The organism is uncultured Jannaschia sp. (assembly GCF_947503795.1).
In the GTDB taxonomy this organism is placed as follows: domain Bacteria; phylum Pseudomonadota; class Alphaproteobacteria; order Rhodobacterales; family Rhodobacteraceae; genus Jannaschia.
Map to the genome: position 1 here is coordinate 446,731 of NZ_CANNEZ010000001.1, position 54,361 is coordinate 501,091.

Consider the following 54,361-nt stretch of genomic DNA (forward strand, 5'->3'; position numbering starts at 1 on the left):
CTCGTCTATGACCGGGGCACCAAGTTCGGGCTCGAGACGGGGCATGATGCAAATGCCGTCCTGATGAGCTTGCCGCCGCTGGCCAAGTGGATCTGACCTAGGCCCAGACCGCCCTGAAGTCGCAGGCGTAGCCCTCGCCGTTGAGCCGACCCCCGGTGGCGGCGATCGCGCCCAGCCGGCCCCATTCGTCGCCGCATTTGGCCGAGGCCCCGTTGCCGCCGCAAAGCACGGTCACCCGGTCCGAGAGCCGTTCGATATAGGGATAGCCCGTCGCGCTCCAGACCACGGCGCAGGGGCCGGGCATCGTCCGGACGGTGGTGAGGCCCGGCAGGACGGCGCGCATCTCGGCCAGCAGGCGGTCGGCGACCGCGGCGTCCCCACCCGAACGGAACCACGCGGTCATGTCAGCGGCGCTCTCGATCCGGGGGCTGTCGACCTGGCCGCCGATCTTGAGATAGAGCTTTCCGTCCGGGTAGCGCACGGGCGGCAGCATGTAGAGGTCGTGGTCCCAGCCCTCGGGCGCCCAGATGACCGACGGCATGGCGGCGAGCCGCGCGCCCTCGGCCTCCGAGAGTTCCGCGAAGGCGATGGTGCGGGCCCAGACCTTGAGGGCGGGCCGCGCTGGCAGCAGCCCGTCCGAAGCGGCATGGGGGCCTGTGGCGACGATCACATGATCCGCCCCGATCCGCGTCCCGTCGGCCAGCGTCACCGTGCTGTCATCCCGCGCGCGGGCGTGCTGCGTGTAGAGGGTCGCACCGGCCTGCACCGCGAGCGCCTGGCTTGCCTGCCGCATGGCGCGGGGATCCATCCAGCCGCCGCTGGTCGCCTCGTAGCTCGCGATCGAACCTGGTGGCAGTGCCAGGCCGAGGCGGGCCCGGACCTCCGCGGTGTCGAGCATCGTCGCGCCGGGCACACCCGCCGCGACCTGCCGAAAGCCGCGTGTCCAATCGGCGAGCGGGCCGTCGGTCGGCCCGGCCATCAATGCGCCGGTCTCGTGGAATATACGTTGGCCCGACCGCGCCTCGAGGTCGGCGTAGCGCGCGATGGCACGGGCCGAGGCCAGCGCCCAGTCGGGATCGGCAGCGACATGGCGGGTGATGCGCGCGGCGTCGAAATGGCTGCCGAACGGGCCGGTCCAGCTCTGGACGTCTTCGGGTTCCGGGGCGGCAACAAGGGCGACGGATCGCCCCGTCTCGGCCAGATAGCGGGCGCAGGGGGCACCCATCATGCCGCCGCCGATCACGATGAAATCGTAGCTGTCCATGGCGCCTCAACCGATCGCTTGCCCGCGCGCCAGCCTGCCACGGCTTGGCCGGCCGGTCATCCCGTCCTCTGGCCGCAAAATACCTTCGGGGGTCGGCAGGGGGCAGACGGCCCCCTGACCGGGGAGCGCGAGGGGCTGGCCCCTCGCCCCCGCCCGTTCAGCTTGCGGGAACGGAGGCCGTCTCGCGCAGGGTCTCGATCATCAGCGCGACGTTGTCGGGATCCGCGTCGGGCGTGATGCCATGCCCGAGGTTGAAGATATGCGGCCCGCCCGAGAGCGCGTCGCGGATGCGCCGGACCTCGGAGACGAGAGCCTCGCCCCCGGTGACCATGTGCGACGACTTGAGATTGCCCTGCACGCAGCCGTCGGGCTGGACGTGTTCGGCGACCCAGGCGGCGTCGACGCTGTCATCGACCGCCACGCAATCGGCCCCGGTCGCGGCATGAAAGCCGATATAGCCGTCGCCCGCCTCGCGCGGGAAGGCGATGACCGGCAGGCCGGGGTGGCGGGCCTTCAGCTCGGATATGATGCGCTTGGCGGGGGCGACCGCGTATTTCGCGAAATCGTCGCCCTTCAGCGACCCGGCCCAGCTATCGAAGATCTTCACGACCTCGGCGCCGGCCTGCACCTGCTGGTCGAGATATTCGATCGTGGCCTCGGTAATGCGGTCGAGCAGCGCCTCGAAGGTCGCGCGATCACCGTCCTTCAGGGCATGGGCCGGAGCCTGGTCGGGCGTGCCGCGCCCGGCGATCATGTAGGTCGCGACCGTCCAGGGCGCGCCCGCGAAGCCGATCAGCGCCACCTCGGACGGCAGGGCCGAGGCGAGGTTGCGCACGGTCTGGTAGACCGGGGCGAGCGTGTCGTGGATGTCGTCGCCGCCCTTCAGCGCGGCCACGCCCTCGGGTCCGGTGATGGTCGAGAGGCGCGGGCCCTCGCCGGTGACGAACCAGAGATCGGCCCCCAGCGCCTGCGGCACCAGGAGGATGTCCGCGAAGAGGATCGCCGCGTCGAACCCGAAGCGGCGGATCGGCTGCAACGTCACCTCGGTCGCAAGGTCCGGGTTGTAGCAGAGCGACAGGAAATCCCCGGCCTCCGCCCGCGTCGCCTTGTATTCCGGAAGGTAGCGGCCCGCCTGTCGCATCATCCAGATCGGCGGCACGGGCAGGGTCTCTCCGGCGAGGGAGCGCAGCAGGGTTTTCATGGGGGCAGGGCCTTCGGTCGGTGCGTCTTGTCAACTGTCCCATGCGGCGCGTAGGTGTCAACCGCACTAGACAGACCGGACGCCGCCGATGACGACCTTCTCCCCCGATCGCCCCCTGAAGATCGGCACGCGCGGCTCACCCCTCGCGCTGGCCCAGGCGCATGAGACGCGGACCCGACTGATGGCCGCGATGGACCTGCCCGAGGCGGCCTTCGAGATCGCGATCATCAAGGTGACCGGAGACGCGGTACAGGACCGGCCCCTGAAGGAGATCGGGGGCAAGGGGCTGTTCACCCGCGAGATCGAGGAGGCGCTGCTCGACGGCGGGATCGATATCGCGGTCCATTCGATGAAGGACATGCCGACACTGCAGCCCGAGGGTTTGCTGCTCGACGTCTACCTGCCGCGCGAGGATGTGCGGGATGCCTTCGTGACGCTGGACGGCGGCTCGATCGCGGACTTGGCCGATGGCGCGCGGGTCGGCACCTCGAGCCTCCGCCGACGGGCGCAGCTGACGCTTCGGCGCCCGACGCTGGAGGTGGTCGAGTTCCGCGGCAACGTGCAGACCCGAATGGGCAAGCTGCGCGACGGCGTGGCGGACGCGACCTTCCTCGCCATGGCGGGGCTGAACCGGCTGGGGATGGGCGAGGTCCCCCGCCGCGCGATGGATCCCGGCGACATGCTGCCCGCCATCGCGCAGGGCGCCATCGGGATCGAACGGCGCGCGGATGACCACGCGATGGGCGACGTGCTGGCGGCGATCCACGATCACGACACGGGCCTCCGGGTCGAGGCCGAACGCGCTTTTCTCCGGCAGCTCGACGGCTCCTGCGAAACACCCATCGCGGGGCTGGCGGTGCTCGACGGCGGAACGTTGCGCTTGCGCGGCGAGGTTCTGCGGCCCGACGGCTCCGAAGCGCTGGAGGAGGCGGGCGATTGCGTCGCCGGGGACGGACCGGCGCTGGGGATCGAGCTGGCGCGCCGCCTGCTGGACCGCGCGCCGGACGGGTTCTTCGACTGGCGGATGTGAGCGCAGGCGCCTGCGCACACCTTGCCCGCATGCTAGGCTGGCCCGATGACGCCGGCCCCCGACTACGCGTTCCGCCCTGCGACGCTGGATGATCTCGCTCTTCTGGCGGGCTGGCTGGCGGCGCCGCATGTCCGCGAATGGTGGGACGCGGACGAGCCCTATGACGCGGCGGAGCTGACCGACCCGCGCGTGGCGCGCTGGATCGTATCGGTGGGCGGGCGCCCCTTCGCCTACATGCAGGATTACACGGTGCACGGCTGGGACGACCACCATTTCGCGCATCTGCCCGAGGGTGCGCGGGGCATCGACCAGTATATCGGAGACCCTGCAATGCTGGGGGCCGGGCACGGCACGGCCTTCATCGGGGCGCGCGTGCGGGCGCTGTTCGACGCCGGCGCGCCGGTCGTCGCGACCGATCCGCACCCGGACAACGCGCGGGCGATCGCCGCTTATCGAAAGGTCGGGTTCGCCGTGTCGGGCCCACGCGAAGAGACCGCGTGGGGGCCGATCCTGCCGATGCTGGCGCGGCCCTAGCCCGCCCAGGGCCCGTGCTGATCGGTCTCGCCGTTAATATGGACGAAGCCGTGCAGGCCGAAGAAGTCGCGCTGCGCCTGGATCATGTTGGCGGTGCCGCGCGCGGTCCGCATGTTGTCGAAATAGGCCAGGCCGGAGGAAAGCGCGGGCGTCGGGTGCCCGTTCAGCGCCGCTTCGGCCACGACCTGCCGCAGGGCGTCGTGATTGTCCTTCAGGATCGCCGAGAAGGTTTCGGTGCGCATCAGGTTGGTGCCCGGCTGCGCGTCGAGGGCGGCGGCCATGTCGTCGAGCATCGTCGAGCGGATGATGCAGCCCTGCCGCCAGATCTGGGCGATCCGGCTCATGGGAAGATCCCAGCCGAAGTCGCGGGTCGCGGCCGACAGCATCTCGAAGCCCTGCGCATAGCAGAGCACCTTGCCCGCGATCAGCGCGCGCTCCAGCGTGGCATGGTCGAGCGTGTCGAAGGCTTGCGGCGCGGGGCCGAACACGTCCTCGGTCGCGGCCCGCTCGTCCAGCCGGGCCGAGAGGTTGCGGGCGACGACGGCGGCCTCGATGGCGGGGACGGGGGCGAGGCGGTGCTGGCTCTCGATCGCGGTCCAGCGGCCGGTGCCCTTCTGGCCCGCTGCATCGACGATGACCGAGAGGAGCGGCTCGCCCGTGGTCACGTCGCGGGCGTGTGCCACCTTGCCCGAGATCTCGATCAGGTAGCTTTCCAGCGGACCGTTGTTCCATGCGTCGAACACGTCGCCGATGGCGTCGGGGTCCATGCCATGCCCGTCGCGCAGGATGCCGTAGACCTCGGCGATCATCTGCATGTCCGCATATTCGATGCCGTTATGGACCATCTTCACGAAATGGCCCGCCCCGCCGGGACCCATCAGGGCGGCGCAGGGGTCACCCTGATGCTTGGCGGCGATGGCGAGCATGATGTCCTCGACCCGCGCCCAATGCGCCGGGTCGCCGCCGCCCATGATCGACGGGCCGTGGCGCGCGCCCTCTTCGCCGCCGGACACGCCGACGCCGAGGAAGGGGCCGCGATCGTCGGCGACGCGGCGGTCGGTGTCGTGGAAATTGGCGTTGCCGCAATCGATGATCAGATCGTCATCGTCCAGAAGCGGGCGCAGGGCGTCGATCTGATCGTCGACCGCCGCGCCCGCGGGCACCATGAGGATGATGGCGCGCGGCGTGGAGAGGGCTGCGACCAGCTCCTCGAGCGTCTCGGTCGGGGTGATGCGGGGGGCCAGTTCGCCGGCACCTGCAGCGAAGTCATGCGTGACCTGCGTCGTGCGGTTGAACACCGCGATGTCAAAGCCTTTCTCGGCGATGTTCGAGGCCAGCGCGGCCCCCATGGTGCCAAGGCCGATCAGCCCGATCCGTGATGTGTCTGACATGCCGTGCCTCCCGCGCCATACCGGGCCGACCTAGCCTGCCGCCGGTCCGGTGGAAAGAGAGAGCGCGCCGAACCGCGCCATGCGGGTACGGGCCGGAAACGGTTCTTTGGGGAGCCGGGCGGTTGAAGAGGCGCCGCCGCCATAGAGAGGTCGGGCGCGTCCGCGTCTCGTCACGCGTCGGATCGAACCTTCCGGTGGTTCTCGTGGGCCGTGGTCTCGAAGATGGCGAACCAGTCATTCGCGGCGCGCAGGATCCGGTCGGGGTCCGGGCCGCGCGCGGGCATGTCCTCGGCCTCGGTCGAGAAGAGCCGCCATTCGCCGCGATCGGGATCTTGCCCGAGATAGGCATCCGCCGCGCGCACCTTCGGGTCGGTCGCGTCGCGCCAGTGCCGGGTCAGCATCCGCGTCCCGAGTCGCGAGGCGAGCCAGACATAGCGGCGCGCGACGGGATCGTCGGTCGCGGGACCGGCAGGCGGCGCGGCGGGCGCGTCATGGCCCAGCGCGCCGAGATCGGCCTCGAGTGCCGCGAGGGCGGCGTCGAGCGCGGGTGCCAGCTGGCCCGATCCTTCGGCCTTGCGCAGGCTGGTGATGGCATCGCGATGCGCCGCGAGGAACCCCCGGACGCCATCGGGATCGGTGAGGTCGAACCGGGCGAAGGCCCGGTCTGACGCGTCATGGGCCCGCCGCGTCTCGGCCCGAAACCGTTCCCGGAGATTGATAATGACCATCAGTGCGATCCGCCTTGTCAGTTACTGAAACGCGGAAAGCCCCGACGTCTCAAGGTGTTCGCCTGCGCCTGGGCCTTCGTCAGGGAACCGTCCGACCCGCGCCGGGGTTTTCGCACGACCCATTTGAAAGGAACTCACCATGAACGCGCCAGCCATTCCGCCGCAATCCCAGGATTCCATGCCCGCCGAAGAGTGGAAGATGGATCCTGCCCCCGACTATACGCCACGACATCCCGGCGCGGGCAAGCTCGACGGCAAGGTTGCGCTCATTTGCGGTGGCGACAGCGGGATCGGGCGCGCGGTGGCGGTGCTTTATTCGCGCGAGGGCGCGAAGCTCGCCATCGCCTATCTCGAGGAGGATCGCGATGCCGAGGAGACCAAGCGTCTGGTCGAAGCCGAAGGCGGTGAATGCCTGCTGATTCCCGGCGATCTCGGCCAGAAGGCCCATGCCACCGAAGCCGTGGAGAAGACCGTCGCCGAATACGGCCAGCTCGACGTGCTGGTGAACAACGGCGCGCAGCAATGGCTGGACGAGGACTTCGCCGATCTCGACGAGGAGAAGATTCGGCGCATGATCGATTCGAACATCATGGCCTACATGTTCACCACGCAGGCCGCGCTGGCGCATCTCAAGGAAGGCGCCGCGATCATCAATACGTCGTCGGTCAACGCCTTCGCCGGGATGGGATCGCTGATCACCTATTCGATGACGCGGGGCGCGTCGCTGGCCTTTACCCGTTCGATGGCCGGGAACCTCGCCGACAAGGGGATCCGGGTGAACTCGGTGGCGCCCGGCCCGATCTGGACGCCGTTCATCCCCGGCACCATGCCCGCCGACCAGGTCGAGGGCTTCGGGTCCGAGACGCCGATGGGTCGCGCGGGCCAGCCGTGGGAGGTGGCGACGGCGTTCCTGTTCCTCGCGTCCGACGACAGCAATTACTACACCGGCCAATGCCTGCATCCCAATGGCGGCATGGTGGTCGGCGCCTGATCCGGCATTAGATCGACGTATCGAAGCGGGGCGCCTTGCGGGGCGCCCCTTTGCCATGCGGGAGCCGCACCATGACCCAATCCGACCTCCCCTGGCCCGAAGCGCCCGTCATCTATCAGGTCTATCCACGATCGTTCCGCGACACGCGGGGCCACGGGATCGGCACGATCGACGGGATCGTTCAGAAGCTCGACCACATCGCCTCGCTGAATGTCGACGCGCTCTGGCTGTCGCCCTTCTATCCCTCGCCGCTCTCGGACGGGGGGTACGACGTCGCCGATCACTGCGACGTCCATCCCGCGATGGGGACGCTCGACGATTTCGACAAGCTGGTCGAACGGGCGCATGGGCTGGGCCTTCGGGTCGTGATCGACCAGGTGTTCAACCACACCTCTATCGAGTGCCCGTGGTTCCAGCGCGCCGTGATGGGCGACCCCGACTATGAGGATTACTACGTCTGGTCGGACCCCAAGCCCGATGGCACCCAGCCCAACAACTGGCTGTCGCAGTTCGGGCCGCCCGCATGGACGTGGAGCCACAAGCGGCGGCAATACTACTTCCACAACTTCACCGCCGAGCAGCCCAGCCTCAACCTCCGCTGCGAAGGCGTGCAGGACCAGATGAAGCGTATCATGCAGTTCTGGCGCGACCGGGGCGTCGACGGGTTCCGCATCGACGCGATCACGTCCTTCCTGTTCGACCCCTCGCTGGCCGACAATCCGCCCGCCAGCCCGGAGGTGCAGGAGAAGGTCTCGGGCGAGAATTTCGTGCCCTACACCTACCAGGACCACGCAAACGACATCCTGCCGGGCGACGGTCTGGACTTCGTCAACATCGTGCGCGGCTGGGCGGGCGACGACGCCTATCTCCTGGGCGAGGTGACGTCAGGCAATCAGTCGGTCGAACTCGCCGCGCAGTTGGCCGAGGACGGGCGGCTCGACGCGGCCTACACGACCGATTTCCCCGAGAACAAGGGCACCGCCGAAGCCTATGCGGACGTGCTGACGCGGGCGGGCGATCCGGGGCGGATCGGCTGGTGGCTGTCCTCGCATGACCAGCCGCGCCATGCGGGCAAGTCCGGCGACGGGTCCGACCGGGACGTGCGGTTCCTTGCGACGGTCCTTGCGACCGCGCCGGGCCCGACGATCCTCTACCAAGGCGAGGAACTGGGCCTCGTCCAGCCGGACCTGCCCAAGGCGGCGGTGACCGACCCGCTCGATCTCCTCTACTGGCCCGACGGGCCGGGCCGCGAGGGCGCTCGGGTGCCGATCCCCTGGGCCGAGGGCGACGACCGGGGGTTCTCGACCGGCCGCCCGTGGCTGCCGATGGACTGGCCCTCCGGCATTTCGGTCGCGGTGCAGGATATCGGGTCGGACACGATCCTCGCGTATTACCGCCGGGTCTTCGCATTTCGGCGCGACAAGATGGGTGAGCGGCGGCTGGAGGACTGGTCGCGCGACGGCGAGGTGATCCGGCTGACCTATCCCGGCGCGCGAGTGGTGTTGAACTTCGGGAGCAGTCCCATCGCTGTCGAGGCCGACCCCGATCTGACATCCGCCCCGCTGGACGACGGTAGCCTGCCGGGCCGGACGGCGGCGATCTGGTTGACCTGACCGGTCATCCGGCCATGAAAAAGGGGGGCTACATGGCCCCCCTCGTACCTTCGATAACCCATCTCCGTCAGTGACGGTATTCCATCGGCCGCGCGTAGTAGGGCGCGTCCACACCCCAAGGCGTGTCATCGCGGTCGTCGCGGATCCTTTCGCGCGCCGCGGATGCGGGCTTGGTCGCGCGGCCGAGCATCGTGCCGATCGCCAGAAGTGCGGCCGCGCCGCCGAAGACCAGTGCCTTCCGGGTGCGGTCGCCATCGACGATGATCCCCGTCGTCTCGGCGCGGTGATCGTAGGACCCGTGGGACTTGGACGGATACTCTGCCAGCGGCCCGTCGAGATTGTCGTCGCGGCCGAAGTCGATCTGATCGGATTGCTGCGCCTCGACGCCCGCATCCTCGAGCTGGTTCTCCACGAGGTTCGGGAAGAGCATGTTGCCGAACATCAGTTGCAGCACCGAGCGCCCGACGATGACCTCGCGCGAATCCTCGTCGATGGCCTTGAGGATCGCGCGGGCGGCGACCTCGGGCTGGAAGATCGGCGGCGCGGGCTGGGGCTTTCGGGCAAGCCGGTTGCGGGCCCAGTCGAATTGCGGCGTGTTGATCGCGGGCAGCTGCACCATGCCGAGCGTCAGGTCGGGCCGCGTGCGCGCCAACTCGATCCGGAGCGCCTGCGTGAAGCCTTCCATCGCGTGCTTGGCCCCGCAATAGGCGGTCTGCATCGGGACCGACGTGTAGGCGAGGCCAGAGCCGACATTGACGATGTTGCCTCCGTCCATGACCCGCATCGCCGCCCGGCAGCCGTTGACGGTGCCCAGATAGGTCGTGTCGGTGATCTTGCGGAACTCGGCCTCGTCCACCTCGGTGAAGGGCGAGAAGCTGGTCAGCATGGCGCTGTTGATCCAGACATCCGGCGCGCCCCAATGGGCGACGATGGCGTCGGCGGCGGCCTCGACCTGCGCGGCCTCGCTGACATCCGTGGCGTGGGTGAAGACCCGGTCGCCATGGGTGGCTTCGATCTCGTCCAGGCGCTCCTGCCCGCGCGCGAGGACCGCGATGCGGTAGCCCCGGTCCAGCAGGGCATCCACGGTGGCGCGGCCTACGCCAGCGCTTCCTCCGGCGACGACGGCAATGCGGCTCATGTTCATCTCCTTCACGAATTGTCTTGTCGGATCCCCAACGAATGCGGGGCGCCCCCGGTTGCGGAGACGCCCCGATAATCTGGCTCGTCGGGCGCGGCGTTACGCCGCGAGGTCGCGGCGGGTCTCGAGCTGGGCGATGGCCTGTCCGAGGGAGGCATGCTGCTCCTTGAGGAACATGTATTCCGGGTCGGCGCCGCCCGACGCGGTCAGCGCCTCGTCATAGGCGTCGAGCAGGACATTCTCGCCGCGCACCACCTCGGCCAGCGTGGCCGCGTCGTCGGCGGCGGTGACGGCATCCTTGAGTCCGACGAAGACGCGATGGGCGGCACCCAGCAGCGAGCCGTCGGCATCGACGCTGTGGCCTTCGCCGGTCAGGTAGGCACGGATCTCGGAGGCGTTGCGGTCGCGGCGGGTGAGGAACCCTTCGAAGATCTCGCGGATATGTGGGCTTTCGACGTGGTCGAGGCTCTCGCGGTAGCCTTCGCGGGAATCGATCAGGCGGGTCATCAGCGTCTTCAGCGCGTCGATACGGTCGGTCATTCTGGGCAAGTCCTTATGTTTGCAGGTATTCCCCGCCTCAACGCGCGGCGGCGGGGAAAATGTTCCACGCCGATCCCGCGTTCCCGGACGGAACGGGCGAGGGGCGGCGGACGTTTGCCAAGGGTATGATATCTGCACCAAGGAGAGACCCCATGGACACCCTCAAGGACCTCTACGTCGATCAGCTTCAGGACATCTATTCGGCCTGCAAGCAGTCGCGCGACGCCACCATGAAGATGGAAGAGGCCGCGACCGATCCCGACCTCAAGGCGGCGCTTCACGCGGGCCACAAGGGCATCGAAAAGGGCATGAGCATGATGGCGGACGTCCTGCGCGGCCACGGCGCCGACCCGGACGGCGAATTCTGCAAGGGCATGGAGGGCCTCGTGAAGGAGGTCGACGCTCATGTGTTCAACGAGGAGTTCGGCGACGACGCCGTGCGCGACGCGATGATCATCACGCAGTACCAGCGGATGGCCCATTATGCGATCGCGGGCTACGGATGCTGCAAGGCCTTCGCGCATCGCCTCGACCTCGAGGACGAGGCGTCGAAGCTCGATAAGCACCTCTCGAACACCTATGACGGCGACGAGACGATGACCGCGCTTGCGATGGGCGGCATCAACCGCGACGCCGCGGCTTGATCACGGACGGGCGGCGCCGGAGATCGGCGTCGCTCGCAACGACACGGAAGAAGGGGCGCGATCCGACTGGATCGCGCCCCTTTTTCGTATCGGCGATGGTCGCCGCGTCAGTTCAGGTTGCTGCCCAGCTTCTGGCGCTGTGCCTCGGCTTCGGCGGCGGCCTTCACTCGGTCGGCGGCAGAGGTCGCTGCATCTTCGGCGCGATTCACGGCGTCCTGACCGGTGGGCGTGTTGCCTTTGGCCGTTTCGATCGCGTCGGAGGCTATGTTCTTTGCCTCATCGACAGCGGCACCGGCGACGGCCTTCAGCTTGGCGCTTTCCTCCTGGAAGACGCGGTCGGCTTCGTCGAATGCTCGGTCGCGATAGCCGCCCAGCATCTCGTTTTCACGCTGGGTGCGGGGCAGGGCGGCACCGATGGCGGCCCCGATACCGGCGGCGATGAGGCCACCGATCAGCGGCTGCGAGTCGAAGACGCGGCGGCCTTCGTCGGCATAGTCCCCCATGCGCTCCTCGATACGGCGCTGGGCTTCGTAGGCGGTCTGGCGGGCGCGCAGGACGCGCTCTCGGGCTTTGTCGGACATGGATTGGGTCCCTTCGCTGAAGGTGGATCGAAGTTCGGCCGAGGACTTGTAGCCCCGACCGCGTGCGGACGGCGCCGAAACGGCGGCATTGCGATACCGGGCGGCGGCATATCCCTCGCGGGCGCCGGTTAGCCAGGCATCACGAGCGCGTTCGGCGCGGTCGTCATCATCATCGTCGTCGCCCTCGAAAAGATCCTCGATCTTTTCCCAGGCATCGGACGCTCTGTGAGTGAGATCGGACCAGCCGCGTGCTGCGGCATCGCCAAGATCTTCGGCCTTGGCCGAGATCTTGTCCCAGGTCGACGGATCGTTGCGATCGCCGGCGGCATAGGCCACCCGCTCATCGAACCCGGCCATACGGGGCGCGTCGTCCCTGAGGCCCGGCGCCGTGCTGTAGCTGCGGTCGTCCCAGGCGGGACGGGGGGCTGCCACTGCAGGCGTATCCCGCTCGGAAGAGAAGGACGGCGCACGCTCGTCATGGGTCGAGGCCCAACGATCATAGGTCGGAGCCTTCCGGCCGGACCCGGCCATCAGCCACGTCACACCGATGCCGGCCAGCGCGGCCGCGATCGGGTTGTCCTTGACCTGGCGGGCGATATTCTGGGCCAACTCGCCGCCGTGTTCGCGGGCATAACCGGTCGCGGTGTCGATCAAATGATCGGGCGAGAATTGTCGCTGAAGATCTTCGAGCGAGCGGGCGAGCGCGCCGCGCTCGGCCTCGATCTCGCGCTCGATCTCCGCGGGGGAGCGATCGTCTGACATCAGAATGTCTCCTTCACCGCCTCGGCGTCGCGACGGACATTCTTGACCGTGCGGGTCGGTGCGAGGCTGCTGAGTTTGAGGTCGTTGATCCCCTTGGCGACCATGGCGAAGGCCACGACCGCGAGCAGACCACCGACGATGAGGGCGGACCATCCAGCGTCGAGCCCCAGCTCGGTGATCGCAGCCACGAGGGCGGCCGCCAGCACGTTGAGCGCGACAAGGGCGATTACCAGCGCCCCGACGAGCAGGCCGATGGCGATGCCCGCGCGGGACAGGTTGTCGTTTATCTCCGCGCGGGCGAGGTCGACTTCCTTGCGGATCAGGCTCGAGACGTGACCGAGCACGTCCCCGATGATCCCCGTCGCGCTCTTGGCGCGCGGCTCATCGGTATGTGCGTCGTCCTTCATCAGCGGAACTCCCGGCTCTCACGCTCGTACGGCGTGTGGCGCACGCCGGCGGGCGGGGCGTCGAAACGGGCGTCGCGACGGGTCGTGTAGCGCGGACGCTCCGCCCGTTCGGAGGCCTTCATCAGGCGCGCGGCGGCGAAGCCCAGAAGTGCTGCCCCACCGAGGAACACGGCCGGGTTGCGGCGCGCGAACTGCGTCAGGTCGTCGGCGACCGAGGAGAGGTCCTTGTCGCGGATGGCGTCGGCGGCATAGCTCAGGTTCGAGGCCAGGTAGTCGGCGGCCTGCGCCTGATAGCTGCTCTCGCCGAACTGTCGGCCCGCATCGCGGATCTGCTGAGCGGTGCGGTCGATCTCGCCGGAGGCATAGCTCTTGGCTTCGTCGACCTTGGCGTCGGCAATGCCCTTGGCGCGATCGGCGGCGGCGGCGGCCTCGGCCTTGGCGCGCTCGGTCAGCTCGGCGGCCCGGGACTTGGCAGCGGCGCCGGTCTCTTCGGCGAGCTTGGCGGCGTCCTTATCCTTGTCGGCCTTGGGGGCGGACGTGGCGGCCGCCGTCGAAGCCATGTGGACTTCGGGGGCGGGCGTTTTGGCGGCGGGCGTCTTGGCGGCGGTCGTCTTGTTGCTGCTGTCGGACATCGGGTCCTCCTTCAGGAATGGTTCTGGCGGTGGCGGTCGGTTCGAGGGCGATCCGTTCAGGCGATGAACGAGATGACCGCCAGAGCGACGACGACGACACCGATGACGTAGAAGATGCTGTTCACGATATTTCTCCGGCTTTTGAATCACATGGGCGGGAACCGGTGATCGGTCCCTGATGCTGCCTAAACGCCAAGTCCCCCCCTCGTTGTTCCACACGCCCCACGTGTATTTTCCGGCCCGACCCTTGCCGAGCTCGAGCGCAGAACGTAAGAGGAACAAATGGGAAAGATGTCGATTCAGCAGAAGCTTGCGCTTCTTTCAGATGCCGCCAAATACGACGCCAGCTGCGCGTCGTCGGGCACGACCAAGCGCGGATCGCGCGATGGCACCGGGCTGGGTTCGACCACCGGGTCAGGCATTTGCCATGCCTATGCCCCCGACGGGCGGTGCATCAGCCTTCTGAAGATCCTGATGACGAATTACTGCGTCTACGACTGCGCCTATTGCGTGAACCGGCGGTCATCCAACGTCCCGCGCGCGCGGTTCACCGTGGACGAGGTTGTGTGGCTGACGACCGAGTTCTACCGCCGCAACTATATCGAGGGGCTGTTTCTGTCCTCGGGCATCATAGCGTCCTCGGATTACACGATGGAGGAGATGGTCCGCATCGCCGAGACGCTGCGCGCGCAGGGCTTTCGCGGCTACATTCACCTCAAGACCATCCCCGAGGCCAGCCCCGAGCTGATCGAGCGGGCGGGCCTCGCCGCGGATCGCCTGTCGATCAATATCGAGCTTCCGACCGATGCCAGCGTCAAGGCCTACGCGCCCGAGAAGGACGCGGGCAACATCCGGCAGGCGATGGGCAAGGTCCGCCTGACCAAGGAGGATTACGCCGACCGGAGCCACACCGGCCGCCAGCGCGGCAAGTTCGCGCCAGCCGGGCAGTCGACTCAGATGATCGTCGGTGCCGACGCATCCGACGACGCGACCATCCTCGGCAATGCGGATCGCCTCTACGGTGCCTACGGGCTGAAGCGGGTCTATTATTCCGCCTTCTCGCCCATCCCCGATAGCAGCGCGGTCCTGCCGCTGGTCGATCCGCCTCTGATGCGCGAGCATCGTCTCTATCAGGCCGACTGGCTGATGCGGTTCTACGATTTCGACCTCTCCGAGATCGTGACCCGCGACAATGCGGGGATGCTCGACCTCGACGTCGATCCCAAGCTGGCCTGGGCTCTGGCCAATCGCGACCGCTTTCCTGTCGACGTGAACCTCGCGCCGAAGGAGATGCTGCTGCGGGTGCCGGGCTTTGGCACCAAGATCGTGCAGCGTATCCTGAAGGCGCGCCGCAGCGGGGCGCTGGGCCTCGAGGATATTCGCCGGATGGGCGGGCGCGTGAAGGCGGCGCGGCCCTTCGTCGTGACGCGCGACCACAATCCGGGGGCGACGCTCGACGCGGCGGACCTGCGGCAGCGCTTCGTCAAGCCAAAGCAGATGGAGCTGTTCTGACATGGGCCGCGCGGGCCGCCGCACATCGTGACCTACGCGCCGCGCCTTCCCCGGCTGGGCACCCATGCCGCATGGCGCGCCGCCGCGCGCCGCCTTGTCCACGTCCCCCCGGAGGAGGTCGCGTGGGGCTGGGAAGACGCGGCCCCATCGATGTTCGATGCGCCCCTGCCGGACCCGGCCCCCGATCTGACGGTGCCCAAGGCCTTTGCGACCCTGTCGTCGACGCTCATGGCCGAGCGGTCGGGTCGCGGCTTCGCGCTGACCCACGCCCTTCTACACCGGGTCCAGTCCGAGCGGGGTCTTCTGGCGAACCGCGCCGATCCCATCGTGGCCGAGGCCGAACACATCGCCAAGGACATCCGCCGCGACATCCACAAGATGCATGCCTTCGTCCGCTTCCGCGAGGTGGGTGACCAGAGCCTGCGCCGCCGCTTCGCCGCCTGGTTCGAGCCAACCCACCGGATCGAGGAGACGACCGCCGATTTCTTCGTGAACCGCTTCGGCGACATGGACTGGGCCATCGTCACGCCCGAGGTGACGCTGACCTATGCCGAGGGTTCGCTGTCGATGCGGGCCGTCGCATCTGTCCGGCCGGATGCCGAGGATCCGCTCGAACAGCTCTGGACCACCTACTACAGCAACATTTTCAACCCGGCCCGGCTCAAGGTCGACGCCATGCGGGCCGAGATGCCCAAGAAGTATTGGCGGAACCTTCCCGAGGCCCGCGCGATTCCCGGTCTGATCGCAAATGCCCGCGCCCGCGTCACCGAGATGCACGAGGCCGGGCCCACCGTGCCGCCGCCCCAGGCGCGCCTCCGGACGGAGCCCGAGATGAAGATGCCCAGCCAGACCGACCTCTTCGGCGGCCAGACCGTCGCCGATCTGCGCCAAGGCGCCTCCGCCTGCACTCGCTGTCCGCTCTACGGCCCCGCCACACAGGTCGTGTTCGGCGAAGGCCCGCCCGATGCGCCGGTAATGATCGTGGGCGAGCAGCCGGGCGACCGCGAGGATCTGGCCGGGCGTCCCTTCGTGGGCCCCGCGGGCCAGCTCTTCGACGAGGTGGCCGAGGCGGCCGGGCTGGACCGCGAGGCCTGCTACGTCACCAATGCGGTCAAGCATTTCAAGTTCGTGCAGAAGGGGCGCCGGCGCATCCATCAGAAGCCCGCGACCTCCGAGGTAAACGCCTGCAACTGGTGGCTGGCGCAGGAGTTGGACGCCGTCGACCCCGCGATCGTCGTGGCGATGGGGGCCACAGCGCTGCACGCGCTGACCGGCAAGGGCGCGGGCATCCTCAAGCGGCGCGGCTCCGTCGAAGAGACGAAGGACGGGCGTCCCGTGCTGATCACCGTGCATCCGTCCTACCTGTTGCGCCTGCCCGATGCCGCGAGCCGCGCGCGAGAGACCGAGCTGTTCCGCGCCGACCTCGCCCGCGTCCCCGACCTGCTTGCCAAACGCGCATCCTAGACGCGTTTCGGCGCGTCTTTCGGCGCCCGCCTGTTCGCGAAGGACGCCAGCGGGATGTTTCCCGGCATGGGCGGGAACCCCCGGTCGGGGACCCCCGTTGTGAGGGCCGACATCCCTCCCGACCTGCAACCCCGGAGCCTCCCATGACCCGTATCGACACCGTCATCTTCCCCGTCGCCGGCATGGGGACCCGCATGCTCCCTGCCACCAAGGTCACGCCGAAGGAATTGCTGCCGGTCTACGACACGCCGCTTCTGCAATTCGCCATCGACGAGGCCTTGGCGGCGGGCGCGCGTCGGATCGTGCTGGTCTCGCACCCGAAAAAGGCGGCGATCGAGGCCTATCTCGCCGCAGAGCCCGAGCTTGAGGACACCCTGGCCGAGAAGGGCAAGTCGGACCTCCTGCGGGCGGTGCGGACGACCCGGCTCCCCGAGGGGGTCGATCTGAAGGTCGTGATGCAGGAAGAGCCGCTTGGTCTCGGGCACGCCGTACTCTGCGGCGGGGCAGCGGCGCTGGACGGACCCGTCGGGGTCATCTTACCTGACGATTTGATCCTAGGGCGCCCCTGCCTGGCCGAGATGGTGGCGGCCTACGACCCCAACACGATGAAAAGCCTTGTCGCAGCGCAGGACGTCTCGCGCGGGAAGGTGTCGAGCTACGGCATCTTCGACTGCGACGACGCCTCGGGCTCCGGCGCGATTCCGGCGCGCGGCATCGTCGAGAAGCCGGATCCCGAGGACGCGCCCTCGACGCTCGCCGCCGTCGGTCGCTACATCCTGTCGCCCGAGATCTTCGACGTGCTGGAAGGTATCGGGCAGGGGGCCGGGGGCGAAATTCAACTGACAGACGCGATCGCCGCCCTAGGTTCAATCTCGGCCTTCCGGTTTTCCGGCGACCGCTACGACTGCGGCAGCAAGGACGGGCTGGTCGAGGCCACGCTCGCGGTACAGGCGTCCCGCGCGCGACACCACCTGCGCGTCGCTGCCGAATAGCGGGGCGCCATTCTCACGGGGGGACCGATGCAGTATTACCAGATGACCGGCTTCCTCGGGGGCCCCGACCCCTGCACACAGAAAGCCGACGACATCGACCTTCCCCATCCCGACACCGCCGCGCTGCTCCTCGATTTCGACGGCACGCTCGTCGACATCGCCGACCGTCCCGACGGCATCACCGTTCCAGACGATCTGGCCGACCTTCTGGCCCGCGCGATGGACCGCACGAATGGCGCCGTGGCGCTTGTCTCCGGGCGGACCATCGACGACCTCGTAGATTTCCTGCCGGGCTTCGACGGCACGCTGATCGGCGCCCACGGATCCGAGTTCCGCGTCGCGGGTGAACGGTTCCCCGCCGCCGATTACGACCACGACACGATCGAACGGCTGCAACGGCTGGTCGAGGATTTCGGCGCGCTCCGGCCCGAGTTCCTGGTCGAGCCGAAGCCGACAGGGGTCGTTTTGCACTACCGCCAGGCCGAGGCCCTGGGCGCGCTGGCACTGCACTTCATGGAAAGTCTTGCCGACGCGGCCGAGGGCTTCCGGCTCCAGCCCGCGCTGATGGCCTACGAGATCAAGCCCGACAGCGTCGGCAAGGACATCGCGCTCGACCGGCTTCTGGGCGACGGGCCGTTTGCGGGACGCACGCCGATCTATGCGGGCGATGATTTGACGGACGAGCCCGCGCTCGAGTTGGTGCGCGCGCGGGGCGGTGCGGCGATCAAGATCGGCGATGCCGAGACGGTCGCAGCCCACCGGCTCGCCGATCCCACGGCGCTCCGCGCGCTGCTGGACGGCTGGCTTGGCTGACAGACAGGATGATGGACGGCTGATCGTCGTCTCGAACCGGATCCCAAAGGGCGACGTTCCCTCGGGCGGTCTGGTCTTTGCGCTGCACGAGGCCCTGACGGGCGCGGGCGGTCTCTGGATCGGGGCGGCGGACGTCACGGAAACGGCCGAGGACGGGCTGACACCGATCGGCTCCGACGCCTATGACCGCGCGACCTTCGCGCTGACCGAGGCCGAACATGACGGCTACTATCTTGGCTATGCCAATTCGGTGCTCTGGCCGCTCTTCCATCACCGGCCCGACCTGCTGACCTTCTCGGAGGGCGATTTCGACGCATATGTCGCGGTCAACAAGCGGGTGGCGCGGGCCATCGCCAAGATTGCCGGGCCGGACGACCTGATCTGGATCCACGACTATCATTTCCTGATGGTCGCCCACGAGCTGCGCGCGCTCGGCGTCGCGAACCGCATCGGCCTCTTTCTGCATATCCCCTTCCCCAATCCCAACGACATCATGGCGTTGCCGCAGGTCGCGATGATGCCGTCGTGGCTGGCGGCGCATGACATCGTCGGGGTTCAGACGCGCCGGGACGTCGTCTCGGTCCGCGAGACGATGCGCCACGATCCCAAGGCGCAGATTCTCAACGACGGGACCTGGATCCGCGACGGCCGGACCTTCGCCGTGCTGAGCTTCCCGATCGGGATCGATGCCGAGGGGTTCGAGATCGCCGCACGCGAGGCGCCGACCGTCGACCTGCAGATGGCGCCCGACGCGCCGCTGCTCCTCGGGGTGGACCGGCTCGACTATTCCAAAGGTCTCGTCCACCGGTTCGAGGCCTTCGACGCCTATCTCTCGGCCCGCAAGCCCGGCATGCCGCGCCCGACCTTCATCCAGATCGCGCCCGGCTCCCGCGAGGACGTCGCCGCCTACAAGGAGATCCGCGAGGACCTGGAACGCGCGGCCGGTTCCATCAACGGCGCACATGCCGATCTCGACTGGACGCCGATCCGCTACATCCGGAGGCATGTCGACCGCGACCGGATCGCGGGGCTCTATCGCCGAGCGGATGCCGCATTGGTGACGCCGCTGGCGGACGGCATGAACCTCGTCGCCAAGGAGTTCGTCGCCGCTCAGGATCCGGACGACCCCGGTGTGCTGATCCTGTCGCATTTCGCGGGCGCGGCCGAACAGATGGAAGCAGGTGCGCTTCTGGTGAACCCGTTCGACCGCGCCAGCTTTGCGCGGGCGATCCGGCAGGCCGTCGAGATGCCACTGGAGGAACGCAAGTCGCGTCACGCGGATCTCAGGGCGGGCGTCTTCGCGCAGGATATCGATTGGTGGACGACCAACTTCATCGATCGGTTGCGTGCGGCCCCCGGACAGGGTCCCAACCGCGGCGCGGCCTGACGGCCACGTCGTCGGGCCGGATCAATCGAAGCGAGATCGGTGGCGGTGCAGGTACCTCAATCCCGGAATCAGCAGCGCCCGCGGCGCGCGTCGATCCGGTGCGGGTCCCAGAGCGACCATTCTTCTTGTGGTGATGGCGGAGATGGTGGCGGTGCAGGGACTTGAACCCCGGACACGCGGATTATGATTCCGCTGCTCTAACCAACTGAGCTACACCGCCACTGGCGCGCGAGATAAGACGGTGGGCGAGGGGCGTCAATAGTCGGTGGCACGACTTCCGCGCCGCCTTCGCGCATGCCACAAGCGCCCCATGACCGATGCGCTCTCCGACCTCTCTCACCTTCTGGGCGATGCCCATGTCCTGACCGGCGCCGACACGGACCGTTTCGCGCGGGACTGGACGGGCAAGTGGCGCGCCGACCCGCTGGCGGTGCTGCGCCCGGCTACGACCGATGAGGTCTCGGGCATCGTCCGCATCGCGGCGGCGCATGACCTCACGATCGTGCCGGTCGGCGGCAACACCGGCCTCGTCGGCGGGACGGCCAACGAGGGCGCGCTGATGATCTCGTTCGAGCGGATGACCGCCATCCGCGAGGTGCGGCCCGAAGCGGGCATCGCGATCGTCGAGGCGGGCGCGATCCTGTCGGACGTCCATGACGCTGTGGCCAGGCACGACCTGATCTTCCCCCTGACGCTGGGCGCGCGCGGATCGGCGCGGATCGGCGGGCTGCTCTCGACGAATGCGGGCGGATCCAATGTCGTGCGCTACGGCCCGACGCGGGGCCTCGTGTTGGGACTGGAGGTGGTCTTGGCGGACGGGCGCGTGCTGGACCTGATGACCGAGCTGCGGAAGGACAATTCCGGCTATGACCTGCGCGATCTCTTCATCGGGGCCGAGGGCACGCTGGGGATCATCACTGCCGCCGTCCTGCGCCTGACGCCCGCGCCCAAGCACCACGCCGCCGCCTTCGCCGCCGTGGCCGACCTGCCCGCCGCTCTGCGCCTGCTGCAAGCGCTCCAGACCGCGTCCGACGGTGCGGTCGAGGCGTTCGAATACATGCCCCGCTCCTACATGGCGGAACTGGAACGCCACCGCCCGGACCTGCGCCCGCCCTTCGAGACGCGCGATCACGCGGTGATGATCGACATGGGCGGGCTGTCGCGTCCGCTCGACGATGTGATGGAGGATGTGCTGGCCCGCGCGATGGAAGCGGGTGACGTGCTCGACGCGACGATCGCCCAGAACGAGGGACAGCGCGCCCATATCTGGGAGATGCGCGAGGCGGCTGCCGAGATCACCTTCACCCGCCTGCCGATCGTCGACAACGATGTGGCGCTGCCGCTCGACGGCGTCGAGCCGTTCATCGAGACGATGCTCGCCCGGTTGCGCGACATGGATGACGGCGCCGATCACCTGATCTGCGCACATCTGGGCGACGGCAATATCCATCTGACGGTCTATCCCACCGATGACAGCCAGCTCGACGCCATCCGCGAGATGATCGAGGGCGTGACCGTGTCCTTGGGCGGGTCGATCAGCGCCGAGCACGGCATCGGCCTGTCGAAGCTGTCGACGATGACGCGTCGCAAGGACCCCGTGGCACTCGACGTGATGCGGGCGGTCAAACAGGCGCTCGACCCCGAGAACCGTCTGAACCCCGGCAAGGTCGTGCCACCGGTCTGAGACGGCGCTTGCAACCTGCGGGCGATCCGCGTCCCATGGCGCCGTCACTCAGGAGGGATCGACATGGGTATCTGGAATTTCGTCAAATCCGCTGGCCGCAAGCTGTTGCCCGGCGCCGCCGAGGCCGCCGAGGCCCCCGATGCCGACACGCTGCGCAAGGAGATCGACGATCTCGGGCTCGACGCCAAGGACGTGCAGATCGAGGTCGCGGGCGACACGGTCAAGGTCTCCGGCAAGGGTCTCGATCAGGAAACGAAGGAGAAGGTCATCCTCGCCGTCGGCAATGTCGAGGGCGTGGCCGCGGTCGAGGAGGACATCGACGGCGACGATCCCGTCTTCCACACCGTCGAGAAGGGCGACACGCTCTGGGCGATCTCGGAGAAGACCCTCGGGAGCGGCGCGCGCTACAAGGAGATCTTCGAGGCCAACCGCCCGATGCTGTCGGATCCCGACAAGATCTATCCCGGCCAGAACCTGCGCATTCCGCAGGGATGAACGCCGCGCGCGGCCTTCGGGCCGCGCGCCACCCGCTCAGCCGCGCCCGGCCAGTTGCGTCATCGCAAGCCCGCCGGCCATCGCGACGAGGCCCAGCACCCGCAGCGGCGAAAGCGGCACGATCTTCGCGCCGAAGAGGCCGAACTGGTCGATCGCCGCCGCCGAGATCAGCTGGCCCAGCAGCACGAAGAAGACCGCGTTGCCCACCCCGAAGACCGGCGCGATCCACGTCACCGACAGCACGTAGAACGCGACGAGCCCGCCCGCGAGGAACAGGTGCGGCGGCTGGCCCGCCATCCGCGCAAGTGCGCCCGGCCCCGTCACGATCGTCGCCACCCCCGCGACTGCGAAGGCCACGGCAAAGAGCACGAGCGCCGCCGCAGCCGGTCCCCCGACATTCGCCCCGAGCCGGGCGTTGAGTGCGGCCAGAACCGGAATGCCGATCCCCGCCGCCAGCATGATGAGTGCGTGATGGGTCAACGGCCCGCCTCCTCGGTGTCGACGCGCGAGAGCCATGCGGCCAGCGCGGTATTGACGGCTTCGGGCCGTTCCAGCGTGGGCAGGTGGCCCGCGCCCGGCACGATCTCCAGCACCGCGTCGGGCAGAAGCCCGGCCATCCGCTCATGGCGATGTACGGGGCAAAGCGTATCCTCGGCCCCGCAGAGAACCAGCGACGGCACCGCCATGGCCCGCAACGCATCCTGTCGGTCCGCGCGCGTCATGAGCGCCCAGGATTGCCGCAGGAACGCCTCGGGGCCCAGCGCTTCGGCCATCGCCATGCAGAGGTCCAGCATCGCGGCGCGGCGCGGCCCCTCCGCGAGGTAGTTGGGCTTCATTTCGTCGCGCATCACGGCGCGCAGCTCCCCCGCCGCCACGCGCGCCATCTGCGGCACCCGCCGATTGGCGATCGCGGCTGCCTCGGCCTCGGAATTGGTGTCCATGAGGCAAAGGCCCGCGATCCGCTCCGGCGCCTGCGCGGCCATCTCCATCGCAACGATCCCGCCCATGCTGAGACCGCCGAGCGCGAAGCGTGGCGGGGCCTCGGCCAGCACCGCGCGCGCCAGGTCGGCCACGCGATCCGCGCCGTCGATCGCGGCGACCGTCACCGTCCGATCCGTGATCGCATCGCGCTGCGGCGCAAAGAGCCGTTCGTCGCACATCATGCCGGGCAGAAGGATCAGTGGCGTGTTCATGCCGGCACCACACCCTGCGGTTGACCGCTGCGCAAGCCCCGGCCTACCGTCGGTCCCAGCCATTCGTTTTCGTGGGAGGAACGCATGACTGACTTCTTCATCCTCGCCGTCGCGGTGTTCGCCGCCGTCGTGCTGGTCCGCATGCTGACCTCGCATTGGGTCGCCGTCGAGGAGGACGTGGACGAGCCGCAGATCCGCTGACGCGGAGCGCCGCCCGTCGCCGGATGGCCAGTGTCAGGTGCCGTCCGCCCCCAGATGTCGTGCGCCCCGCTCCTCGGCCAGGCGCATCTGCCGCATCCGTTCGCGAAAGCGGGCGCGATCCGCGTCGGAATAGGTTCCGATGCAGAGATGGCAGGACACCCCCGCCTCGTAATCAGGGTGCTCGCGGTCGCCCGGCGTGATCGGTCTGCGGCAGGCATGGCAAAGAACGTGATCTCCGATCGCCAGACCGTGCGTGACGCCGACCCGCCCGTCGAAGACGAAGCAGTCGCCGCGCCAAAGGCTCTCGGCTTCCGGCACCGTCTCAAGATAGTTCAGGATGCCGCCCTCGAGATGCACGACATCGGGCACGCCCTCGGATCGCAGATAGGCCGTCGCCTTCTCGCAGCGGATGCCGCCCGTGCAGAACATCGCGATGCGCTTGCCCGCAAAGCGCGCGGCGTTCTCGTCCCACCAGCCGGGAAAATCGCCGAACGCCTCGGTTCCCGGATCGACCGCGCCCGCGAAGCTGCCGATCGCGACCTCGTAGCCGTTGCGCGTGTCGATCGTCACCGTATCCGGGTCCGCGATCACGGCGTTCCAGTCCTCGGGCGCGACGTAGCGGCCGACGCCCGCGCGCGGATCGACGCCGTCGACGCCCATCGTCACGATCTCGCGCTTGAGCCTGACCTTCATCTTGCCGAACGGCGCGGCCGGGGCCTCGGACCAGTTCGGCTCCAGATCGGCGCAACCCGGCAAGGCCCGGATCGCCGCCAGCGCGTGCGCCATGCCCTCGGGCGGCCCGGCGATCGTGCCGTTGATCCCCTCGGGCGCGAGAAGAAGGCTGCCCGTGACGCCGTGCGCGCGGCAAACCTCCAGCAGCGGGCCGCACAGGGCGGCCGGGTCCGCGAAAGGCGTGAACCGGTAGAGGGCGGCGACTTGAATCATCGATGCGTCCTATCGCGGCATCCGCGCCGCCTCAATCGGGGTCCGCGCGCCCTACACCTCGGCCCCCGATCGCTCTAGACCAGTGGCGAAGCACCCGCAGGAGGCCCCATGTCCGACGCCCTCATCGTGATCGACGTCCAGAACGGTTTCTGCCCCGGCGGCCAGCTCGCCGTGCCCGGCGGGGCCGATATCGTGCCGGGCATCAATGCCCTGATGCCCGAGTTCGCCCATGTCATCCTGACGCAGGACTGGCACCCGTCGGGCCATTCGAGCTTCGCGTCCAGCCACCCCGACCGCGCGCCTTACGACGTGGTCGAAATGCCCTACGGCCCCCAGGTCCTCTGGCCCGACCATTGCATTCAGGGCTCGGACGATGCGGCCTTTCATCCCGACCTCGCCACCGACCGCGCCCGCGCCGTGATCCGCAAGGGAATGAACCCGGCCGTCGACAGCTATTCGGCCTTCTTCGAGAACGATCACGCCACGCCCACCGGCCTCGATGGCCTGCTGCGGACGCTCGGGGTCGAGCGGCTGGTGCTGGTGGGGCTGGCCACGGATTTCTGCGTCAACTTCTCCGCCGTCGACGCCGCACGGCTGGGCTATGCCGTCACCGTGCGCGAGGACCTGACCCGCGCCATCGACCTCGACGGCTCGCTCGCCGCCGCCCGCGATGGCATGCGTGCGGCGGGGGTCGTTCTCGAGTGAACCGGCCCGATATGCTCGATCGCGTCAGCGAGGGAGGGCGGGCCTCGTGCCGCTGACCGAGGATCCGCTTCGGCTACGTATCGAGATCTCGTGCCCCGCATATGTCGCCGGCGCGCTCGACACCCATGGCGCGTCGTTCGGGGCCACCGGCGCCAACTCCGCCCGCGTACGCCTCACGCCCGTGGTGGACGGACCTGTCATCGCGACCTTCGCCGCGCGCCTCTACGGCGATGCCGGCGCGGTACGGGTCGGCCCGGCGCTCGCCTGGTCGGATCATCCCGTCCTCCGCTACACGGACTGATCCCGCCATGGCCCTCACCACCCCCGCCGCCCTCCGCGCCGCCCTCGGCCGCGCCCGCGCGCCCGGCACGCCGAAGGATATCACCGAGCGGGCCCGCGCGGGCCTTCTGGCGTGGCTCGACGCCTCGGCCGCGCGGCCCGTGGCCGACCTCCTGCGCGACCTCGCCTCGGGTGCCGTCGCCACGCAGATCGGTCATGCCATGCTGGGTCAGGTACCCGCACCGCCGGGTCTTGCCTGTGCGGCCGGCTGCGCGTTCTGCTGCATCCTGCCGGGCGCGGACGGGGCGACGATCACCGGCACCGAGGCCAAGGCCCTCCACGGCGCGCTCGCCCCGCTCGACGGGCCAGACGGCACCGCCTGGCATCCCGAGGCCTGCCCATCGCTCGATCCCGTGACCCGGATGTGCCGGGCCTACGACGCGCGCCCGATGATCTGCCGCACCTATGTCAGCACCAGCGCCGAGGCCTGCGCCGCCATCGCAGAGGGCACGCCCGCGCCCGGCCCCATGACCCATCCCGCGCAGATCACCTACCTGACAGCCCATGCGCTGGCCCGCGATGCCCTTCGGGGGGCCGCCGCGGTCCCGACCTATTCGCTCAAGCGCGTCGCCGCCGCCGCGACCCGGGCCACGCCCGATCCGCTCAGGCAGGCGCGCCATGCCCCGAAGGCGCTCGAGGCCGAACGGCGGCGCCTCGCCCGCGGCCTGTCCCGCGCGCGCTAGACACCCCCGGTCGGCCATGCCTTAAACCCGAAGGGCAGGGAGGCCGGAATGATCGACATCGCCACGCGCGTCTGGAACCACAAGTGGAAGATCGACCCGATCGTCCGGTCCCTGATCGACACCGATTTCTACAAGCTGCTGATGTGCCAGTCGGTCTTCCGCAACCGGCCCGACACGCAGGTCACCTTCAGCCTCATCAACCGGTCGACCCACCTGCACCTCGCCCAGCTCATCGACGAGGGCGAGCTGCGCGAACAGCTCGACCATATCCGCACCCTGTCGCTCACCCGCGGCGAGTCGACCTGGATGCGCGGCAACACCTTCTACGGCAAGCGCCAGATGTTCACGCCCGCCTTCATGGACTGGTTCGAACAGCTCCGCCTGCCGCCCTACCATCTCGAGCGTGTCGGCGACCAATACGAGCTGACCTTCGAGGGCAGCTGGCCCGAGGTCATGCTCTGGGAGATCCCGGCCCTCGCCGTCATCATGGAACTTCGCTCCCGTGCCGTCCTCTCGGGCATGGGCCGGTTCGAGCTGCAGGTCCTCTACGCCCGTGCCATGACCCGCGTCTGGGAGAAGGTCGAACGGCTGCAACCTCTCGACGGCCTCCGCCTCGCGGATTTCGGCACCCGCCGCCGCCATTCCTTCCTGTGGCAGGACTGGTGCGTGCAGGCGCTGCGTGAGGGTCTTGGCCAGAACTTCACCGGCACCTCAAACTGCCTCATCGCCAAGAACCGCGACCTCGAGGCCATCGGCACGAATGCCCACGAACTCCCCATGGTCTATGCCGCGCTGGCCGAGGGCGACGCCGCGCTGGCCGCCGCCCCCTACGAGGTGCTGGCCGACTGGCACGAGGAGCACGAGGGGAACCTCCGCATCATCCTGCCCGACACCTACGGGACCGAGGGCTTCCTCGCGAACGCGCCCGACTGGCTGGCGGGCTGGACCGGTATCCGCATCGACTCGGGCGACCCCGCGACGGGCGCCGAAGCCGCGATCCGCTGGTGGCAAAGCCGCGGCGAGGACCCGCGCGAGAAGCTGGTGATCTTCTCCGACGGCCTCGACGTGGACAAGATCGCCGCCCTCCACCAGCAGTTCCGCGGCCGCGTGCGCACGTCCTTCGGCTGGGGGACGCTCCTGACCAACGACTTCCGCGGGCTGGTGGAGGGCGACGCGCTGGCCCCGTTCTCGCTGGTGTGCAAGGCCGTGGCGGCGGACGGGCGGCCCACGGTCAAACTCTCGGACAATCCCCGCAAGGCGATGGGACCGGAGGCCGAGATCGAGCGCTACAAGCGGGTGTTCGGGGTGGGGGAGCAGGTGCCGGTTGAGGTTGTGGTTTAGGCCATTGTAACTCCAAACGGTTCGCTTAGTATCTGAGAATGAATAGATTCTCTGAAGCGCTCCGAGACTTTGAGGCTACAAATTCTGGTCCTGTTCGAGAACGTGAAATTTTGCGTGTGGCCGGAGTTCTGCCAAACTGCAAATTCGTTGATGTTCGAAAACAGGTTCTACTTTGGGCAAGAAAGAGAACACCATCTCAATTGCCGCAGGATGCTTGGAACGGTGGTCCTGTTGAAGTCCTGTCGGGTGGTCGGAGTGTTCATATTGAAACTCTTGAGACATCAAGCGGCAATCTTTGGGCATTTCGTAACGATGATCCAGACAAAAACGTACCCGGGCGCGTTTGGACCACCGAGGTAACTGTAGGCGGCGAAGATAATCAAGACTTGATGCTGAGTCTAAGGCAGATGGTCTCAAGCAGTGAAGGTGAACTTCACATCGAACCCCATGTTCCGGGGCCCATCCTGCAGATCGCTGAAAAGCTGAACTTTATTTCTGGTGGAGAGGCGGTCTCGAAATCGCCAAAATACGTAAGAAATGAAAATGATTTGGCGAAGCTCCTTGACCTTATGGAGCGACCTCAGAGAGCGTTGCCTGTGATCATTGCTTCAGGCGACGAACGCTCGGACGACCCAGAAAAGCCATATATTGACATATATTCAATTGCACGGGCGTGCTGCGGATTAGCCCACTGTTTTGTTTTGCCTGCCGATTTCACCTACGGCTTGAGCAACGCGTTTGGAAAAGTCCGATCAGTCTTCCACGGCGGTGTCCGTATTTATCTGCCGGGGTTCTCCGGCCAATCTCGGCCGTTAGATCATCGGCTTTTTGTCGGAGATTCGTTGAAAGATATTGCGGGACGAGAGCTATGTGAGAGCTCGCTGAGGCAATTATCTGCCCGAATTAGTTTGAGCAAAACCAGACTTGGTCGTGAGATTGTCACTTTTTCCTCCGTGCGGAGCGCCGCTAGTCGGAAGGCGGTTCCTGAACCCGTTTCCCCGATGGGAGTTGACGGAGAGGAAGTTGCGGCTATCCGTACTCAACTTGACGCCATGGAAGATGAACTTACCGAGGCGAAAGCATGGGAAGAACAACTCACAAATCTTCATGATGAAATGGAGGAGCGAGCACTTGCTGCTGAGGGCCAAGCTTCAAGCGCCGCTTTCAGAATTCAGCAACTGCAAAGTTTGCTTGAAGCCAAAGGTACTGATCCCGATGAAGATGTCGAACTCCCGACATCTTGGAGTGAAATCGGCGATTGGATCGATATCAGGCTGGCGGGAAGACTAGTTCTCGTCCCATCAGCTAGGAGGAGCCTCAAAAAGGCAAAATTTGAAGATGTGAGTGCTGTTGCTAAAAGTCTACTTTGGCTTGCCGCCGATTGCCGAAGAAGAAGAATTTCCGGGGGGGGCTCTGTTGGAGAAGAGCCAATAATGGAAGGTGTCAGAAACGCTTCATGCGGCGGGGACACATTTGATTTTGAGCATCAGGGACAGAAAATGAAAGCCGATTGGCACGTCAAGAACGGCGGCAACACGCATGATCCCAAAAGGTGCCTCCGGATCTATTATGGCTGGGACCCCAATTCGACCCAAATAGTGGTCGCGTCGTTGCCCGCGCACGTAAAGACTGGTGCAAGTTGAGAATTGTAGGGCTGTCAGCACCCTATATACCCTACAAATCCACCCCACCCCTCAACGCCTTCACCTCCCCCCGCCGCTTCTTCGCCTCCACCCGCTTGCGCTTCTGGTTGGCCGAGACCCGCGTCTTCACCCGGCGCTTCGGCTTCACCGCGGCCGCGCGGACCAGCTCCACCAGCCGCTCGCGGGCCACCGCGCGGTTGCGGGCCTGGGAGCGTTCCTCGGAGGCCTGGATCACCACCGCGCCCTCCTTCGTCCAGCGCCGTCCCGCCAGCCGCCGGAGCCGGGTCTTCACCGGCCCCGGCAGGGACGGCGAGCGCTCCGCCTCGAAGCGCAGCTCCACGGCCGAGGATACCTTGTTGACGTTCTGCCCGCCGGGCCCCGAGGCGCGGACGAACTGCTCGGTCAGCTCCCAGTCCTGGATCTCGATCGCGTCGGTGACGTGCAGGGGCATCCCGGCCTCCTCGGTGGTGGTGGCATCCGGCAAGAAGAAGGCCGCCCCTCGACAACGGGACGGCCTTCCGAAAGTTCAGGAGGTGTGTCGGTTAGAGTGACCTCACCTACGGAGTTCTCATGCCTCAGGGCTGCCTCAGGCACGGACCTCCGGAGTTGTCCCGACGCTCTTCTCCACCATCTTTCTTGACACTGGATCACCTCCTTTCGAATGTTGCCGATAGGTTGGAGGTTGGCACGGATTTTGTGTCGGTCAAGCCCCTTCACGCAACCCGTTGTGCCAAATTCCGCGTGATGACGCGAAACGGCACCAGCGCGGCCAAGGCGACCGTCAGCTTCACCGCCCAATCTGCCAGCGCCAGCCCGACCCAGAGCGGGCCCACGGCGGTCGGATCCTGGGCCCAGGACACGTCGCCCCAGGCCGCCGGAAACGCGATGAACCCGGCGAAGGCGATGGTGAAGAAGAGCGCCGTGTCGACGGTCGATCCCACCAGTGTCGAGAGGAGCGGCGCGCGCCACCAGCGGACCTCCGAGATGCGTGCGAAGATCGACACGTCGAGGAGTTGCGCCACGAGGAACGCGGTCCCCGAGGCGAGCGCGATGCGGAGCGTGACGAGCGGTCCGAACTCGCCGACGATCTGCGTCCCGATCAGCGAGCAGAGAAGCCCCACCGCGAAGCCCCAGAGCACGACGCGGCGCGCGCGGTCGGGGCCGTAGAGCCGGTTGGTGACGTCGGTGACGAGGAAGGCGAGCGGATAGGAGAAGGCCCCCCAGGTCAGCCAGCCGTCGGCGATGAGGAACTGGACGCCGATATTCGAGGCGACGACGATCGCCCCCATGGCGAGGATCGCGATGATCATGATGTGGTAACCCGTTTTGACATGGTGGTCGGAGACATGGCCCCGGTGGGGCAGGCGGGCCGTCTAGTCCTCCGCGCGCCACGGCGCAAGGGTGTCGGTGCGGAACGCCTCGGGGATGCGGTCGGTGCCGTCGAGGATGAGGTCGGCGATCGTCTCGGCCACCTTCGGGGCCATGCCGAAGCCGATCTTGAACCCGCCATTGGCGATGAAGTGACCGGGTCGGCCGGGCCAGGCGCCCATCAGCGGCGCGCGGCTGCGGGCGCGGGGCCGGAGCCCGGCCCAGTGGCGCAGGACCGGTGCATCGGCCAGCACCGGAAGGGCGGCACGGGCGCGATCCAGCAGGTGGTCGGCCAGCGCGTCCGGGCGATCGTGATCGAACTCCCGCTCGGAGGTCGAGCCGATCGCCGTGGTGCCGTCGCCATGGGGCACGACATGCAGCCCGTCGAGATAGAGCTGCGGCGCGTCCCGTCGGTCGAGATCGAGAAGCACGGCCTGCCCCTTGATCGGCGCGCCTGCGGCACGTCCTCTGTCGTCCCGCATCTCGGCCAGCCCCTGCCAGCCCGTCGCGTGGAGGACGGGGCCGCGCTCGGTCGCATTTGTATCGATCGTGCCGCCGAGGGCGTGGATGGCCCGCGCCAGCGCATCGCAAGCCCGCGCGGGATGGATGCGCGCGCTGAGCGTGTCGCGGATCACCCGGTCGCCACCGGGGGACCAGTCCTTGGGCGCATCCACAACCTCCCACGTCGCGGCCCCGCGCCAGAGCGTTCGCGCCTCGACGCCCCGCGCCTCGGCCCGTTCAAGGGCGACCGCGTCCGGGATCGGTTGCAATCGGCCGATCCGCGCGTACCCGGGATCGCCGCCGCCGATCTCCGCCACGGCCGCCCACCAGTCCGCCGCCATCAGAAGGCTGTCGAGCTGGAACGCCTTCTTGTCGTTCCACTGTTCGGGAACATGGGGCGCCAGCGCGCCGACGATCCCGCCCGACGCGCCCGCGCCGACGCCGGCCGGATCGACGACCCGGACCCGCGCGCCGCGCCGCGCCATCGCCCAGGCACAGGAGAGGCCGAACACGCCCGCCCCGCGGATGGTAACGTCCATTGCCAAGCCTCGATCCCTCCGACATCTGTCGGCCATGGGCATAGGGCAGGGCAGGTCGGACGGGAACACCCCGGCGCTGGAATGGCAGGGCGACACGCCGGTGGCGGTCGCGTTCGGCGACCCGTATTTCGCACGCGCCGACGGCCCGGCCGAGACGCGCCACGTGTTCTTGGGCGGCAACGACCTGCCGGCGCGGCTGCGGGCCGGGTTCCACGTGGCCGAACTGGGCTTCGGCACCGGGCTGAACGCGGTGGTGCTGGACGCCGCGTGGCATGGGCCTGGGCGCATTCGGATGACCAGCTTCGAAGCCTTTCCGATGGCGCGGGACGACATGGCGCGCGCGCTCGGCCCCGATCCTAGCCCTGCGGCGGAGGCGTTGCTGGCCGCGTGGCCCGCGCCGCGCATCGCGCTGCCGCATCTGGACCTCGAGATCGTGTTCGGTGACGCGCGGGAGACGGTGCCCGCCTGGAAGGGCACCGCCGATGCGTGGTTCCTTGACGGGTTTGCACCCGCACGGAATCCCGAGATGTGGGGTCCTGACCTGATGCGCGCGGTGGCTAACCGCACCGCGCCCGCCGGTACCTTCGCGACCTACACCGCGGCGGGGCATGTGCGGCGCGCGCTGGCAGATGCGGGCTTCGCCGTCGAGCGCGTGGCGGGCTATGGTCGCAAGCGGCACATGACGCGCGGTCGACTGGCATGAGCGCCACCGGGCGCGGCATCGCGCTGATGTGCATCACGATGTTCGTGCTGGCCGTGCAGGACGGGTTCTCGCGCCATCTTGCCGGCCGCTACGACGTCACGATGGTGGTGATGCTGCGCTACTGGTTCTTCGCGGCGCTGGCGGTGACGATCGCGTGGCGGCGGGGCGTGCTGCGCCGGGCCTGGGCCACGCCGCGGCCGGGGCTGCAATTCGCCCGCGCCGCGATCCTCGCCTTCGAGATCGTCGTCCTCGTCTGGGCGTTCGTGGCGCTGGGCCTAACCGAGAGTCACGCCATCTTCGCGCTCGGCCCCCTTCTGGTCGCCGCCCTGTCGGTCCCGCTCCTGGGCGAGCGCGTCGGTCCGGCGCGCTGGGGGGCCATCGGCGTGGGGTTCGCGGGCGTACTCGTCATCCTGATGCCCGATGGCGGGGTGTTCAGCCCGCTCGCGCTGGTGCCGCTGGGCGCGGCGTTCATGTTCGCGCTCTATGTCGTGCTGACGCGCCTGGCTTCGCGCACCGACAGCGCGCTCACCTCGTTCGTGTGGACCGGCGTGGTGGGGGCCGTCCTGCTCGCGCCGTTCGGCCTCTGGGCGTGGGAGCCGATGACCCCCGCCGACTGGGGCTGGATGGCCGGTCTCTGCGTCATCGCGGCGGGGGCGCAATGGCTCTTCATCCTCACCTACGAGGCGGCGGAGGCGAGCGCCGTGCAGCCCTTCGCCTATCTCCAGCTCGTCTTCGCCTCGGCCATCGGCGTGATGATCTTCGACGAGGTGCTGCGCCCGAACGTGGCCGTCGGCGCGGTCATCGTGATCGGGGCCGGGCTGTTCACGCTTTGGCGGGCGCGGCGGGCGACGTCAGCGCGCTGAGCGCCTATTCGCCCCGCGTGGCCTTCAGGCCTTCGGGCACCAACTCGCCGTAGCCGTCCTTCAGCCAGTCGAGAAGCCGCACCTCCTCGGGGGCGCCACCGAGACGCGCGTGGTAAGGCAACAGGCTCTCGGACACGCGCATGATGTAGTTCCGTGTCTCCGAGAAGGGCACGTCCTCGATCCAGTCGATCACATCGACCGACGGGTCGGACGGGTCGCCGAATTCCGACGACCAGCGCCGCGCACGGCTGGGACCCGCGTTGTAGGCCGCGGGCACGAGCACGGGCGACAGGCCGAACTCAGCCTCCAGCTCGCCCAGATAGGCCGTACCAAGCCGCGCGTTCAGCAGCGGGTCGCGGGTCAGGTCGCTCTGCCGGTAATCCTCGACGCCGATCAGGTTCGCCATCTCCCGCGCCGTGCCGGGCATCAGCTGCATCAGGCCGCGCGCGCCCGCCGGGCTCGTGACGATGGGGTCGAACTCGGATTCGCGTCGCGCGATCGCCAGTGCCAGCTCGGGGGCCACGGGGGAGGGCAGCCCGGCGAGGTCGGTGACGGGGAAGTAGCCGGCATGTAGCTCGTGGCCGGCCTGCGCGGCGCGCTTGGCGATGATCAGCGCGATATGCGGCTCGTCCCGTTCGAGGACGAGGTCGATCAGCGTGCCGATCTCGGCGCGGGGCAGGGTCTCGGCCATATGCGCCATGAACCGCTCGGCCAAGTCCCGCTCGCCCAGATCGTCCAGCGCCAGCGCCGCACGCAGCACAGTGCTTTGGGGCAGCGAGGTCGCGGCGAGCGGCGGGAAGGTCTCGGTTCCGGCGAGGTCCGGATCAACGGGAAGGCCCGCGCGCTGGGCGGCGAGCTGTCCGTAGAAGCTGGTCTGGTACTCGGCCCCTGCCGCATAGGCCGCCGCCGCGCCCTCGGCATCGCCCGCGCCTTCCAGCGCGCGGCCCAGCCAATATCCCGCGCGCCCCTTCGAGATCGGCGACGCGACATGCGCGTCGAAGGTGCGGAAATGTGCGGCGGCCTGCGCCGGATCGTCCGCGAAGCGCAAAGCCATGTAGCCCGCGAGCCACTCGAGCTGGGCCACGTCCGGGTGGCCATCGGGCAGGTGGTGGTTCGCGGCCACGCGGTAGCCATCCTCGGTGCGTCCGTCCTGCATTAGGCCACGCGCCAGTCGCTGGCGATGCCCGCTCCAGGCCTCCGGCGCGCCCAGCGTATCGGCGCTCTCGTCATAGGCGAACAGAAGCTCCAGCGCCTCGTCCCGGCGCCCCCGATCGAGGCGCCAGCGGAACCGCTCGTAGGCGAGGCCCTGGTGGTCGCGAAGATTCTCGGGGACGGCCTCGATCAGGGCGTCCACCCCGTCGCGGTCGTCGCGAAGCGCGATCCGGGCGCGGGCGAGCGCGTTCTCGGGCCCGTCCACGAGCGGCAGCATGCGGTCCGCGCTGGAGACGTCGCCAGACCAGGCCAGCGCATCAAGCCGCGCGGCGTGATAGGGTTCGAGCGCGTCCGAGAAGAGCTCGAGAAAGCCGGCATGGCTGGCCGGGGTCATCGGCTCGCTCAGCCAGTATTCGATGGCTGCGATATCGGCCTCCTCGGCCCGCCCCTTGGCCCGGAGCGCGATCGCCTGCATCAGCGCGCCCTTCGAGCTGCGCGGCGGGCGCGCGTCGAAGAATTCGAGGATGCGGTCGGGTGCGGTCGTGGCCGGGATCGCCGCCTCGACCCGCGCCTGCAACAGGTCCAGCCCCGGCCAGTCGGGGTTGCGCGCAACGAACGCCTCGGCCTCGGCGAAGGTGCCGTTCCGGTCGCGGATGAGATACCAGAGCACCACGTCCGCGAGCGCCGGGTCGTCGATCCGGTCGATGGCCGCCAGCGCCGCGTCCCGGTCACCCGCGCGCGCATGGGCCAAACCGACGGCGAGATTGGGGTCGGCCGTGGCGGGAACGGCCATCAGAAGGGCGGCGCAGAGGCCCAGAACGCGTCTCAACATGGTGTCGTAACCTCGGTGGCGGCGGACCCGTTCCCCGCGCTCCTGGCAGGACGGTCCGATCCGATATAAGCATCGCCTTGCCGCGCGGCAGGGGCTTGGCTAGTTTCCGCTCGATTTGGCCCCACAGGAGGATGCGTCAATGTTGAAGGGTTCGATGGTTGCCCTGGTGACGCCCCTGAAAGGCGGATCGGTGGATTTCGAGGCGCTCGACGCGCTGGTCGACTGGCAGATCGAGGAGGGCACCAAGGCGCTCGTCCCGGTCGGCACCACGGGCGAGAGCCCGACGCTCAGCCATGACGAACATGATGCCGTCGTCGTCGCCGTCGTCAAGCGCGCCGCGGGCCGCGTGCCCGTCATCGCGGGGGCCGGATCCAACAACACCGCCGAGAGCCGCCGGCTCGTCGAGCACGCCAAGGAGGCGGGTGCCGATGCGGCGCTCGTGGTCACGCCCTATTACAACAAGCCGACGCAAGCCGGTCTCATCGCCCATTTCGAGGCGGTGGCCGAGGTCGGGCTGCCGATCCTGATCTACAACATTCCCGGTCGCTCGGTCGTGGACATGACGCCCGAGACGATGGGAAAGCTGGCCAAGAACCCGAACATCATCGGTGTGAAGGATGCGACCGGCGACCTTGCGCGCGTCAGCCAGCAGCGGATCAGCTGCGGGCGCGATTTCGTCCAGCTTTCGGGCGAGGACGCGACCGCGCACGGGTTCAACGCCCAAGGCGGCGTCGGCGCCATCTCGGTCACCTGCAACGTCGCGCCGCGGCTTCTGTCGGACATGCACGAGGCGACCGAGGCGGGCGACTACGCCACCGCGCTCGACATTCAGGACCGCCTGATGCCGCTGCACCTCGCGATCTTCGCCGAGCCGGGTCTGGTGGGTGCCAAGACCGCGCTGTCGCTTCTCGGGCGCTGCGACCCGGAGGTCCGCCTGCCGCACGTCCCCTCGACCGAAGGCGCGCGCGGCCGGATCGCGGACGGTCTCCGCCACGCCGGATTGCTGAACTGACCGCGGCCATGCCACGGGGCCTCGTCCCCATCCTGTCGATGGCCAATTTCGTGATCGGGATGGGGGCGTTCCTCGTGATCGGGGCGCTCACGCCCATCGGGCAGGGCCTGTCGCTGACCCCCGAACTGGCGGGTTGGATCCTGACGGTCTACGCGCTGGCCTATGTCGTGCTCTCGCCGCTTCTCGTGGCGCTGACGGGCGCGTTCGGGCGACGGCGCGTGATGGCCGCGGGTCTTGCAGTCTTTGCGCTGGGGGCCGCGGCGTCCGCGCTGGCGCCGTCGATGGGCTGGCTTCTGGCGGCGCGCGTCCTCGCCGCCGCGGGAGCCGGGATGACCACGCCGGTCGCCGCTGCCACCGCCGCCGCACTCGCCCCGCCCGAGGCGCGGGGCCGCGTCCTCGCCATGGTGTTCCTCGGCTTGACGCTGGCACAGGTCGCGGGCGTCCCCTTCGGAAGCTGGATCGCCTACAGCTTCGGCTGGCGCGTGGCGTTTTGGATCGTGGCGGCGCTCTCGATCCTCGCCGCAGCGGCGATCTGGGTCCGCGTCCCCGCCGGCCTCAGGTTCCAGCCCGTGCGGCTTGCCGATCTCGGCGCGGTCCTGGCCGACCCCAAGCTGATGCTGGCGATCCTCTTCACCGCGACCTTCCTCGGCGCGATCTACATCCCCTTCACCTACGTCGCCCCGCTGCTGGAGGAGACGATGGGCATGGGCCGGAATGGGGTGACCATCGCGCTGGTGATCGCGGGGCTGGGGGCCGTGGCGGGCAACCTGGCCGGCGGGGCGCTGGCCGACCGGCTGGGCCCGGTCCGCACGCTTTTGATTCTCGCATGCGCGCAGGTCGTGTTGATGCCGCTTCTATCGGCGCTGCCCGTCCCGATCCTGCTTCTCTACCTGCTGATCTTCACCTGGAACGCCTGCGGCTACGGCTTCAACGCGGCCCAGCAACTTCGCCTCGTGGCCAAGGCGGGCGCCCGCGCGCCGGTCGCGCTCTCGCTCCATGCGGCATCGATCTATCTCGGGGCGGCGGTCGGGGCCGCGATCGGCGGCTGGGTCATCGCCGGCTACGGCGTCCGCGCGCTGGGCGTCGCGGGCGGGCTCACGGCGCTCCTGGCGATCGTCCACCTTGTCGCGTCGCACCGGCTGGACAGGGGCGCGGGCCGCACATAGGTCCGGTCCATGGCCAAGAACGACGACGACAAGAACTACAAGGTGATCGCCGAGAACCGGCGGGCCCGGTACGATTACGCGATCGAGGACGATATCGAATGCGGCATCGTGCTCGAGGGCTCGGAGGTCAAATCCCTGCGCGAGGGCGGTGCCAACGTGGCCGAGAGCTATGCCGCCGTCGAGGGCAGCGAGCTCTGGCTCGTGAACGCCTATATCGCGCCCTACGCGCAAGCCAAGACCTTCGGCCACGAGGAGCGCCGCCGCCGCAAGCTCCTGGTCTCCAAGCGCGAGATGTCGAAGCTCTGGAACGCGACCGCGCGCGAGGGATACACGCTCGTCCCGCTGGTGATGTATTTCAACCATCGCGGCATGGTGAAGCTGAAGATCGGCGTCGGCAAAGGCAAGAAGACCGAGGACAAGCGCGCCGCGACCGCCAAGCGCGACTGGCAGCGGCAGAAGGCCCGGCTCATGAAGGACCACGGGTGAGCGCGGCCCCGGTCTCCGCGACCGCCGCCCATTCGGCCCGCTAAATGTCGATCCTCTCCGCCCTGCGCCTCAGCCGCGCGCCGGTCGCGGCCTTCATGGCGGTCGGCCTGACGTGGGGCTGCGTCGCGGCGATGGCGCCGGTGCTGAAGGCGCGCATCGGGGCGGATGACGCGACCTTCGGGCTCCTGCTGCTGGGCACTGCGATCGGGCTTTCGACGACGCTCTACGTAGCCCCCCGCTGGGACCGGCGGCTGGGCGGGCTGGCCCTGCCGATCGGGTCGGTGATGCTGGCCGCTGCGGCCCTTCTGCCCGTCGGCGCCGTGACCGTGCCGCTTTTCTTCGCCGCACTTCTTGTGATGGGCGCGACCAGCGGCCTGACCGACGTGGTGATGAACGCCCGCGTCTCCGAGATCGAGGCGCGGACGGGCCGCAGCCTGATGAACGTCAACCACGCGATGTTCTCGGTCGCCTATGCCGCCTCGGCGCTGCTGACCGGCGCGATGCGCGAGGCGGGGTGGGGCCCCGAGGTGGTCTTCCCCGTCATCGCCGCGCTCATCCTCGCGACGGTCCCGTTCCAGCGGATGGAAGTGGCGCCGGTCGCAGAGGGCGATGCCGGCGCGGGCCGCCTGCCCACCGGCCTCATCGCCGCCTGCGCGGTCATCGTCCTCATCGCCTTCATGGCCGAGGCCACGGTCGAAAGCTGGTCGGCGCTGCATATCGAACGCACGCTGGGCGGCGGCGCGGCCGAGGGCGCGTTCGGCCCGGCCATGCTGGGCCTGACGATGGCCGTCGGACGGTTCTCGGGACAGGCGGTCTCGGCACGAATGTCCGAGATCACCGTAATCCGCATGGCGACCGGCCTCGCCGTGATCGGCGTCCTTGTCGCGGCGGCGGCCCCGTCACCGGCCATCGCCTATCTCGGTTTTGGCCTTCTGGGTCTGGGAATTTCGGTGATCGGACCGATGGGCCTCGCGCTCGCGGGCCGTCTTGCCGACCCGCGCCAGCGCACCGCCGTGATCGCGCGGGTCGCGGTGATCGGCTTCACCGGCTTTTTCATCGCGCCCGCGCTGATGGGCCTCGCCTCCGACGCGTTCGGGCTCCGCTGGGCCTTTGCGCTCGTGGCCGTCGTGACCGCAGCCGCCTGGCCGCTCAGCTATTCCGGCCGGTTGGCTCCCACTCGCCCCTGAAATCCTTCGGGATCAGCAGGTTGTGCGGGCCGACATCGTGAATGTCCTTCTCGCCGCAGAGCGCCATCGTGGTATCCAGCTCCTTGCGGATAACCTCCAGCGCATGGCCGACGCCCTTCTGCCCCATCGCGCCAAGCCCGTAGATATAGGCGCGCCCGATCATCACGCCGCGCGCACCCAGCGCCACGGCCTTGAGCACGTCCTGACCCGACCGCACGCCGCCATCCATCCAGACCTCGATCTTGTCGCCCACCGCGTCCACGATCTCGGGCAGCATCCGGATCGACGAGAGTGCGCCGTCGAGCTGCCGTCCGCCATGGTTCGATACGATGATCGCGTCCGCGCCCACATCCAGCGCCAGCCGCGCGTCTTCGGGGTCGAGGATGCCTTTCAGGACGACCTTCCCCTTCCACTTGTCGCGCAGCATCTTGATCTTGTCCCAGTCGAGCCGGGGATCGAACTGCTCGGCGGTCCAGGAGGACAGCGACGAGGTATCGCCGACCCCCTTCGCGTGCCCAACGATATTGCCGAAGGTCCGCCGCGTGGCCTGCATCATCTCGAGGCCCCAGCCGACCTTTGTGGCCATGTTCGCGATGCTGGCGGGCGTCAGCTTGGGCGGGGCCGAGAGGCCGTTCTTGAGGTCCTTGTGGCGCTGCCCGAGGATCTGGAGGTCGAGCGTGATCACCAGCACGTCGCAGCCCGCGGCCTCGGCGCGGCCGATCAGGTTGTCGACGAAGTCCTCGTCGCGCATCACGTAGAGCTGGAACCAGAACGGGCTCGCGGTCTTGCGGGCGACGTCCTCGATCGAGCAGATCGACATGGTCGACAGGCAGAACGGCACGCCGAAATCCTCGGCCGCGCGCGCCGCGAGGATTTCGCCATCCGCATGCTGCATCCCCGTCAGCCCGACGGGGGCGAGCGCCACGGGCATCGACACGTCGCGGCCCACCATTGTCGTCGCGACCGACCGGCCCTCCATGTCCACGGCCACGCGCTGACGCAGCCGGATCAGGTCGAAGTCAGTCTCGTTCTCGCGGAAGGTCTGCTCTGTCCAGCTGCCGGACTGACAGTAGTCATAGAACATCTTGGGGACCCGGCGGCGGTAAAGGGTGTGGAGGTCGTCGATGGTGGTGATGACGGGCGACATGGGCGCGAACCTCCGGCTGGCCACGAAATTGGTGAGGACTTCTAACCAATTCGCGGGTTGGCCGCAATCCAGTGCCGATGCATCGGCGGGGTTGAAAGTAATGCAATATTGCACTAGATAGTGCGACATTGCATTAAAGGAGCCTGACATGCCCGACCTGTCCCGCCGCAAGACCCTCGCCCTGATCGGGGGCGGCACGATCCTCGCCGCGACCGGCGGCCTCGCCACCTTCGCCGCCACCCGAACGCCGCATGCCGCACTCGCGCCTTGGGACGCGGCCGGGACCTACGCCGATCCGCGGATGCGGGCGCTGAGCTATGCGCTGCTGGCGCCCAACCCGCATAATCGCCAACCGTGGGAAGCCGAACTGACGGGGACGGATGGCATCGCGATCTGGCGCGACCCGGCGCGCGACCTGCCGGTCACCGACCCCCATGCCCGCCAGCTGACCATCGGCATGGGCTGCTTTCTCGAACTCTGCCGCATGGCCGCCGCCGAGGAGGGCTACGCGACCGACACCGTGCTCTTCCCCGAGGGCGAGGACGGGCCGGTCGCCCGGCTCACCCTGACCGAAGGCGGCACGCCTGACCCCCTCTTTGCCCACGTCATGGCGCGCCGCTCGCACAAGGAGGCGTTCGACCCCCGGCCCGTCGGCCCCGAAGCCTCGGTCCTCGCCGAACATGCGGACCTCCATCTCGTCGGCGAAACGCGCGACGCGATTCGCACCATCGCCCATGATGCCTGGATGGCCGAGGTCTCGACCCCCGCCGCCCTGAAGGAGAGCATCGACCTGCTGCGCATCGGGCGGGCCGAGATCGAGGCCAATCCCGACGGCATCGACCTCGGTGGCCCCATGATGGAAGGGCTCGCCCGCGTGGGCCTCCTGACGCGCGAGGCGGCGATGGATCTCGACAACCCCGGCACCCGTGCCAATGTCGAGGCCACGGCCGCGGCGATCCTCGGTGCGCCGGGCATGGTCGTGCAGACCACCGCAACCAACACGCGCGCCGACCAGATCGAGGTCGGGCGCCGCTGGCTGCGCCTCAACCTCGCGGCAACCGGGGCCGGTCTGGCCCTCCGGCCCGTGAGCCAGGCGCTGCAGGAATATCCCGAGATGGCCGCGCATTTCGACGCCATTCACGCGATCGCCGCCCCCGACGGCGGCACGGTTCAAATGCTGGGTCTGCTGGGCTATGCCGAGCCTACGCCGCGCACGCCGCGCTGGCCGCTGGACACCCGCATGAGGGCCTGATGGACGAGCCGCCGACCGAGACTGACGACCCGCGACGCGTGTTCGCGATCTTCAACGAGATCGGCATCATCGCGCAACTCAGCCGGGCCCTGTTCGAGGCCCGGCTGCCTGACGGCGTCCTGCTGCCGCATTTCACGCTGGTCAATCACCTCGTCCGGGTGCGGGACGGACAGACGCCGCTGGCCATGGCGCGGGCGTTCCAGCTTCCGAAGACGACGGTGTCGCACATGGTCTCGGTCGCCGTCCGACACGGCTGGGTCGAGCTGCGTCCGAACCCCGATGACGGCCGCTCCAAGCGCGTCTGGCTGACCGATGCGGGCCGCGCCTTTCGCGACAAGGCCATCGCCGACCTGATGCCCGAGTTGACCGAGGTCGGTGCCGCGCTGAAGCCGCAGGCGCAGGAGAACCTGCTGCGCCACCTGACAGGCCTGCGCATCTTCCTCGACGCTCAGCGCGATCCACCGAACGGGTCCGACGGGTAGCGCACGCCCGTCAGGACCAGCCCGTCCGGCGGCGCCACCGGCCCGCAGGTCGCGCGGTCCCGCGCCGCCAGCGCCTCGGCCACCCGCGCGGGCGTCCAGGCCCCGGCGCCGACCCGCTCCAGCGTGCCCGCGATCGACCGGACCTGGTTGTGCAGGAACGACCGCGCCCTCAGATGCAGCCGAATGTCCTGCCCGCCCGGATAGGGGCGCGCCTCGACCGTGATCTCGTCCAGCGTCTTGACCGGCGACTTAGCCTGGCAGATCGATGCCCGGAACGTCGTGAAGTCGTGCTGGCCCAGCAAATGCGCCGCCCCGGCCTGCATCGCCTCGGGGTCGAGCGGCCCGATCACCCGCCAGGCTTGGCCCGCGTCGAGGGTCAGCGGTGCGCGGCGGGCGATGATGCGGAAGGTATAGCGCCGCTCGACCGCATCGAAGCGCGCGTGCCAGTCGTCCGCGACCCGCGCACAGGCGGTCACCGCGACCGGCGCGGGCTTCAGGTGCCAGTTGACGGCTTCCGACAGACGAAACGGCTCCCAGTCGCGCGCCAGGTCCGTATGGGCGATCTGTCCCGTCGCGTGGACACCTGCATCGGTCCGGCCCGCAGCCGCGATCGATTCCATGTCCGGCTCAAGCGCCCTTAGCGCCTCCTCCAGCGTCTGCTGGACCGAAGCCGGGCCGTCCTGGCGCTGCCACCCGGCAAACGGGCGGCCATCATATTCGACGCGGAGGGCATAGCGGGGCATGGGCGGCGCTTACCGCGCGGCGGCGGAGGGGGCCAGCCCCGACCCGGCGGGCCCCGCTCGCCGGACCCCGCCACCCATCGCCGCGCTTTCCCTTGGGCGCCGCGCCGCCTATCTGGTGCGGGAACGGGGGGCGCGCGATGGTGATCGGACGGCTGGCGGATGCGGTGACGCGCGGCGTGGGGGACATGGCGGCCTCGGTCACGGACGTGTTCGATCCGACGATCCGGCTGGGCGTCACGGGGCTCAGCCGCGCGGGCAAGACCGTCTTCATCACTTCGCTGGTGGCCAACCTGATCGACCGGGGCCGGATGCCCGGTTTCGCCGCCGGTGCGCGGATCGAGACGGCGTTCCTCCAGCCGCAGCCCGACGACACCGTGCCGCGCTTCGATTACGAGGCGCATCTCGCCGACCTGACCGCGCGCGACCCCCGCTGGCCCGACGGCACGCGCGCCGTCTCCGAACTGCGCCTCTCGCTCAAGGTACGGCCCGCGGGGCTCCTGTCGGGGATGCGCGGCGTGCGGACCGTGCATCTCGATATCGTGGATTATCCCGGCGAATGGCTCCTCGATCTCGGCCTGATGGAGAAATCCTACGACGACTGGTCCGCCCGTGCGCTGGCCCGGCTGTCGGAATGGGGCGCTACGGATTACGCAACCACAATGGAGGCGGCCGATGGCACCGCCAAGCTCGACGAGCCAGTCGCCCAGTCGCTCGCCCGCGCCTACACCGCCGCGCTGCAGGCGGCGCGCGCCGCCGGGGCCTATGACCTTACGCCGGGGCGGTTCCTTCTGCCGGGCGAACTCGAAGGTTCGCCCGTGCTGACCTTCGCGCCGCTGCCGCCGGGCGAGGCGCCCCGTGGCTCGCTCCGCCGCGAGATGGAGCGCCGCTTCGAGGCCTACAAGCGGCAGGTCGTCGAGCCCTTCTTCCGCGATCATTTCGCCCGGCTCGACCGGCAGATCGTGCTGCTCGACGTCCTCGGCGCGATCCGTCGCGGCCCCCGCGCGGTCGAGGAGATGCGCGCCGCGATGGCGGACCTGCTTGCGGCGTTCAAGCCCGGCGCGCTGGGCTGGCTGATGCAGCTGCTGGGCGCGCGGCGCGTCGACCGCGTGCTCTTCGCTGCGACCAAGGCCGACCACCTGCACCACGCGCAGCACGCCAAGCTGACCGCCATCCTCGAGGCGATGGTACGCGAAGCCCGGTCGCGCGCCGATTTCGCCGGGGCGCAGACCCGCGCGATGTCGATGGCCGCGCTGCGCGCCACCGTCGAGGAGGTGCGCGAGCATAACGGCACGACGCTTCAGGTCGTGCGCGGACGTCTTCTTCAGCCCGACGGGACCGCCGGCCGGTCCGCCGCGCTCTATCCCGGTGCGTTGCCCGACGATCCCGCGCATCTGCTGACGCCCGCGCGCGCCGGGGCGGAGGCCTGGCTCGACGGCGAGTACGATCTGATGGATTTCGCACCCGCGCCCCTGACGCTGCGGCCGGGCGAAGGGCCGCCCCATATCCGGCTGGACCGCGCAGCGGAATTCCTGTTGGGCGACCGGCTCTGACGCCCGCCCGGACGGCGTGGGATTGCATCGGGGCCGGGGGGGCATAGGTTCGGGGGCGACCCTGATGCGAGACGCCGATGCCCGCCGACCCGAGCCCCCGCCGCGGGGCGATCCTTTACGACGATGTTCCGGGTGCCGCGGCACCCGATCCCGCCGCCGCGCCCCCGGTCCCCGAACCGGAGGTGGCACCGCCCCCCTCGGGCCGCGCGATGCAGACGGTCGCGGTGCTCGCCGCGCGCCGCGGACGCTCGCTGGCGGGCTGGTTCTGGGCGACGCTCGGCGCGCTCCTGACCTTCGCGATCTCGGTGGCGGCGTGGAACTTCGTGACCGGCCTGATCGAGACGCGGCCCCTGCTGGGCCTCGTCGCGCTGGCGCTGACCGGTGCCTTCGTCCTCGTCTGCCTCGTCATAGCACTCCGCGAGATCGTGGCGCTCTCGCGGCTCGGCCGGATCGACAGCTTCCGGCACGACGCCGTGGCCGCCGCCGCCGATCTGGGTGCGGCGCGCGCCCTCTCGACCCGGCTGTCGGGCTTCTATGCCGGGCGCCCCGACACGCGCTGGGGGCGCGAGGAACTGGCGGCGCGCGCCGACGACCTCTTCGACGCGGACGCGGTGATGGCCCTGACCGAGGAAAAGCTTCTCGCGCCGCTCGACGCCGCGGCCACCCGCGAGGTCGAGGCCGCCGCCCGGCAGGTCGCGCTGGTGACAGCGATCGTGCCACTCGCCCTGGCCGACGTGGTCGCGGCGCTGACCTCGAACCTGCGGATGATCCGCCGCATCGCGCTGATCTATGGCGGGCGAGGCGGCACGCTGGGGTCGTGGCGCCTCGCGCGGACGGTGCTGACGCATCTGGCGGCGACAGGCGCGGTCGCCGTGGGCGACGACCTGATCCATTCGGTCGCGGGGGGCGGCGTACTGGCCAAGCTCAGCCGCCGCTTCGGCGAGGGGCTCGTCAACGGCGCCCTCACGGCGCGGGTCGGTGTCGCCGCGATGGAAGTCTGCCGCCCGCTGCCCTTCACCCATGCCCGCCCGCCCCGGATCACCGCCGTGGTGCAGCGCGCGCTGACCGGCCTGTTCGGCCAATCGGAGACCTGACGATGGAAAGCCTCGCACAAGACCTCGAGACGATGATCCGGACCCCGCTGCATGACGACCACGTCGCGCGGATGCGGGAGATCGGGCACGAGACTGTCTTCCACGCCGGCGACGCCGTGCAGGAGATCGGCGAGGTCGTGGATCGCTTCGTCTATGTGCTCGACGGCGAGATCGAGGCGATCGATCCCATAACGGGCGAGCGCTACGGCAACGCGTCGCTCGGGCCGTCGCAGTTCTTCGGCGACATCACCTTCCTGCACGGCGGGCGCGCGACGCTGGGCGCGCGTGCGGCGCAGGACACCAAGGCACTGGTCGTGGACCGGGTCGAGATGCTGCAGCTGATGTCCGAGATCCCCGAGATGAGCGACATCGTCATCACCGTCTTCGCCGCACGCCGCCGCCGCCAGATCGAGAAGGAGGGCGGCAGCCTGACGCTGATCGGCATGGATCGCGACCGCCACATCCGCGCCATCAGGGCCTTCGCGGCGCGCAACCGCATCCCCTATCGCACGCTGGACCTCGACGATGGCGAGGCGGGCGAGATCGCGAAGTCCTGTTCGCTAGCGCCCAAGGAACCAGCGGTCGTGTTCGGCCGCGATCAGGTGATCGACGATCCGACACCCCGCAAGATCGCGCAGCTCTTCGGTCTCGACCTCGATCTCGATGCCGACGAGGTCCATGACGTCCTGATCGTCGGCGGCGGGCCGGGCGGGATTGCGGCGGCGGTCTACGCGGGCGCCGAGGGTCTGTCGGCGCTCGTGGTCGAGGACGCGACGATCGGCGGGCAGGCGGGCACGTCCAGCCGGATCGAGAACTACATGGGCTTTCCGACCGGCATTTCGGGCGCGGACCTCTGCTGGCGGGGCGAGGTGCAGGCGATGAAGTTCGGCGCGCGCTTCGCGGTGCCCCGGCGCGCGTCGAGCCTCGCGCCGCAGCCCGGCGGCGGGTTCTGCGTGACACTGGATGACGGAACCGAGACCTGCGCGCGCGCCGTGGTCATTGCGACCGGTGTGCAATACCGCCGCCTGCCACTCGACCGGCTGGAGGAGCTCGAGGGCGCGGGCATCTATTACGCGGCCACCGATGTCGAGGCGCGGTTCTGCCGGGGCACGAACGCGGTGATCGTCGGCGGCGGCAATTCGGCGGGGCAGGCGGCCATGTTCCTGTCGCGCTATGCGTGCTGCGTGCATCTTCTGGTGCGCGGCGACAGCCTGGCCGACAGCATGTCGAGCTATCTTTCGGGCCGTCTCGAGGCCGATCCGGGCATCCGGATCCGCTACAACAGCGAGATCGCCGAGCTCGAGGGCGACAGCAAGCTGACCGGTCTGCGCTTGAAAGGCAGCGGGGTCGAGGATGGCGATGACCGCATCGACAGCGCCGCCTGTTTCATCATGGTCGGGGCCGCGCCCAACACTGATTGGCTGGCGGGCCAGGTCGAGGTCGACGGCAAGGGCTTCGTGCTGACCGGCGACGCGGTCGGCCGCGACAGCCCCTATGCCACCTCGGCCGAGGGGATCTTCGCGGTGGGCGACGTGCGGGCCGGGTCGGTCAAGCGCGTCGCCAGCTCCGTCGGCGAAGGGTCGGTCGTGATCTCGCGCGTGTGGGACCACGTCAACCGCGTGCGCGAGGACGAGGCCGCCTCCGACGCCGCCTGACGGCCGCGCGTCACTGCGATGGGTAGGACGCGCGCGCGGCGCGGCGGCGCAGGCGGCGGATCGGATCGTCGGGCTGCGGCAGGCAGAGCGGCGTCAGCACGATCACGGCCGTTCCGAGAAACGCGAGGGCGAGGGACAGTGTCATGGCAGGGCTCCTTCGCCCGCCATGCTGCGCCTGAGGCATGAAGATTGCGTTAAGCCGCGCCCGCTTGCCCCCCGGACCGGCGCCCGCCTATAAGGCCCGCGACATGACGGACCGCGCGCGGATCATACGAATTAGTCCCCCGGCGCCCTGAACTTCGGGGCGGCCGGGCCAAGGGTGCCGCGCGCGCGCACCGATCTTCATGCAATTCCGATCCGAAGGACGCCTCCGATGAGCGCCGAGACCCCCGCCACGCCCGACTACAAGTCGACGCTGAACCTGCCCCAGACCGAGTTTCCGATGCGCGCGGGCCTGCCCAAGCGCGAGCCGGGCTGGCTGGAGCGCTGGGCCCGGATCGGCATCTACGACCGCTTGCGCGAGCGTGCCGAGGGCCGGGAGCCGTTTACGCTGCATGACGGCCCGCCCTATGCCAACGGCAACCTCCATATCGGCCACGCGCTCAACAAGACGCTCAAGGACATGGTCGTCCGCTCGCGGCAGATGATGGGCCACGATGCCCGCTACGTGCCCGGCTGGGACTGTCACGGCCTGCCGATCGAGTGGAAGATCGAGGAGAAGTACCGCCAGAAGGGCCGCGACAAAGATGCCGTCGACCTGGTCGAGTTCCGGCAGGAATGCCGCGAGTTCGCCGCCGGTTGGGTCGACGTGCAGCGCGACGAGTTCAAGCGCCTCGGCATCACCGGCAACTGGGCCGATCCGTACCTGACGATGGACTACCACGCCGAAGCCGTGATCGCCGCCGAGTTCCAGACCTTCCTCGCCAATGGCCTCGTCTACCAGGGCTCGAAGCCCGTGATGTGGTCGCCGGTGGAGAAGACCGCGCTGGCCGAGGCCGAGGTGGAGTACCATGACCGTCAGACCGATGCGATCTGGGTGAAGTTTCCTGTGGTTGGCGGTTACGCCACGGATTGCAAATCCGCTCACGTCGTCATCTGGACCACCACCCCGTGGACCATCCCCCAGAACCGCGCGATCTGCTTCGGGCCGGGCATCGCCTACGGCCTCTACGAGGTCACCGGCACGCCGGAGGAAAGCTGGGCCAAGACCGGCGACCGCTACCTGATCGCGGACGCGCTGGCCGAGGCGACGCTGACCGCCGCGCGGCTCGACACGGACATGTGGACGAAGCTGCGCGACGTCACGCCGGACGAGCTGTCCGCCCTGACCTGCGCCCACCCCCTCCGCGGTGCCGAGGGTGCGGAGGCCGAATGGGACTACGACGTCCCGCTCTTTCCCGGCGATCACGTGACCGACGATGCGGGCACGGGCTTCGTGCATACCGCGCCCAGCCACGGCGACGACGACTACCAGATCGGGGTGAAGCACGGCCTCGCCATGACCCACAATATCGAGGCCGATGGCAGCTTCCGCGCGGACCTGCCGATCTTCGGCGGCGAGGCGATCCTGAGCGCCAACGGCAAGAAGCCCGGCGGCGCCAACAAGGCCGTCATCGCGGCGCTTCAGGCCGCCGAGGCGCTGCTGGCCCGCGCGCGCATCACCATCTCGGACGCGCATAGCTGGCGCTCCAAGGCGCCCGTCATCCGCCTCAACCGCCCGCAATGGTTCGCCGCCATCGACCGGGCCGTGGGCGATGGACAGGATACCTATGGCGAGACGGTGCGCGCCCGCGCCCTGACCTCCATCGACCAGCTCGTCGAATGGACGCCGAAGACTGGGCGCAACCGCCTCTATTCCATGATCGAGAACCGCCCCGACTGGGTGCTGTCGCGCCAGCGTGCCTGGGGTGTGCCGCTGACCTGCTTCACCAAGGTGGGTGCCAAGGCGGACGACCCGGATTTCCTGTTGCAGGACCCGGCGGTCAACGCGCGCATCATCGCGGCCTTCGAGGCCGAGGGCGCGGACGCGTGGTATCGGGCGGACGCCAAGGCGCGCTTCCTCGGCGACGACTACGATCCCGAGGCGTGGAACAAGGTCGACGACATCCTCGACGTCTGGTTCGATTCCGGCTCGACCCACGCCTTCGTGCTGCGCGACCGCCCCGACGGCACCGAGGACGGCATCGCCGACGTCTATCTCGAAGGGACCGACCAGCATCGCGGCTGGTTCCATTCCTCGATGCTGCAGGCCTGCGGAACGAAGGGGCGTGCGCCCTACCGCGCCGTCGTCACGCACGGCTTCACCATGGACGAGAAGGGCATGAAGATGTCCAAGTCCATCGGCAACACCATCGCGCCGCAAGATATCGTGGACCAGTACGGCGCCGATATCCTGCGGCTCTGGGTGGCGACGGTGGACTACACCGCCGATCACCGGATCGGGCCTGAGATCCTCAAGGGCGTGGCCGACAGCTACCGCCGGCTGCGCAACACGCTGCGCTTCATGCTGGGATCGATCACCGAGGATGCGCCCGCCGATCCGCTGGAGATGCCCGAGCTGGAGCGCTTCGTGCTGCATCGCCTGTCCGAGTTGGACGATCAGGTGCGTGCCGCCTACGCCCGCTACGACTTCGCCGCCGCGTTCCAGGCGATCTTCCAGTTTGCGACGATCGACCTCTCGGCCTTCTATTTCGACATCCGCAAGGACGCGCTCTATTGCGATGGCGACACGCTGCGCCGCCGCTCGGCGCGCACGGTCCTGCGCCTCCTGCACGAGCGGATGACGACCTGGCTGGCCCCGATCCTGCCCTTCACGATGGAGGAGGTCTGGCTCGAGGTGCATCCCGGCGAGGACAGCTCGGTGCACCTGCAGGACTTCCCCGCGCCGCGTCCCGGCTGGCGTGACGACGCGCTGGCCGCCAAGTGGTCGCGCATCCGCGCCGTCCGCCGCGCGGTCACGGGCGCGCTCGAGGTGCAGCGCCGCGACAAGGTCATCGGCTCCTCGCTGGAGGCCGCGCCCTTCGTGCATGTCGACGCGGAGACGGCGGCGCTGCTGGAGGATGTGCCCTTCGACGATCTCTGCATCGTGTCGGGCATCACGGTCACAACCGACCCCGCGCCCGACACCGCTTTCCGGTCCGAGGACGATGCGAGCGTCGCGGTCGTCTTCGCCCATGCCACGGGCGGCAAGTGCCAGCGCTGCTGGAAGGTGCTGCCGGATGTGGGCCATCACGGCCATGACGGCGTCTGCGGCCGCTGCGATCAGGCGCTCGGATAGGGATGGCGATCCCGGCCCCCGCGCACGCGCCGCTGCTCTACCGCCCGTTCGATCCGGACGGGCGGATCGATGCGCCGAACCGGTTTCTGAAATCGGCCATGAGCGAGGTCATGGCCGAGCAGGGCGTCCACCTTCCGACCCCTGCTCATGAAACGGTCTATCGCCGCTGGGCCGCGGGCGGCACGGGCATCATCGTCACGGGCAACGTGATGATCGACCGCCGCGCCATGGGCGAGCCGGGCAATGTCGTGCTGGAAGATGACCACGGGCTCGATCGCTTCCGGGCCTGGGCCGCGGCCGTCCATGACGGCAATTCCGATGCGCGCGTCTGGATGCAGCTCAACCATCCGGGCAAGCAGAGCCCCAAGTTCCTCTCGCCCGAGCCCGTGGCGCCCAGTGCCGTGCCGCTGGGTCATGGGCTCGACCGCAGCTTCGCCACGCCCCGCGCGCTGACGGATGCGGAGATCCGCGCGATCGTGGCCCGGTTCGCCCGCGCCGCCGCGCTGGCCGTCCGCGCGGGCTTCGACGGCGTGCAGATACACGCGGCCCATGGTTATCTCGTCGGCCAGTTTCTCTCGCCGCATCACAACCGCCGCGACGATGACTGGGGCGGATCGCCCGAAAACCGTCGGCGCTTCGCGCTGGAGATCCTGCGCGCGATCCGCACGGCCGTCGGCCCTGACGTGCCCGTGTCAATCAAGATGAACAGCGCCGATTTCCAGACCGGCGGCTTCGGCGGCGACGAGGCCTTCGAGCTGATCGAGGCGCTGAGCGCCGAGGGCATCGACCTGATCGAGATCTCCGGCGGCACCTACGAGGCGCCCGCGATGGTCGGTGCCAAGCAGAAGACATCCGCGCGCGAGGCGTATTTCCTCGATTTCGCCGCCGAGGCCCGCGCCCGGACGGACGTGCCGCTCGCCGTCACCGGCGGCTTCCGCTCGGTCCGCGCGATGGAGGCGGCTCTGGCTTCGGGCGCCTGCGACATGATCGGGATCGCCCGCGCGCTGACGCTGGACCCCGAACTGCCGCTGAATGCCGCGACCGATCCCGATTACGTCCGCGATGTCGGACGGCCCAGCACGGGGGTCCGGGGGATCGACCGGATGCTGATGCTGGCCCTGACCTGGTACGAAACCCAGATCCGCCGGATGGGGCAGGGGCGCGATCCCGATCCGAACCTGACCGCCTGGCGCACGGTTTGGGACAACCTCGTCGCGATGGGTCGCGCGGGCTTTCGGACGCGGCGCGGCTGAGCGGCATGGCCCGCCCCGTGCCCACCGACACCGCCATCGCCGCCGAGATCACGCGCCAGACCGCCGCCCGCGCGCCGAAGACCATCTGCCCCTCCGAAGTCGCCCGCGCCCTGGCCGAGGACTGGCGCCCCCTGATGCCGCGCGTCCGGGCCGTCGCCGGGACCATGCCGGAGGTCGTCGCGACCCAGCGCGGCGACCCGGTCGATCCCGTCACCGCGCGGGGCGCGATCCGGCTGGCGTGGAAACCACGGCCCGACCCGTCCGCGTGACCGTCTCAAGGCCGCGACGCGATGGGGGCGTCCGCCAACGCGAACGCCCGGCGCGCCGTCAGAATTCCACGCCGGCCTGTGCTTTCACGCCCGAGCGGAACGGGTGCTTCACCAGCTCCATCTCTGTCACCAGATCGGCCAGCTCGATCAGCTCGTCCTTGGCGTTGCGGCCCGTGCAGACAACGTGGGTCATCGGCGGTTTCTCGTCGCGCAGGAACGCGACCACCTCGGCCACGTCGACGTAGTCGTAGCGCAGCGCGATGTTGATCTCATCGAGCAGCACCATGCGGTTGCCCGGGTCGGAGATCAGCTCCTTGGCCTTGGCCCAGGCTGCCTGCGCCATCTCGATGTCGCGCGACTTGTCCTGCGTCTCCCAAGTGAAGCCCTCGCCCATTGTGTGGAACTCGCAGAGCTCGCTGAAATGGGTGGTGATGAGGTCGCGCTCGCCTGTCCCCATGCCGCCCTTGATGAACTGGACGACGGCGCATGGCATCTCGTGGGCGATGCAGCGGAAAATCATCCCGAAGGCACTGGACGACTTGCCCTTGCCCTTGCCGGTATGGACGATCACGAGGCCCTTTTCGTCGGTCTTGGTGGCCATGATCTTGTCGCGCGCGGTCTTCTTCTTGGCCATCTTCTGGTTGTGGCGCGCGGTGTCGTCGGGGGTCTCGTCGGCCATGTCGGGCCTCCTGGTCTGGGTCGGCGGCGACGTTCCATCGCGGGGCGCGCGGGGTCAAGCGACGTTAAGTCTTCGTTAAGCACACCGCGTGCTTCCTCCGGGCAATGCGAATCGTTATTCTCACCGGACTCCTCCTCGCGCTGGCCGCCTGCAACGGGGCCCACCCGCTCGATGGTCTCGACCGCTCGGGCACGGCCAGCGCGGGGGGGCACGACTTTCGCGTCAACTGGAACCTGACGACCGCGCAGGCCACGCGCACGAACCCGACCTGGCGGCCGGAGGTGGCGGCGGTGGCGGCGGCGGCGGTGCAGGCGACCGAGGCCGCGACCGGCTGCCGGGTCAAGCCGGGCTCGGTCACGGGTGACATCGCGCTGATGAATATGGGGCTCGATTGCACGGGCCGGTGACGGCCGTCGACAGACGCTGCGTGACAAGCCTGCGCCCGGACCTGTAGGTCGGAGGGCATGAAGAAAGTTCCCAAGCCGACCACCGATGACGACCTGATCGCGGCGTTCCTGAAGAAGGGTGGCAAGATCAGCGTCGGCAAGACAAAGCCGCCCAAGCCCGAGCTGGGGCTGAGCAACAACCAGTGGAACAACAAGCTGACCCGCGACGAGAAGGCCGCGCGCGACAAGGGCTGAGCGGCGGCGCTAGCGGTATTCGGCCGCGGCGATGAACTCCGAGAAGGCCTCGCACCAGACCAGAACGGTCGTATAGGCGTCGAGGTCGATATCGGCCGGAAGGTCGAGCGCGAAGCCCTCGAAGGTTTTCACAGGGCCCACCACGACGCTTTGGGCCTTGAGCGGCGCGAACTCGTCCTCGTGCTCGACGAATTCCGGCACCAGGTACACCATGTAATCCGGCCCTGGCGCGAGGCGCCCTTCATGCACGATCCCGCCCGGGCCGAGGCTGACCGTACCCTCGCCCCAATGCAGAAGGTCGTGCCCGCGCAGGTCCTGCGCGAAGGACGCGGTGTAGCGCGCGTCCTGTGCCATCGCGCTGAGCGTGGCGGCGTCGGGCGAGGGCGGAGCGGTCAGGATCGGCAGGAAGTATATGCCCAGCCCAAAGCCCAGCCCGAGGGCCACGGAATGGGTCGCGATCCGCCTGAACCAACGCATCATCGCGCCGAACTCCCGTCGATCATCCGCGTCTCAGTCAACCACGATGACCGGCACTTGGATAGTCGCCGCCGCGCCCGAACCGCTCCACGAGGCCGCGGACCGAGTTCGACCGGGGCGTCCAGAGCCCGCGCGCGATGGCCTCGGCCAGCCGGTCCGCGATATCGGCCAGCGCGGCCGCATTGGCCTCGGCGATGAAGTCCCGCGTCGCGTCATCCGCCAGCACGGCATCGGCCACGAGGTCGAAATGGTGGTTCTTCACCGCGCCCGTCGTCGCCGCGAAGGCAAAAAGGTAATCGACCGTCGCCGCGATCTCGAACGCGCCCTTGTAGCCGTGGCGCTTCACCCCCTCGATCCACTTGGGGTTCACCACGCGGGACCGAACCACCCGGCCGATCTCCTCGTCGAGGGTGCGGATGACGGGGCGCTCGGGCCGCGAGTGATCGTTGTGATAGATTGTGGGCGCCGCGCCCCGGATCGCCTTGATCGCCGCAGCGGCCCCGCCCTCGAACTGGTAGTAGTCGTCGCTGTCCAGCAGGTCGTGCTCGCGGTTGTCTTGGTTCTGGACGACGGCCTCGACCTGTCCCAGCCGGGCGCGAAGGCCATCGTGATCGGCGCTGCCTTCGCCCTGTCCGTAGGCGTAGCCGCCCCATTCCAGATAGGCCGCGCCCAGATCGGCGGCCTCCGTCCAGATCCGTTCGTCGATCAAGGCTTGCAGCCCCGCGCCGTAGGCGCCCGGCTTCGAGCCATAGACCCGCGCCAGCCCTTCGCCCGCCCGCGCGCGGGCGGCGGCGGGATTGGCGTCCTCGGGCTCGTCCAGCGCCTGCACCGCGCGGGCGGCGGCATCGACCAGCGCCATCTGCTGCGGGAACGCGTCGCGGAAAAACCCGGACACCCGCAGCGTCACGTCCACGCGGGGCCGGCCGAGCGCGGTGTGGGGGATGATCTCGTAGCCGGTCACGCGCCGGTTCGCCGCGGCCCACCGGGGCTTCACCCCCATCAGGGCCAGCGCCTGCGCGATGTCGTCACCGCCCGTGCGCATGTTGGCGGTGCCCCAAGCCGTCAGCAGCATCGTGCGCGGCCAGTCGCCATGGTCCTGCAAATGCCGCTCGACGAGGAGCGAGGCCGACTTCCAGCCCAGCTTCCACGCGGTCGGCGTCGGCACGGCGCGGCTGTCGAC

The 54,361-nt window shown here is 68.8% G+C and carries 56 protein-coding genes and 1 tRNA gene (2 of these 57 running past the window's edge); 34 read left to right on the top strand and 23 right to left on the bottom strand.

From position 1 onward, the window contains the following. On the top strand, positions 1–96 hold the 3' end of the coding sequence (gene hemF / locus Q0833_RS02345) for an oxygen-dependent coproporphyrinogen oxidase (RefSeq protein WP_298429858.1). The gene continues 813 nt to the left of window position 1, outside the view; the window shows 96 of its 909 coding nt (coding positions 814–909); its start codon lies beyond the left edge, outside the window; its stop codon occupies positions 94–96. Between the two features lies 1 nt (position 97). On the opposite strand, the gene Q0833_RS02350 is transcribed toward hemF, so the two are convergent. Further along, positions 98–1,264 (bottom strand): FAD-binding oxidoreductase, encoded by a 1,167-nt coding sequence (locus Q0833_RS02350; protein ID WP_298429860.1) that lies wholly within the window; start codon positions 1,262–1,264, stop codon positions 98–100. Between the two features lie 157 nt (positions 1,265–1,421). Beyond that, a complete protein-coding gene (gene hemE / locus Q0833_RS02355; protein ID WP_298429862.1) occupies positions 1,422–2,465 on the bottom strand; it encodes a uroporphyrinogen decarboxylase in 1,044 nt (347 codons plus the stop codon). Between the two features lie 88 nt (positions 2,466–2,553). On the opposite strand from hemE, the gene hemC reads away from it, so the two are divergent. Both hemC and Q0833_RS02365 read left to right on the top strand, forming a co-directional pair. Continuing rightward, positions 2,554–3,495: a hydroxymethylbilane synthase gene (gene hemC / locus Q0833_RS02360; protein WP_298429864.1), complete on the top strand. Its 942-nt coding sequence runs from the start codon at positions 2,554–2,556 to the stop codon at positions 3,493–3,495. Between the two features lie 45 nt (positions 3,496–3,540). Continuing rightward, entirely contained in the window at positions 3,541–4,029 is a 489-nt protein-coding gene (locus Q0833_RS02365) for a GNAT family N-acetyltransferase (protein ID WP_298429866.1), read from the top strand. Here the strand turns inward: Q0833_RS02365 and gndA are convergent. Both gndA and Q0833_RS02375 read right to left on the bottom strand, forming a co-directional pair. Then, positions 4,026–5,420 carry an NADP-dependent phosphogluconate dehydrogenase gene (gene gndA / locus Q0833_RS02370; RefSeq protein WP_298429868.1) on the bottom strand — a complete coding sequence of 465 codons (1,395 nt, stop codon included), beginning with the start codon at positions 5,418–5,420 and terminating at the stop codon, positions 4,026–4,028. The genes Q0833_RS02365 and gndA overlap by 4 nt on opposite strands. A 170-nt stretch (positions 5,421–5,590) precedes the next feature. After that, positions 5,591–6,148: a hypothetical protein gene (locus tag Q0833_RS02375; RefSeq protein ID WP_298429870.1), complete on the bottom strand. Its 558-nt coding sequence runs from the start codon at positions 6,146–6,148 to the stop codon at positions 5,591–5,593. Positions 6,149–6,347: 199 nt separating this feature from the next. On the opposite strand from Q0833_RS02375, the gene Q0833_RS02380 reads away from it, so the two are divergent. After that, the gene (locus Q0833_RS02380) at positions 6,348–7,139 is read left to right on the top strand and encodes an SDR family oxidoreductase (RefSeq protein WP_298429872.1); all 792 of its coding nucleotides are present in this window, start codon (positions 6,348–6,350) and stop codon (positions 7,137–7,139) included. A gap of 71 nt (positions 7,140–7,210) precedes the next feature. Next, the gene (locus Q0833_RS02385) at positions 7,211–8,752 is read left to right on the top strand and encodes an alpha-amylase family glycosyl hydrolase (protein WP_298429874.1); all 1,542 of its coding nucleotides are present in this window, start codon (positions 7,211–7,213) and stop codon (positions 8,750–8,752) included. A gap of 67 nt (positions 8,753–8,819) precedes the next feature. Here the strand turns inward: Q0833_RS02385 and Q0833_RS02390 are convergent, their stop codons facing one another. Continuing rightward, on the bottom strand, positions 8,820–9,890 hold the full coding sequence (locus Q0833_RS02390; protein WP_298429876.1) for an SDR family oxidoreductase: 1,071 nt from the start codon (positions 9,888–9,890) through the stop codon (positions 8,820–8,822). Positions 9,891–9,989: 99 nt separating this feature from the next. Beyond that, on the bottom strand, positions 9,990–10,430 hold the full coding sequence (locus Q0833_RS02395) for a PA2169 family four-helix-bundle protein (protein WP_298429877.1): 441 nt from the start codon (positions 10,428–10,430) through the stop codon (positions 9,990–9,992). A 152-nt stretch (positions 10,431–10,582) separates the two neighbouring features. On the opposite strand from Q0833_RS02395, the gene Q0833_RS02400 reads away from it, so the two are divergent. Then, positions 10,583–11,074 carry a DUF892 family protein gene (locus tag Q0833_RS02400; RefSeq protein ID WP_298429879.1) on the top strand — a complete coding sequence of 164 codons (492 nt, stop codon included), beginning with the start codon at positions 10,583–10,585 and terminating at the stop codon, positions 11,072–11,074. A gap of 107 nt (positions 11,075–11,181) precedes the next feature. On the opposite strand, the gene Q0833_RS02405 is transcribed toward Q0833_RS02400, so the two are convergent. Genes Q0833_RS02405 through Q0833_RS02415 form a run of 3 tightly spaced genes read right to left on the bottom strand, consistent with a single transcriptional unit; the run spans position 11,182 to position 13,456 of the window. After that, positions 11,182–12,417 (bottom strand): DUF3618 domain-containing protein, encoded by a 1,236-nt coding sequence (locus Q0833_RS02405; protein ID WP_298429880.1) that lies wholly within the window; start codon positions 12,415–12,417, stop codon positions 11,182–11,184. Then, a complete protein-coding gene (locus Q0833_RS02410; RefSeq protein ID WP_298429881.1) occupies positions 12,417–12,824 on the bottom strand; it encodes a phage holin family protein in 408 nt (135 codons plus the stop codon). The genes Q0833_RS02405 and Q0833_RS02410 overlap by 1 nt, the downstream gene beginning before the upstream one ends. Further along, positions 12,824–13,456, bottom strand: coding sequence for a hypothetical protein (locus Q0833_RS02415; protein WP_298429882.1), 633 nt, complete (start codon positions 13,454–13,456; stop codon positions 12,824–12,826). The genes Q0833_RS02410 and Q0833_RS02415 overlap by 1 nt, the downstream gene beginning before the upstream one ends. A 282-nt stretch (positions 13,457–13,738) precedes the next feature. On the opposite strand from Q0833_RS02415, the gene Q0833_RS02420 reads away from it, so the two are divergent. The 5 genes from Q0833_RS02420 to Q0833_RS02440 all read left to right on the top strand — a co-directional run bounded on the left by Q0833_RS02420 (position 13,739) and on the right by Q0833_RS02440 (position 19,624). Next, positions 13,739–14,968, top strand: coding sequence for a putative DNA modification/repair radical SAM protein (locus Q0833_RS02420; RefSeq protein ID WP_298429884.1), 1,230 nt, complete (start codon positions 13,739–13,741; stop codon positions 14,966–14,968). A gap of 27 nt (positions 14,969–14,995) precedes the next feature. Next, a complete protein-coding gene (locus Q0833_RS02425) occupies positions 14,996–16,432 on the top strand; it encodes a UdgX family uracil-DNA binding protein (protein ID WP_298429886.1) in 1,437 nt (478 codons plus the stop codon). A 143-nt stretch (positions 16,433–16,575) separates the two neighbouring features. After that, a complete protein-coding gene (locus tag Q0833_RS02430; protein ID WP_298429888.1) occupies positions 16,576–17,424 on the top strand; it encodes a UTP--glucose-1-phosphate uridylyltransferase in 849 nt (282 codons plus the stop codon). A 27-nt stretch (positions 17,425–17,451) separates the two neighbouring features. After that, entirely contained in the window at positions 17,452–18,237 is a 786-nt protein-coding gene (gene otsB / locus Q0833_RS02435; protein WP_298429890.1) for a trehalose-phosphatase, read from the top strand. Then, entirely contained in the window at positions 18,230–19,624 is a 1,395-nt protein-coding gene (locus tag Q0833_RS02440; RefSeq protein ID WP_298429891.1) for a trehalose-6-phosphate synthase, read from the top strand. Before otsB ends, Q0833_RS02440 begins: the two co-directional genes overlap by 8 nt. A 143-nt stretch (positions 19,625–19,767) precedes the next feature. Here Q0833_RS02440 and Q0833_RS02445 read toward each other — a convergent pair. Next, positions 19,768–19,844: transfer RNA gene (locus tag Q0833_RS02445), tRNA-Met, on the bottom strand. 90 nt (positions 19,845–19,934) lie between these two features. Between Q0833_RS02445 and Q0833_RS02450 the strand changes: the two genes are divergently transcribed. Continuing rightward, on the top strand, positions 19,935–21,308 hold the full coding sequence (locus Q0833_RS02450; protein WP_298429892.1) for an FAD-binding oxidoreductase: 1,374 nt from the start codon (positions 19,935–19,937) through the stop codon (positions 21,306–21,308). Between the two features lie 63 nt (positions 21,309–21,371). Then, a complete protein-coding gene (lysM, locus tag Q0833_RS02455; RefSeq protein ID WP_298429893.1) occupies positions 21,372–21,803 on the top strand; it encodes a peptidoglycan-binding protein LysM in 432 nt (143 codons plus the stop codon). A gap of 36 nt (positions 21,804–21,839) precedes the next feature. Here lysM and Q0833_RS02460 read toward each other — a convergent pair whose 3' ends face one another. From Q0833_RS02460 to Q0833_RS02470, 3 genes are all read right to left on the bottom strand, one after another. After that, positions 21,840–22,283 (bottom strand): DMT family transporter, encoded by a 444-nt coding sequence (locus tag Q0833_RS02460; RefSeq protein WP_298429895.1) that lies wholly within the window; start codon positions 22,281–22,283, stop codon positions 21,840–21,842. Beyond that, the gene (locus tag Q0833_RS02465; RefSeq protein ID WP_298429897.1) at positions 22,280–22,996 is read right to left on the bottom strand and encodes an alpha/beta hydrolase; all 717 of its coding nucleotides are present in this window, start codon (positions 22,994–22,996) and stop codon (positions 22,280–22,282) included. The genes Q0833_RS02460 and Q0833_RS02465 overlap by 4 nt, the downstream gene beginning before the upstream one ends. Before the next feature lie 234 nt (positions 22,997–23,230). Then, positions 23,231–24,142, bottom strand: a complete 912-nt coding sequence (locus tag Q0833_RS02470) for a rhodanese-related sulfurtransferase (protein ID WP_298429899.1) — start codon at positions 24,140–24,142, stop codon at positions 23,231–23,233. Between the two features lie 108 nt (positions 24,143–24,250). Between Q0833_RS02470 and pncA the strand changes: the two genes are divergently transcribed. From pncA to Q0833_RS02495, 5 genes are read left to right on the top strand one after another with little or no spacing between them, the layout of a single operon-like run. Beyond that, positions 24,251–24,847 (top strand): bifunctional nicotinamidase/pyrazinamidase, encoded by a 597-nt coding sequence (gene pncA / locus Q0833_RS02475; RefSeq protein WP_298429901.1) that lies wholly within the window; start codon positions 24,251–24,253, stop codon positions 24,845–24,847. Between the two features lie 46 nt (positions 24,848–24,893). Continuing rightward, the gene (locus Q0833_RS02480; RefSeq protein WP_298429903.1) at positions 24,894–25,148 is read left to right on the top strand and encodes a hypothetical protein; all 255 of its coding nucleotides are present in this window, start codon (positions 24,894–24,896) and stop codon (positions 25,146–25,148) included. Positions 25,149–25,155: 7 nt separating this feature from the next. Beyond that, positions 25,156–25,869 (top strand): YkgJ family cysteine cluster protein, encoded by a 714-nt coding sequence (locus tag Q0833_RS02485; protein WP_298429905.1) that lies wholly within the window; start codon positions 25,156–25,158, stop codon positions 25,867–25,869. Positions 25,870–25,917: 48 nt separating this feature from the next. Next, positions 25,918–27,210 carry a nicotinate phosphoribosyltransferase gene (gene pncB, locus Q0833_RS02490; protein WP_298429907.1) on the top strand — a complete coding sequence of 431 codons (1,293 nt, stop codon included), beginning with the start codon at positions 25,918–25,920 and terminating at the stop codon, positions 27,208–27,210. A gap of 38 nt (positions 27,211–27,248) precedes the next feature. Further along, complete coding sequence (locus Q0833_RS02495) at positions 27,249–28,853, top strand: hypothetical protein (RefSeq protein ID WP_298429909.1); 1,605 nt, start codon at positions 27,249–27,251, stop codon at positions 28,851–28,853. A 31-nt stretch (positions 28,854–28,884) separates the two neighbouring features. Here the strand turns inward: Q0833_RS02495 and arfB are convergent, their stop codons facing one another. The 3 genes from arfB to Q0833_RS02510 form a co-directional block, all read right to left on the bottom strand. Further along, positions 28,885–29,304 (bottom strand): alternative ribosome rescue aminoacyl-tRNA hydrolase ArfB, encoded by a 420-nt coding sequence (gene arfB / locus Q0833_RS02500; RefSeq protein WP_298429911.1) that lies wholly within the window; start codon positions 29,302–29,304, stop codon positions 28,885–28,887. Positions 29,305–29,566: 262 nt separating this feature from the next. After that, complete coding sequence (locus Q0833_RS02505; protein WP_298429914.1) at positions 29,567–30,163, bottom strand: queuosine precursor transporter; 597 nt, start codon at positions 30,161–30,163, stop codon at positions 29,567–29,569. 63 nt (positions 30,164–30,226) lie between these two features. Then, positions 30,227–31,261, bottom strand: coding sequence for an FAD-binding oxidoreductase (locus tag Q0833_RS02510; protein ID WP_298429916.1), 1,035 nt, complete (start codon positions 31,259–31,261; stop codon positions 30,227–30,229). Positions 31,262–31,295: 34 nt separating this feature from the next. On the opposite strand from Q0833_RS02510, the gene mnmD reads away from it, so the two are divergent. Further along, a complete protein-coding gene (mnmD, locus tag Q0833_RS02515) occupies positions 31,296–31,964 on the top strand; it encodes a tRNA (5-methylaminomethyl-2-thiouridine)(34)-methyltransferase MnmD (RefSeq protein ID WP_298429918.1) in 669 nt (222 codons plus the stop codon). Further along, positions 31,961–32,827, top strand: coding sequence for a DMT family transporter (locus tag Q0833_RS02520; protein WP_298429920.1), 867 nt, complete (start codon positions 31,961–31,963; stop codon positions 32,825–32,827). Before mnmD ends, Q0833_RS02520 begins: the two co-directional genes overlap by 4 nt. A gap of 4 nt (positions 32,828–32,831) precedes the next feature. Here the strand turns inward: Q0833_RS02520 and Q0833_RS02525 are convergent, their stop codons facing one another. After that, entirely contained in the window at positions 32,832–34,811 is a 1,980-nt protein-coding gene (locus Q0833_RS02525) for a lytic transglycosylase domain-containing protein (protein WP_298429923.1), read from the bottom strand. Positions 34,812–34,950: 139 nt separating this feature from the next. On the opposite strand from Q0833_RS02525, the gene dapA reads away from it, so the two are divergent. Genes dapA through Q0833_RS02545 form a run of 4 tightly spaced genes read left to right on the top strand, consistent with a single transcriptional unit; the run spans position 34,951 to position 38,662 of the window. Further along, positions 34,951–35,823, top strand: coding sequence for a 4-hydroxy-tetrahydrodipicolinate synthase (gene dapA / locus Q0833_RS02530; protein ID WP_298429925.1), 873 nt, complete (start codon positions 34,951–34,953; stop codon positions 35,821–35,823). Between the two features lie 8 nt (positions 35,824–35,831). Then, entirely contained in the window at positions 35,832–36,989 is a 1,158-nt protein-coding gene (locus Q0833_RS02535) for an MFS transporter (RefSeq protein WP_298429927.1), read from the top strand. A 9-nt stretch (positions 36,990–36,998) separates the two neighbouring features. After that, entirely contained in the window at positions 36,999–37,475 is a 477-nt protein-coding gene (gene smpB / locus Q0833_RS02540; protein WP_298429929.1) for an SsrA-binding protein SmpB, read from the top strand. A gap of 44 nt (positions 37,476–37,519) precedes the next feature. Then, positions 37,520–38,662, top strand: coding sequence for an MFS transporter (locus Q0833_RS02545; RefSeq protein ID WP_298429931.1), 1,143 nt, complete (start codon positions 37,520–37,522; stop codon positions 38,660–38,662). Here Q0833_RS02545 and Q0833_RS02550 read toward each other — a convergent pair. Continuing rightward, the gene (locus Q0833_RS02550) at positions 38,625–39,809 is read right to left on the bottom strand and encodes an alpha-hydroxy acid oxidase (RefSeq protein ID WP_298429933.1); all 1,185 of its coding nucleotides are present in this window, start codon (positions 39,807–39,809) and stop codon (positions 38,625–38,627) included. The two genes, Q0833_RS02545 and Q0833_RS02550, sit on opposite strands and share 38 nt — an antisense overlap. 148 nt (positions 39,810–39,957) lie before the next feature. On the opposite strand from Q0833_RS02550, the gene Q0833_RS02555 reads away from it, so the two are divergent. Further along, positions 39,958–41,061 carry a twin-arginine translocation pathway signal protein gene (locus tag Q0833_RS02555; RefSeq protein ID WP_298429935.1) on the top strand — a complete coding sequence of 368 codons (1,104 nt, stop codon included), beginning with the start codon at positions 39,958–39,960 and terminating at the stop codon, positions 41,059–41,061. Continuing rightward, on the top strand, positions 41,061–41,543 hold the full coding sequence (locus Q0833_RS02560) for a MarR family winged helix-turn-helix transcriptional regulator (protein ID WP_298429937.1): 483 nt from the start codon (positions 41,061–41,063) through the stop codon (positions 41,541–41,543). The genes Q0833_RS02555 and Q0833_RS02560 overlap by 1 nt, the downstream gene beginning before the upstream one ends. Here Q0833_RS02560 and truA read toward each other — a convergent pair. Then, positions 41,510–42,286, bottom strand: a complete 777-nt coding sequence (truA, locus tag Q0833_RS02565) for a tRNA pseudouridine(38-40) synthase TruA (RefSeq protein ID WP_298429939.1) — start codon at positions 42,284–42,286, stop codon at positions 41,510–41,512. The genes Q0833_RS02560 and truA overlap by 34 nt on opposite strands. 137 nt (positions 42,287–42,423) lie before the next feature. On the opposite strand from truA, the gene Q0833_RS02570 reads away from it, so the two are divergent. The 3 genes from Q0833_RS02570 (at position 42,424) to Q0833_RS02580 (ending at position 46,585) form a co-directional block, all read left to right on the top strand. Further along, on the top strand, positions 42,424–43,836 hold the full coding sequence (locus Q0833_RS02570; protein WP_298429941.1) for a YcjX family protein: 1,413 nt from the start codon (positions 42,424–42,426) through the stop codon (positions 43,834–43,836). A gap of 77 nt (positions 43,837–43,913) precedes the next feature. Next, the gene (locus Q0833_RS02575) at positions 43,914–44,930 is read left to right on the top strand and encodes a YcjF family protein (RefSeq protein ID WP_298429942.1); all 1,017 of its coding nucleotides are present in this window, start codon (positions 43,914–43,916) and stop codon (positions 44,928–44,930) included. A gap of 2 nt (positions 44,931–44,932) precedes the next feature. Further along, a complete protein-coding gene (locus tag Q0833_RS02580) occupies positions 44,933–46,585 on the top strand; it encodes an FAD-dependent oxidoreductase (protein WP_298429944.1) in 1,653 nt (550 codons plus the stop codon). 10 nt (positions 46,586–46,595) lie between these two features. Here Q0833_RS02580 and Q0833_RS02585 read toward each other — a convergent pair whose 3' ends face one another. Next, positions 46,596–46,730 (bottom strand): hypothetical protein, encoded by a 135-nt coding sequence (locus tag Q0833_RS02585; RefSeq protein WP_298429946.1) that lies wholly within the window; start codon positions 46,728–46,730, stop codon positions 46,596–46,598. Positions 46,731–46,958: 228 nt separating this feature from the next. Between Q0833_RS02585 and ileS the strand changes: the two genes are divergently transcribed. Genes ileS through Q0833_RS02600 form a run of 3 tightly spaced genes read left to right on the top strand, consistent with a single transcriptional unit; the run spans position 46,959 to position 51,384 of the window. Next, the gene (ileS, locus tag Q0833_RS02590) at positions 46,959–49,862 is read left to right on the top strand and encodes an isoleucine--tRNA ligase (RefSeq protein WP_298429948.1); all 2,904 of its coding nucleotides are present in this window, start codon (positions 46,959–46,961) and stop codon (positions 49,860–49,862) included. 2 nt (positions 49,863–49,864) lie between these two features. After that, positions 49,865–51,115 carry an NADH:flavin oxidoreductase/NADH oxidase family protein gene (locus Q0833_RS02595; protein ID WP_298429949.1) on the top strand — a complete coding sequence of 417 codons (1,251 nt, stop codon included), beginning with the start codon at positions 49,865–49,867 and terminating at the stop codon, positions 51,113–51,115. A gap of 17 nt (positions 51,116–51,132) precedes the next feature. Further along, the gene (locus Q0833_RS02600) at positions 51,133–51,384 is read left to right on the top strand and encodes a DUF3253 domain-containing protein (RefSeq protein WP_298429951.1); all 252 of its coding nucleotides are present in this window, start codon (positions 51,133–51,135) and stop codon (positions 51,382–51,384) included. A 58-nt stretch (positions 51,385–51,442) separates the two neighbouring features. Here the strand turns inward: Q0833_RS02600 and cobO are convergent, their stop codons facing one another. Continuing rightward, a complete protein-coding gene (gene cobO, locus Q0833_RS02605) occupies positions 51,443–52,063 on the bottom strand; it encodes a cob(I)yrinic acid a,c-diamide adenosyltransferase (RefSeq protein WP_298429953.1) in 621 nt (206 codons plus the stop codon). A 104-nt stretch (positions 52,064–52,167) separates the two neighbouring features. Between cobO and Q0833_RS02610 the strand changes: the two genes are divergently transcribed. After that, the gene (locus Q0833_RS02610) at positions 52,168–52,470 is read left to right on the top strand and encodes a hypothetical protein (RefSeq protein ID WP_298429955.1); all 303 of its coding nucleotides are present in this window, start codon (positions 52,168–52,170) and stop codon (positions 52,468–52,470) included. A gap of 57 nt (positions 52,471–52,527) precedes the next feature. Next, complete coding sequence (locus tag Q0833_RS02615) at positions 52,528–52,704, top strand: hypothetical protein (protein WP_298429957.1); 177 nt, start codon at positions 52,528–52,530, stop codon at positions 52,702–52,704. Positions 52,705–52,713: 9 nt separating this feature from the next. On the opposite strand, the gene Q0833_RS02620 is transcribed toward Q0833_RS02615, so the two are convergent. Both Q0833_RS02620 and cobN read right to left on the bottom strand, forming a co-directional pair. Then, complete coding sequence (locus Q0833_RS02620) at positions 52,714–53,184, bottom strand: DM13 domain-containing protein (RefSeq protein ID WP_367274932.1); 471 nt, start codon at positions 53,182–53,184, stop codon at positions 52,714–52,716. Positions 53,185–53,218: 34 nt separating this feature from the next. Further along, positions 53,219–54,361, bottom strand: partial view of a cobaltochelatase subunit CobN gene (gene cobN, locus Q0833_RS02625; RefSeq protein WP_298429959.1) — the final stretch only. The gene runs 2,532 nt beyond the window's last position; 1,143 of the gene's 3,675 nt are visible here — the last part of the coding sequence; its start codon lies beyond the right edge, outside the window; the stop codon is at positions 53,219–53,221.

Excerpts from the sequence above, each read along its gene's own strand:
- Q0833_RS02610 (WP_298429955.1), top strand. The coding sequence starts at position 52,168 with ATGCGAATCGTTATTCTCACCGGACTCCTCCTCGCGCTGGCCGCCTGC.
- mnmD (WP_298429918.1), top strand. The coding sequence starts at position 31,296 with ATGGGCATAGGGCAGGGCAGGTCGGACGGGAACACCCCGGCGCTGGAA.
- ileS (WP_298429948.1), top strand. The coding sequence starts at position 46,959 with ATGAGCGCCGAGACCCCCGCCACGCCCGACTACAAGTCGACGCTGAAC.
- Q0833_RS02410 (WP_298429881.1), bottom strand. The coding sequence starts at position 12,824 with ATGAAGGACGACGCACATACCGATGAGCCGCGCGCCAAGAGCGCGACG.
- dapA (WP_298429925.1), top strand. The coding sequence starts at position 34,951 with ATGTTGAAGGGTTCGATGGTTGCCCTGGTGACGCCCCTGAAAGGCGGA.
- Q0833_RS02520 (WP_298429920.1), top strand. The coding sequence starts at position 31,961 with ATGAGCGCCACCGGGCGCGGCATCGCGCTGATGTGCATCACGATGTTC.
- Q0833_RS02585 (WP_298429946.1), bottom strand. The coding sequence starts at position 46,730 with ATGACACTGTCCCTCGCCCTCGCGTTTCTCGGAACGGCCGTGATCGTG.
- Q0833_RS02430 (WP_298429888.1), top strand. The coding sequence starts at position 16,576 with ATGACCCGTATCGACACCGTCATCTTCCCCGTCGCCGGCATGGGGACC.
- Q0833_RS02555 (WP_298429935.1), top strand. The coding sequence starts at position 39,958 with ATGCCCGACCTGTCCCGCCGCAAGACCCTCGCCCTGATCGGGGGCGGC.
- otsB (WP_298429890.1), top strand. The coding sequence starts at position 17,452 with ATGCAGTATTACCAGATGACCGGCTTCCTCGGGGGCCCCGACCCCTGC.
- Q0833_RS02575 (WP_298429942.1), top strand. The coding sequence starts at position 43,914 with ATGCCCGCCGACCCGAGCCCCCGCCGCGGGGCGATCCTTTACGACGAT.
- Q0833_RS02550 (WP_298429933.1), bottom strand. The coding sequence starts at position 39,809 with ATGTCGCCCGTCATCACCACCATCGACGACCTCCACACCCTTTACCGC.
- Q0833_RS02580 (WP_298429944.1), top strand. The coding sequence starts at position 44,933 with ATGGAAAGCCTCGCACAAGACCTCGAGACGATGATCCGGACCCCGCTG.
- Q0833_RS02450 (WP_298429892.1), top strand. The coding sequence starts at position 19,935 with ATGACCGATGCGCTCTCCGACCTCTCTCACCTTCTGGGCGATGCCCAT.
- Q0833_RS02420 (WP_298429884.1), top strand. The coding sequence starts at position 13,739 with ATGGGAAAGATGTCGATTCAGCAGAAGCTTGCGCTTCTTTCAGATGCC.
- Q0833_RS02545 (WP_298429931.1), top strand. The coding sequence starts at position 37,520 with ATGTCGATCCTCTCCGCCCTGCGCCTCAGCCGCGCGCCGGTCGCGGCC.
- hemC (WP_298429864.1), top strand. The coding sequence starts at position 2,554 with ATGACGACCTTCTCCCCCGATCGCCCCCTGAAGATCGGCACGCGCGGC.
- lysM (WP_298429893.1), top strand. The coding sequence starts at position 21,372 with ATGGGTATCTGGAATTTCGTCAAATCCGCTGGCCGCAAGCTGTTGCCC.
- Q0833_RS02560 (WP_298429937.1), top strand. The coding sequence starts at position 41,061 with ATGGACGAGCCGCCGACCGAGACTGACGACCCGCGACGCGTGTTCGCG.
- smpB (WP_298429929.1), top strand. The coding sequence starts at position 36,999 with ATGGCCAAGAACGACGACGACAAGAACTACAAGGTGATCGCCGAGAAC.
- gndA (WP_298429868.1), bottom strand. The coding sequence starts at position 5,420 with ATGTCAGACACATCACGGATCGGGCTGATCGGCCTTGGCACCATGGGG.
- Q0833_RS02375 (WP_298429870.1), bottom strand. The coding sequence starts at position 6,148 with ATGGTCATTATCAATCTCCGGGAACGGTTTCGGGCCGAGACGCGGCGG.
- Q0833_RS02350 (WP_298429860.1), bottom strand. The coding sequence starts at position 1,264 with ATGGACAGCTACGATTTCATCGTGATCGGCGGCGGCATGATGGGTGCC.
- Q0833_RS02535 (WP_298429927.1), top strand. The coding sequence starts at position 35,832 with ATGCCACGGGGCCTCGTCCCCATCCTGTCGATGGCCAATTTCGTGATC.
- cobO (WP_298429953.1), bottom strand. The coding sequence starts at position 52,063 with ATGGCCGACGAGACCCCCGACGACACCGCGCGCCACAACCAGAAGATG.
- Q0833_RS02525 (WP_298429923.1), bottom strand. The coding sequence starts at position 34,811 with ATGTTGAGACGCGTTCTGGGCCTCTGCGCCGCCCTTCTGATGGCCGTT.
- Q0833_RS02620 (WP_367274932.1), bottom strand. The coding sequence starts at position 53,184 with ATGATGCGTTGGTTCAGGCGGATCGCGACCCATTCCGTGGCCCTCGGG.
- Q0833_RS02395 (WP_298429877.1), bottom strand. The coding sequence starts at position 10,430 with ATGACCGACCGTATCGACGCGCTGAAGACGCTGATGACCCGCCTGATC.
- Q0833_RS02505 (WP_298429914.1), bottom strand. The coding sequence starts at position 30,163 with ATGATCATCGCGATCCTCGCCATGGGGGCGATCGTCGTCGCCTCGAAT.
- Q0833_RS02390 (WP_298429876.1), bottom strand. The coding sequence starts at position 9,890 with ATGAGCCGCATTGCCGTCGTCGCCGGAGGAAGCGCTGGCGTAGGCCGC.
- Q0833_RS02380 (WP_298429872.1), top strand. The coding sequence starts at position 6,348 with ATGGATCCTGCCCCCGACTATACGCCACGACATCCCGGCGCGGGCAAG.
- Q0833_RS02570 (WP_298429941.1), top strand. The coding sequence starts at position 42,424 with ATGGTGATCGGACGGCTGGCGGATGCGGTGACGCGCGGCGTGGGGGAC.
- pncB (WP_298429907.1), top strand. The coding sequence starts at position 25,918 with ATGATCGACATCGCCACGCGCGTCTGGAACCACAAGTGGAAGATCGAC.
- Q0833_RS02465 (WP_298429897.1), bottom strand. The coding sequence starts at position 22,996 with ATGAACACGCCACTGATCCTTCTGCCCGGCATGATGTGCGACGAACGG.
- hemE (WP_298429862.1), bottom strand. The coding sequence starts at position 2,465 with ATGAAAACCCTGCTGCGCTCCCTCGCCGGAGAGACCCTGCCCGTGCCG.
- arfB (WP_298429911.1), bottom strand. The coding sequence starts at position 29,304 with ATGCCCCTGCACGTCACCGACGCGATCGAGATCCAGGACTGGGAGCTG.
- Q0833_RS02470 (WP_298429899.1), bottom strand. The coding sequence starts at position 24,142 with ATGATTCAAGTCGCCGCCCTCTACCGGTTCACGCCTTTCGCGGACCCG.
- truA (WP_298429939.1), bottom strand. The coding sequence starts at position 42,286 with ATGCCCCGCTATGCCCTCCGCGTCGAATATGATGGCCGCCCGTTTGCC.
- Q0833_RS02495 (WP_298429909.1), top strand. The coding sequence starts at position 27,249 with ATGAATAGATTCTCTGAAGCGCTCCGAGACTTTGAGGCTACAAATTCT.
- pncA (WP_298429901.1), top strand. The coding sequence starts at position 24,251 with ATGTCCGACGCCCTCATCGTGATCGACGTCCAGAACGGTTTCTGCCCC.
- Q0833_RS02415 (WP_298429882.1), bottom strand. The coding sequence starts at position 13,456 with ATGTCCGACAGCAGCAACAAGACGACCGCCGCCAAGACGCCCGCCGCC.
- Q0833_RS02485 (WP_298429905.1), top strand. The coding sequence starts at position 25,156 with ATGGCCCTCACCACCCCCGCCGCCCTCCGCGCCGCCCTCGGCCGCGCC.
- Q0833_RS02365 (WP_298429866.1), top strand. The coding sequence starts at position 3,541 with ATGACGCCGGCCCCCGACTACGCGTTCCGCCCTGCGACGCTGGATGAT.
- Q0833_RS02615 (WP_298429957.1), top strand. The coding sequence starts at position 52,528 with ATGAAGAAAGTTCCCAAGCCGACCACCGATGACGACCTGATCGCGGCG.
- Q0833_RS02595 (WP_298429949.1), top strand. The coding sequence starts at position 49,865 with ATGGCGATCCCGGCCCCCGCGCACGCGCCGCTGCTCTACCGCCCGTTC.
- Q0833_RS02385 (WP_298429874.1), top strand. The coding sequence starts at position 7,211 with ATGACCCAATCCGACCTCCCCTGGCCCGAAGCGCCCGTCATCTATCAG.
- Q0833_RS02510 (WP_298429916.1), bottom strand. The coding sequence starts at position 31,261 with ATGGACGTTACCATCCGCGGGGCGGGCGTGTTCGGCCTCTCCTGTGCC.
- Q0833_RS02405 (WP_298429880.1), bottom strand. The coding sequence starts at position 12,417 with ATGTCAGACGATCGCTCCCCCGCGGAGATCGAGCGCGAGATCGAGGCC.
- Q0833_RS02400 (WP_298429879.1), top strand. The coding sequence starts at position 10,583 with ATGGACACCCTCAAGGACCTCTACGTCGATCAGCTTCAGGACATCTAT.